This window comes from Ottowia cancrivicina, assembly GCF_029813755.1.
Classification (GTDB): Bacteria; Pseudomonadota; Gammaproteobacteria; order Burkholderiales; family Burkholderiaceae_C; genus Ottowia; species Ottowia massiliensis.
Window position 1 is genome coordinate 1 of the sequence record NZ_JARVII010000008.1, and the last position, 56,676, is coordinate 56,676.

General features: G+C 60.4%; 52 protein-coding genes and 1 tRNA gene (1 of these 53 only partly in view). 24 read left to right on the forward strand and 29 right to left on the reverse strand.

Annotation, left to right across the window (positions count from 1 at the left end):
- The 5 genes from QB898_RS05175 to QB898_RS05195 all read left to right on the forward strand — a co-directional run.
- Positions 1-2,373 (forward strand): SEL1-like repeat protein (locus QB898_RS05175; protein WP_279524081.1); only part of this gene is annotated, 2,373 nt, incomplete at its 5' end.
- A 74-nt stretch (positions 2,374-2,447) separates the two neighbouring features.
- Positions 2,448-2,588, forward strand: coding sequence for a hypothetical protein (locus tag QB898_RS05180; protein WP_279524082.1), 141 nt, complete (start codon positions 2,448-2,450; stop codon positions 2,586-2,588).
- 101 nt (positions 2,589-2,689) lie between these two features.
- Positions 2,690-3,340 carry a DUF421 domain-containing protein gene (locus QB898_RS05185; protein ID WP_279524083.1) on the forward strand — a complete coding sequence of 217 codons (651 nt, stop codon included), beginning with the start codon at positions 2,690-2,692 and terminating at the stop codon, positions 3,338-3,340.
- On the forward strand, positions 3,337-4,380 hold the full coding sequence (gene plsX, locus QB898_RS05190; RefSeq protein ID WP_279524084.1) for a phosphate acyltransferase PlsX: 1,044 nt from the start codon (positions 3,337-3,339) through the stop codon (positions 4,378-4,380). Before QB898_RS05185 ends, plsX begins: the two co-directional genes overlap by 4 nt.
- A gap of 44 nt (positions 4,381-4,424) precedes the next feature.
- Complete coding sequence (locus tag QB898_RS05195) at positions 4,425-5,402, forward strand: beta-ketoacyl-ACP synthase III (RefSeq protein ID WP_279524085.1); 978 nt, start codon at positions 4,425-4,427, stop codon at positions 5,400-5,402.
- Between the two features lie 450 nt (positions 5,403-5,852).
- Here the strand turns inward: QB898_RS05195 and yihA are convergent, their stop codons facing one another.
- Entirely contained in the window at positions 5,853-6,545 is a 693-nt protein-coding gene (gene yihA, locus QB898_RS05200; protein WP_050715570.1) for a ribosome biogenesis GTP-binding protein YihA/YsxC, read from the reverse strand.
- Positions 6,546-6,634: 89 nt separating this feature from the next.
- Between yihA and QB898_RS05205 the strand changes: the two genes are divergently transcribed.
- The 5 genes from QB898_RS05205 to QB898_RS05225 all read left to right on the forward strand — a co-directional run bounded on the left by QB898_RS05205 (position 6,635) and on the right by QB898_RS05225 (position 13,083).
- A complete protein-coding gene (locus QB898_RS05205) occupies positions 6,635-7,348 on the forward strand; it encodes a c-type cytochrome (RefSeq protein ID WP_279524086.1) in 714 nt (237 codons plus the stop codon).
- Positions 7,299-7,535 carry a hypothetical protein gene (locus tag QB898_RS05210; RefSeq protein WP_279524087.1) on the forward strand — a complete coding sequence of 79 codons (237 nt, stop codon included), beginning with the start codon at positions 7,299-7,301 and terminating at the stop codon, positions 7,533-7,535. Before QB898_RS05205 ends, QB898_RS05210 begins: the two co-directional genes overlap by 50 nt.
- 11 nt (positions 7,536-7,546) lie before the next feature.
- Positions 7,547-9,718 carry a cytochrome c biogenesis protein ResB gene (locus QB898_RS05215; protein ID WP_279524088.1) on the forward strand — a complete coding sequence of 724 codons (2,172 nt, stop codon included), beginning with the start codon at positions 7,547-7,549 and terminating at the stop codon, positions 9,716-9,718.
- A 2-nt stretch (positions 9,719-9,720) separates the two neighbouring features.
- Positions 9,721-11,097, forward strand: coding sequence for a c-type cytochrome biogenesis protein CcsB (ccsB, locus tag QB898_RS05220; RefSeq protein WP_082203210.1), 1,377 nt, complete (start codon positions 9,721-9,723; stop codon positions 11,095-11,097).
- Positions 11,098-11,562: 465 nt separating this feature from the next.
- Positions 11,563-13,083: a DASS family sodium-coupled anion symporter gene (locus QB898_RS05225; RefSeq protein WP_279524089.1), complete on the forward strand. Its 1,521-nt coding sequence runs from the start codon at positions 11,563-11,565 to the stop codon at positions 13,081-13,083.
- Between the two features lie 138 nt (positions 13,084-13,221).
- Here the strand turns inward: QB898_RS05225 and QB898_RS05230 are convergent, their stop codons facing one another.
- The 3 genes from QB898_RS05230 to QB898_RS05240 form a co-directional block, all read right to left on the reverse strand.
- The gene (locus tag QB898_RS05230) at positions 13,222-15,138 is read right to left on the reverse strand and encodes a hypothetical protein (RefSeq protein ID WP_279524090.1); all 1,917 of its coding nucleotides are present in this window, start codon (positions 15,136-15,138) and stop codon (positions 13,222-13,224) included.
- 199 nt (positions 15,139-15,337) lie between these two features.
- Positions 15,338-15,778, reverse strand: coding sequence for a D-aminoacyl-tRNA deacylase (gene dtd / locus QB898_RS05235; RefSeq protein ID WP_279524091.1), 441 nt, complete (start codon positions 15,776-15,778; stop codon positions 15,338-15,340).
- On the reverse strand, positions 15,775-16,713 hold the full coding sequence (locus QB898_RS05240; protein WP_279524092.1) for a cation diffusion facilitator family transporter: 939 nt from the start codon (positions 16,711-16,713) through the stop codon (positions 15,775-15,777). The genes dtd and QB898_RS05240 overlap by 4 nt, the downstream gene beginning before the upstream one ends.
- A 167-nt stretch (positions 16,714-16,880) precedes the next feature.
- Between QB898_RS05240 and QB898_RS05245 the strand changes: the two genes are divergently transcribed.
- Positions 16,881-17,288, forward strand: a complete 408-nt coding sequence (locus QB898_RS05245) for a septal ring lytic transglycosylase RlpA family protein (RefSeq protein ID WP_102283242.1) — start codon at positions 16,881-16,883, stop codon at positions 17,286-17,288.
- A 308-nt stretch (positions 17,289-17,596) separates the two neighbouring features.
- On the opposite strand, the gene QB898_RS05250 is transcribed toward QB898_RS05245, so the two are convergent.
- The gene (locus tag QB898_RS05250; RefSeq protein WP_279524093.1) at positions 17,597-18,517 is read right to left on the reverse strand and encodes a 23S rRNA (adenine(2030)-N(6))-methyltransferase RlmJ; all 921 of its coding nucleotides are present in this window, start codon (positions 18,515-18,517) and stop codon (positions 17,597-17,599) included.
- A 196-nt stretch (positions 18,518-18,713) separates the two neighbouring features.
- Between QB898_RS05250 and rplM the strand changes: the two genes are divergently transcribed.
- The 4 genes from rplM to erpA all read left to right on the forward strand — a co-directional run bounded on the left by rplM (position 18,714) and on the right by erpA (position 20,515).
- Positions 18,714-19,142, forward strand: coding sequence for a 50S ribosomal protein L13 (rplM, locus tag QB898_RS05255; protein ID WP_102283243.1), 429 nt, complete (start codon positions 18,714-18,716; stop codon positions 19,140-19,142).
- A 12-nt stretch (positions 19,143-19,154) separates the two neighbouring features.
- A complete protein-coding gene (rpsI, locus tag QB898_RS05260) occupies positions 19,155-19,547 on the forward strand; it encodes a 30S ribosomal protein S9 (RefSeq protein ID WP_050715564.1) in 393 nt (130 codons plus the stop codon).
- A gap of 128 nt (positions 19,548-19,675) precedes the next feature.
- On the forward strand, positions 19,676-20,086 hold the full coding sequence (locus tag QB898_RS05265; RefSeq protein WP_050715563.1) for a bactofilin family protein: 411 nt from the start codon (positions 19,676-19,678) through the stop codon (positions 20,084-20,086).
- 87 nt (positions 20,087-20,173) lie between these two features.
- Positions 20,174-20,515 (forward strand): iron-sulfur cluster insertion protein ErpA, encoded by a 342-nt coding sequence (gene erpA, locus QB898_RS05270; RefSeq protein ID WP_102284480.1) that lies wholly within the window; start codon positions 20,174-20,176, stop codon positions 20,513-20,515.
- Positions 20,516-20,582: 67 nt separating this feature from the next.
- On the opposite strand, the gene QB898_RS05275 is transcribed toward erpA, so the two are convergent.
- The gene (locus QB898_RS05275; protein WP_279524094.1) at positions 20,583-21,911 is read right to left on the reverse strand and encodes a M23 family metallopeptidase; all 1,329 of its coding nucleotides are present in this window, start codon (positions 21,909-21,911) and stop codon (positions 20,583-20,585) included.
- A gap of 150 nt (positions 21,912-22,061) precedes the next feature.
- Here QB898_RS05275 and tyrS point away from each other — a divergent pair, with 150 nt between their 5' ends.
- Positions 22,062-23,312, forward strand: coding sequence for a tyrosine--tRNA ligase (gene tyrS, locus QB898_RS05280; protein WP_279524095.1), 1,251 nt, complete (start codon positions 22,062-22,064; stop codon positions 23,310-23,312).
- Positions 23,313-23,594: 282 nt separating this feature from the next.
- Here tyrS and QB898_RS05285 read toward each other — a convergent pair whose 3' ends face one another.
- Positions 23,595-24,329, reverse strand: coding sequence for a pseudouridine synthase (locus QB898_RS05285; RefSeq protein ID WP_102283246.1), 735 nt, complete (start codon positions 24,327-24,329; stop codon positions 23,595-23,597).
- A 226-nt stretch (positions 24,330-24,555) separates the two neighbouring features.
- Between QB898_RS05285 and QB898_RS05290 the strand changes: the two genes are divergently transcribed.
- Positions 24,556-25,545, forward strand: a complete 990-nt coding sequence (locus QB898_RS05290; protein WP_279524096.1) for an Acg family FMN-binding oxidoreductase — start codon at positions 24,556-24,558, stop codon at positions 25,543-25,545.
- 583 nt (positions 25,546-26,128) lie between these two features.
- Here QB898_RS05290 and secA read toward each other — a convergent pair.
- Both secA and QB898_RS05300 read right to left on the reverse strand, forming a co-directional pair.
- Positions 26,129-28,930, reverse strand: coding sequence for a preprotein translocase subunit SecA (secA, locus tag QB898_RS05295; RefSeq protein WP_279524097.1), 2,802 nt, complete (start codon positions 28,928-28,930; stop codon positions 26,129-26,131).
- A gap of 133 nt (positions 28,931-29,063) precedes the next feature.
- Positions 29,064-29,333 (reverse strand): hypothetical protein, encoded by a 270-nt coding sequence (locus QB898_RS05300; protein ID WP_279524098.1) that lies wholly within the window; start codon positions 29,331-29,333, stop codon positions 29,064-29,066.
- On the opposite strand from QB898_RS05300, the gene QB898_RS05305 reads away from it, so the two are divergent.
- Positions 29,332-29,673: a DciA family protein gene (locus QB898_RS05305; RefSeq protein WP_279524099.1), complete on the forward strand. Its 342-nt coding sequence runs from the start codon at positions 29,332-29,334 to the stop codon at positions 29,671-29,673. The two genes, QB898_RS05300 and QB898_RS05305, sit on opposite strands and share 2 nt — an antisense overlap.
- 21 nt (positions 29,674-29,694) lie before the next feature.
- Here the strand turns inward: QB898_RS05305 and QB898_RS05310 are convergent.
- The 6 genes from QB898_RS05310 to petA all read right to left on the reverse strand — a co-directional run bounded on the left by QB898_RS05310 (position 29,695) and on the right by petA (position 33,858).
- Positions 29,695-29,770 (reverse strand) — tRNA-Thr (locus QB898_RS05310).
- Positions 29,771-29,798: 28 nt separating this feature from the next.
- Positions 29,799-30,284 carry a ClpXP protease specificity-enhancing factor gene (locus QB898_RS05315; RefSeq protein WP_279524100.1) on the reverse strand — a complete coding sequence of 162 codons (486 nt, stop codon included), beginning with the start codon at positions 30,282-30,284 and terminating at the stop codon, positions 29,799-29,801.
- A gap of 25 nt (positions 30,285-30,309) precedes the next feature.
- A complete protein-coding gene (locus QB898_RS05320; protein WP_050715556.1) occupies positions 30,310-30,921 on the reverse strand; it encodes a glutathione S-transferase N-terminal domain-containing protein in 612 nt (203 codons plus the stop codon).
- A gap of 99 nt (positions 30,922-31,020) precedes the next feature.
- Positions 31,021-31,785: a cytochrome c1 gene (locus QB898_RS05325; protein ID WP_279524101.1), complete on the reverse strand. Its 765-nt coding sequence runs from the start codon at positions 31,783-31,785 to the stop codon at positions 31,021-31,023.
- 18 nt (positions 31,786-31,803) lie between these two features.
- Entirely contained in the window at positions 31,804-33,249 is a 1,446-nt protein-coding gene (locus QB898_RS05330) for a cytochrome b (RefSeq protein ID WP_279524102.1), read from the reverse strand.
- Between the two features lie 12 nt (positions 33,250-33,261).
- The gene (gene petA / locus QB898_RS05335; protein ID WP_050715553.1) at positions 33,262-33,858 is read right to left on the reverse strand and encodes a ubiquinol-cytochrome c reductase iron-sulfur subunit; all 597 of its coding nucleotides are present in this window, start codon (positions 33,856-33,858) and stop codon (positions 33,262-33,264) included.
- Between the two features lie 160 nt (positions 33,859-34,018).
- Between petA and mscL the strand changes: the two genes are divergently transcribed.
- Complete coding sequence (gene mscL / locus QB898_RS05340) at positions 34,019-34,432, forward strand: large conductance mechanosensitive channel protein MscL (protein WP_050715552.1); 414 nt, start codon at positions 34,019-34,021, stop codon at positions 34,430-34,432.
- Positions 34,433-34,527: 95 nt separating this feature from the next.
- Here the strand turns inward: mscL and pdxA are convergent, their stop codons facing one another.
- Together pdxA and QB898_RS05350 are read right to left on the reverse strand one after the other, a co-directional pair.
- On the reverse strand, positions 34,528-35,544 hold the full coding sequence (gene pdxA, locus QB898_RS05345; protein ID WP_279524103.1) for a 4-hydroxythreonine-4-phosphate dehydrogenase PdxA: 1,017 nt from the start codon (positions 35,542-35,544) through the stop codon (positions 34,528-34,530).
- Between the two features lie 140 nt (positions 35,545-35,684).
- Positions 35,685-36,437 (reverse strand): Nif3-like dinuclear metal center hexameric protein, encoded by a 753-nt coding sequence (locus tag QB898_RS05350; RefSeq protein ID WP_279524104.1) that lies wholly within the window; start codon positions 36,435-36,437, stop codon positions 35,685-35,687.
- 110 nt (positions 36,438-36,547) lie between these two features.
- Here QB898_RS05350 and QB898_RS05355 point away from each other — a divergent pair, with 110 nt between their 5' ends.
- Positions 36,548-37,687 carry a S1C family serine protease gene (locus tag QB898_RS05355; protein ID WP_279524105.1) on the forward strand — a complete coding sequence of 380 codons (1,140 nt, stop codon included), beginning with the start codon at positions 36,548-36,550 and terminating at the stop codon, positions 37,685-37,687.
- Positions 37,688-38,033: 346 nt separating this feature from the next.
- Here the strand turns inward: QB898_RS05355 and QB898_RS05360 are convergent, their stop codons facing one another.
- Together QB898_RS05360 and QB898_RS05365 are read right to left on the reverse strand one after the other, a co-directional pair.
- On the reverse strand, positions 38,034-38,567 hold the full coding sequence (locus QB898_RS05360) for a CNP1-like family protein (RefSeq protein ID WP_279524106.1): 534 nt from the start codon (positions 38,565-38,567) through the stop codon (positions 38,034-38,036).
- Positions 38,564-39,202, reverse strand: a complete 639-nt coding sequence (locus QB898_RS05365) for an RNA pyrophosphohydrolase (RefSeq protein ID WP_050715548.1) — start codon at positions 39,200-39,202, stop codon at positions 38,564-38,566. The genes QB898_RS05360 and QB898_RS05365 overlap by 4 nt, the downstream gene beginning before the upstream one ends.
- A 136-nt stretch (positions 39,203-39,338) precedes the next feature.
- Here QB898_RS05365 and QB898_RS05370 point away from each other — a divergent pair, with 136 nt between their 5' ends.
- Both QB898_RS05370 and QB898_RS05375 read left to right on the forward strand, forming a co-directional pair.
- The gene (locus QB898_RS05370) at positions 39,339-41,081 is read left to right on the forward strand and encodes a proline--tRNA ligase (RefSeq protein WP_279524107.1); all 1,743 of its coding nucleotides are present in this window, start codon (positions 39,339-39,341) and stop codon (positions 41,079-41,081) included.
- Complete coding sequence (locus QB898_RS05375) at positions 41,078-41,926, forward strand: lytic transglycosylase domain-containing protein (protein ID WP_279524108.1); 849 nt, start codon at positions 41,078-41,080, stop codon at positions 41,924-41,926. Before QB898_RS05370 ends, QB898_RS05375 begins: the two co-directional genes overlap by 4 nt.
- Before the next feature lie 155 nt (positions 41,927-42,081).
- Here the strand turns inward: QB898_RS05375 and QB898_RS05380 are convergent, their stop codons facing one another.
- The 8 genes from QB898_RS05380 to QB898_RS05415 all read right to left on the reverse strand — a co-directional run bounded on the left by QB898_RS05380 (position 42,082) and on the right by QB898_RS05415 (position 52,984).
- Entirely contained in the window at positions 42,082-42,663 is a 582-nt protein-coding gene (locus QB898_RS05380; protein WP_279524110.1) for a GspH/FimT family pseudopilin, read from the reverse strand.
- On the reverse strand, positions 42,660-43,133 hold the full coding sequence (locus QB898_RS05385) for a type IV pilin protein (RefSeq protein WP_082203205.1): 474 nt from the start codon (positions 43,131-43,133) through the stop codon (positions 42,660-42,662). Before QB898_RS05385 ends, QB898_RS05380 begins: the two co-directional genes overlap by 4 nt.
- Positions 43,130-47,629 (reverse strand): pilus assembly protein, encoded by a 4,500-nt coding sequence (locus QB898_RS05390; RefSeq protein WP_279524111.1) that lies wholly within the window; start codon positions 47,627-47,629, stop codon positions 43,130-43,132. The genes QB898_RS05385 and QB898_RS05390 overlap by 4 nt, the downstream gene beginning before the upstream one ends.
- Positions 47,630-47,657: 28 nt before the next feature.
- Positions 47,658-48,344 carry a pilus assembly PilX family protein gene (locus QB898_RS05395; RefSeq protein WP_279524112.1) on the reverse strand — a complete coding sequence of 229 codons (687 nt, stop codon included), beginning with the start codon at positions 48,342-48,344 and terminating at the stop codon, positions 47,658-47,660.
- Between the two features lie 32 nt (positions 48,345-48,376).
- The gene (locus tag QB898_RS05400) at positions 48,377-49,453 is read right to left on the reverse strand and encodes a PilW family protein (RefSeq protein WP_082203202.1); all 1,077 of its coding nucleotides are present in this window, start codon (positions 49,451-49,453) and stop codon (positions 48,377-48,379) included.
- Positions 49,450-50,052: a type IV pilus modification protein PilV gene (pilV, locus tag QB898_RS05405; RefSeq protein ID WP_279524113.1), complete on the reverse strand. Its 603-nt coding sequence runs from the start codon at positions 50,050-50,052 to the stop codon at positions 49,450-49,452. The genes QB898_RS05400 and pilV overlap by 4 nt, the downstream gene beginning before the upstream one ends.
- Before the next feature lie 204 nt (positions 50,053-50,256).
- A complete protein-coding gene (ftsH, locus tag QB898_RS05410) occupies positions 50,257-52,164 on the reverse strand; it encodes an ATP-dependent zinc metalloprotease FtsH (RefSeq protein WP_279524114.1) in 1,908 nt (635 codons plus the stop codon).
- A gap of 142 nt (positions 52,165-52,306) precedes the next feature.
- Positions 52,307-52,984 (reverse strand): RlmE family RNA methyltransferase, encoded by a 678-nt coding sequence (locus QB898_RS05415; protein WP_050715542.1) that lies wholly within the window; start codon positions 52,982-52,984, stop codon positions 52,307-52,309.
- Positions 52,985-53,015: 31 nt separating this feature from the next.
- Between QB898_RS05415 and QB898_RS05420 the strand changes: the two genes are divergently transcribed.
- Together QB898_RS05420 and QB898_RS05425 are read left to right on the forward strand one after the other, a co-directional pair.
- Positions 53,016-53,489, forward strand: coding sequence for a YhbY family RNA-binding protein (locus QB898_RS05420; protein ID WP_050716508.1), 474 nt, complete (start codon positions 53,016-53,018; stop codon positions 53,487-53,489).
- Positions 53,490-53,505: 16 nt separating this feature from the next.
- Positions 53,506-54,264, forward strand: a complete 759-nt coding sequence (locus QB898_RS05425; protein WP_279524115.1) for a glycosyltransferase — start codon at positions 53,506-53,508, stop codon at positions 54,262-54,264.
- 93 nt (positions 54,265-54,357) lie between these two features.
- Here QB898_RS05425 and proB read toward each other — a convergent pair whose 3' ends face one another.
- Together proB and nqrF are read right to left on the reverse strand one after the other, a co-directional pair.
- Positions 54,358-55,488: a glutamate 5-kinase gene (proB, locus tag QB898_RS05430; protein ID WP_279524116.1), complete on the reverse strand. Its 1,131-nt coding sequence runs from the start codon at positions 55,486-55,488 to the stop codon at positions 54,358-54,360.
- Positions 55,489-55,874: 386 nt separating this feature from the next.
- Positions 55,875-56,676, reverse strand: partial view of an NADH:ubiquinone reductase (Na(+)-transporting) subunit F gene (gene nqrF, locus QB898_RS05435; RefSeq protein ID WP_279524117.1) — the 3' portion only. The gene runs 422 nt beyond the window's last position; only the last 802 of its 1,224 coding nucleotides appear in the window; its start codon lies beyond the right edge, outside the window; it ends in the stop codon at positions 55,875-55,877.

A 56,676-nucleotide genomic window follows, 5' to 3' on the forward strand; every position in this document is an offset into this window, starting at 1 on the left:
GAACAGTTGTTTGGACAGGCCGTTAAACACCACCAGCAGCAATTGAGGCTTGCTAAACAGCTGGAGGACGAAAACGGTATTCAGGAACAAATCAACGCCCAATTTTCTTTAGGCCACTGCTATTTTGAGCAGGCGATGAAAGCTGAAGGAGAGGCTTCTGAACAGTTGTTTGGACAGGCCGTTGAACACCACCAGCAGCAATTGAGGCTTGCTAAACAGCTGGAAGACAAACAAAACAACATTCAAAAACAAATCAATGCCCAATTTTCTTTAGGCCGCTGCTATTTCGAGCAGGCGATGAAAGCTGAAGGAGAGGCTTCTGAACAGTTGTTTGGACAGGCCGTTGAACACAACCTAGAGCGATTGCGTCTTGCCAAACAGCTGGAAGACAAACAAAACAACATTCAAAAACAAATCAATGCCCAATTTTCTTTAGGCCGCTGCTATTTTGAGCAGGCGATGAAAGCTGAAGGAACGGCTTCTGAACAGTTGTTTGGACAGGCCGTTGAACACCACCAGCAGCAATTGAGGCTTGCTAAACAGCTGGTGGACGAAAACGGTATTCAGGAACAAATCAACGCCCAATTTTTTTTAGGCCACTGCTATTTTGAGCAGGCCAAGAAAGCCAAAGGAAAGGATGCGGAACAGTTATTTGGACTGGCAATTGAACACCACCAACAGCAATTGAGGCTTGCTAAACAGCTGAAAGACAAACAAAACAACATTCAAGAACAAAACAATGCCCAATCTTCTCTAGGCCGCTGCTATTTTGAGCAGGCGATAAAAGCCAAAGAAGAGACTTCTAAGAAGTTGTTTGAGCAGGCCGTTGAACACAACCTAGAGCGATTGCGTCTTGCCAAACAGCTGGAGGGCGAAAACAGTATTCAGAAACAGATTTATGCCCAACATTGGCTAGGCCGTTGCCATTTTGAGCAAGCGATGAAAGCCAAAGGAAAGGATGTGGAACGGTTATTTGGACGGGCAGTTAAATATTACAAATCTCAATTACAACTTATCGAAAAGCTGACAGACGAACAAGGCCGTCTCCGGCAACAAGACAATGCCCAATTTTTGCTAGGCCGTTGTTATTTCAAACAGGCCATGAAGGCAGAAAAAGAAGCAGCAGCTGAGTTAGAAGCAGCAGCTGAGTTATTTGAGCAGGACAATAAATTTTTTCAAAAACGGTCAGAATTTCTTAAGCACTTATCACAATTAACTCTAAAAAAATGGGGGATATATTTTGAATGGAAAAAAAGGAAATACAAAAAACTATTTAAGGATAACAAAGAAAATTTGACAAGCGCTATTTCCGCCATTTTAGCGATTTTAAATATTTCACCCATTGAATTGGACTCAACTCCACTTGCCCATTACACTTCACCTTCCGTATGCGAGAAATTATTTGGCATTGTCCATGATAAAAATGGTGTTAATAATAAAGAAAAGGATCCAGTTGACAAGCAGCAGGCCAGTCCAATGAGAATCAGCAGCTCCACCTATATGAACGATCCAACAGAAGGAGAGGGATTATTGGAGTTACTAAACCTGCAGGATTTGGAATTGGAAAACAAAGTCGATTGCCCTGACTATAATGCTTTTTTTGCCTGTTTTTCCAGCCGCGTAAACGATTTGAACCAGTTCCGCCTGTATGGCAAAGAAAATGGTGTTGAGGCATCGGGCTGTTGTTTGGTATTTAATAAAAATGGGAATTGGTTGAAAGAGCCCGATGTTTCCGTCTCATTCCGTAGCATGGCAAAAAAAGGGGATGAATATTTGAGGGAACAGCCGGTAGAAGCAGATATATCTGATGCAGATTTGGAAGATGCAAACCTACCACTTTATCAAGTAGCTTATATCGCTTACAAAGATGAATATCTTGCTGAAGATAAATGCAGAATATGGTTGCCGAGTGAGGATGATAAAAAATTCGGTATTCAATTAGAGCCTGTAGGGAAAAATTCAAGTTGGTATGACTTTCGCATCAGTGAGCTTGAAAAAGCATTGAAGCAGTTAATTAAATTTTTCAAGAAAAAAACCAATATCAATAATGAAAACAGAAAAGCTTTGGAATATATCCGCTATCTATTCAAAGATTTTGCATTTCGCGATGAAGAAGAGTTTCGCCTATTGAAAATTGAACAAATCGGTTCGGACAAAATCGAATATTGCGAAACTACGCAATCTATCTATATACCTTATGCTAATGCACGCGATATTGTGGATGAAGTGATTTTGGGGACGAATTACGAAAAGAGCGGGAAAGGACGCAAGGCGGAAGCGTTTCAGCATTTGATGCGAAAGCATTACCCAAATGTTAAAGTTTCCCGCTCGTCGTTGCCAATTAATGCCAATCCGCCGATCAAGAAGGATTAGCCAGCAGCAGGCCGGATATTTAAGCCGCTGCCATCTCAAAGCCGCCGGATTCGAGAATCCGGCCTGCCAAACTGGTGCTGGAACTACCCGAAGCCGAACTGGATTGGGTAAAGGAAAAACTGCCGCAGATGATGGCGAGGGTGGATGCAGGGATATTGAAAGTGCCGCTGGTGGCTGAAGCTGGTGTGGGAACGAATTGGGAAGAGGTGCATTAATATTTTTAGGTACAATTCTGCTGGCAATTCATGGGGACGCAAGTGCAGATCCAACCTGAACCGCGCCCGCCAAAAATGCTATTTTAAAGAGTCATGTGCTGATGTTTTACATAATCGTTGCAGTCAAACTCATCTTGGGCCTATTGGCGCTTGTGCTGGTGATTAATTTGACCGGAAAGGGCAACCTCGCGCCCGCTTCGGCCAGCGACCAGGTGCAGAACTATGTGCTTGGCGGTATTGTCGGCGGGGTCATCTACAACACTGATATTTCTATCCCTGTATTCATGCTGATTTTGGCCATTTGGTTTGCGGCGGTTTTATCGCTGCGCTGGCTGAAAAAACATAATAATTTGGTCAAGAGATGGGTGGACGGGCAACCTGTCATGTTGATTTCACGCGGCAAAATCGATGTGGACGCGGCGCGCAAAGCAGGCATCTCGGCAAATGATTTGTCCTTCAAGCTGCGCATGCAGGGCATTTATGCGGTCAAAGATGTCAAGCAGGCCATTCTTGAGCAGGACGGGCAGCTCATCGTCACATCTTTTGGCGAGGAAAATCCGAAATATCCGTTGATTACCGACGGCAGCATTCAGCCGGCCACACTGGAAATGATTGATAAAGATGAAAATTGGCTGCTGGCTGAATTGAAAACTCAGGGAATAACGAACGTTGGCACGGTATTTCTTGCGGAATACGACAACGGAAAGATTACAGTAACAAGTTCTCTCCCGAATCAAGGCTTACACATATGACCATTCTGGCCATTGATTGCATGGGCGGCGACCACGGCACGCAAGTCACGCTGCCGGCCTGCCGCCAGTTTCTGAAGCAGCATGACGACGCCAGCCTGCTGCTGGTGGGGCAGCCCGAGGCGCTGGCGGGTTTTGCGCATCCCCGTGCGCGCGTGGTGCCCGCCAGCGAAATCGTGAGCATGGACGACCCTGTGGAAGTAGCCCTGCGGCGCAAGAAAGACTCGTCCATGCGCGTGGCCATTGAGCAGGTGAAAGGCGGCCAGGCCGACGTGGCCCTGTCCGCCGGCAACACGGGCGCACTCATGGCCATTGCCCGCTACGTGCTGAAAACCGCTGAAGGCATTGACCGCCCCGCCATCGCCTACCCCATGCCCAACAGCAAGGGCGGCGCCACCACCATGCTCGATCTGGGCGCCAACGTGGACTGCACCGCCGAGCACCTGCTGCAATTTGCCGTGCTGGGATCGGCCCTGGTTTCGGCCCTGAACGGCAAGCCCGACCCGCTCGTGGGCCTGCTCAACATCGGCGAAGAAGCCATCAAGGGCAGCGAAGAAATCAAGCGCGCTGGCGAGCTGCTGCGCCAGGCCGCGCAAACCGGCGTGATCAACTTTTACGGCAACGTGGAGGGCAACGACACCTTCAAGGGCACCACCGACATCGTGGTATGCGACGGCTTCGTGGGCAACGTGGCGCTGAAAACCACCGAAGGGCTGGCCAGCATGATTGCGGGCTTTCTGCGCGAAGAGTTCTCGCGCAACCTGCTCACCAAGCTGGCCGCGCTGGCGGCCATGCCCGTGCTGGGCGCGCTGAAAAAGCGCATCGACCCGCGCCGCCACAACGGTGCGGCCCTGCTGGGGCTGCGCGGCCTGGTCTTCAAGAGCCACGGCGGCGCTGATGAATTCGCGTTCTGCTGCGCCATGACCCGCGCGTATGATGCGGCCCGCCACGGACTGCTGGGCCGCGTGCAGGAGCGCATCACGCGCGCCGCGCCGCTGCTGGCCTGCGCCGCCCCCCAGCCGGCCGTCACCACGACAAACTGAAAACGCCGCCCTCTTGGGCGGCGTGTTTTTTGGAGACATTTTTCATGACACGCTACACCCGCATCACCGGCACAGGCAGCTTTCTGCCCGCGCGCCGCGTCTCCAACGACGAATTGGCGGCCGAGCTGGCCGCGCGCGGCATTGAAACCTCCGACGCCTGGATCACCGAGCGCACCGGCATCCGCGCCCGCCACTTTGCCGACCCTGCAACCCCCGCCAGCCAGCTGGCCGTGCCCGCCGCGCAAGCGGCCATGCAAGCCGCAGGCGCGCAGCCGCAAGACATTGATCTGCTCATCGTCGCCACCTCCACGCCCGACATGGTGTTTCCCGCCACCGCCGCCATCGTGCAGCGCCAGCTGGGCATTGCGGGCAGCCCCGCCTTCGACGTGCAGGCCGTGTGCAGCGGCTTCATCTACGCCCTCACCGTGGCCGACGCCATGATCCGCGCTGGCGGCGCGCAGCGCGCCCTGGTCATTGGCGCGGAAGTGTTCAGCCGCATCCTCGACTTCAACGACCGCACCACCTGCGTGCTCTTTGGCGACGGCGCGGGCGCCGTGGTGCTTGAAGCCAGCGACACCCCCGGCATCCTCGCCACCGACTTGCACGCCGACGGCAGGCATGTGGACATCCTTTGCGTGCCCGGCCACGTCAGCGGCGGCCACGCGCTGGGCACGCCCCTGCTGCACATGGACGGGCAGGCCGTTTTCAAGCTCGCCGTCAGCCTGCTCGACAAAACCGCCCGTGCCGTGCTGGAAAAAGCCGGCAAAACCGCCGCTGACGTGGACTGGCTCATTCCCCACCAGGCCAATTTGCGCATCATGCAAGGCACGGCCAGAAAGCTCGGCCTGCCGCCCGAAAAAATCATCGTCACCCTGCAAGAGCACGGCAACACCTCCGCCGCTTCCATTCCGCTGGCGCTGGACCACGCCGTGCGCAGCGGCCAAGTCCGCCCCGGCCAAACCGCCCTGCTCGAAGGCGTGGGCGGCGGCTTTACCTGGGGTTCCGTGCTGCTGACCCTGTAGTCTGCGGCCAGCCGCCGTTTTCGGAAGGCGCGGCGGCCAACACCGATTTCACCCGGGCGGAGCGGCCCGTGGGCGCAAAAAAAGCGGGCTGAAGCGGGCGCGCCGCAGGCGGCCAGGCAGCCCGGTGAGCGGAACTGAACGGCAAACGCGCAAGGCCAGGCGCGCAGCGCCGAATGTGCGGCGCCACTGCGCCACTTTTTTCATCGCGCTGATTTGCTCCTCTATCAATAGCATGACGTCCTAGTGGAATCTGCGCGATAGGGTGTTTTACCCCTCTTGAATTCGCTCCTGTTTTCGATATTTCTGGCAAGCAGAATTCGATTGGAGACACCGCCTTGCCTGGCGCAGCTCCATTCATCAGCCGCGCCTGCGCCGCCCAGACTGCTGCTCCCGCTTCGTCCGCCTCATGAGCGGGCCGTGAGCAGATGACAAGCCCCTCAAAACCTGCTCTCAGGCCAAAGCCTGTTCTGGCCCGCCAGCTTGCTCCACCCGCGCGCGCAGCCAGCAGGCGGCTTCGGCCACGCCCTGGCGCTTGAGGGCAGAAAAAAGCATCACATCGCCGCCGCCCGCTTGCAGGCGGGCGATGGACAGCGCCTTGGCCTGCTCGCTGCGGTTGAGCTTGTCGGCCTTGGTCAGCAGCACCAGAAAAGGCAGGCCCTGCTCCACGCGCGGGCGAATGACCTCCAGCAGCGCCTCGTCCAGTTCCTTGATGCCGTGGCGCGGATCGCAAAGCATGACCACCGCCGCCAGATTGGCGCGCGTGAGCAGGTAATTGACCATGACTTGCTGCCAGCGCAGCTTGTCGGCCTGCGGCACGGCGGCATAGCCATAGCCGGGCAAATCGGCCAGCACGGCATCGGTTTGACCACGGCGGCCCAGGGCGAACAGATTGATGTGCTGGGTGCGCCCCGGCGTTTTGGAAGCGAAGGCCAGGCGGTTTTGCTGCGTCAGCGTATTGATGGCCGTGGATTTGCCCGCGTTGGAGCGGCCCACGAAGGCGATTTCAGGCACTTGCAGCGCGGGCAGCTGGTGCAGCTGGGCGGCCGTGGTGAGAAAACGCGCCGTGTGCAGCCAGCCAAGCGCAAGGGCGCTGGCAGTGTCAAGAGGGTTTTTCTCGCGCGTGTAAGAGGGGGTAAGCGGCATGAGGCGGGCATTGTAGAATTCGCCGCATCTGTATCAGGGCATTCCCGGCCTGGTGTAGTTTTTTCCATAACCATCAAGACGATACCCACATGAAGTCGCCCGCCTTCTTCCTCGCAGCCGCCTTGATTGCGGCTTGCGCGCACGCTGCCGAAGGGACTGCTGCCGAGGCGCCCGCCGAGCAAGCGCCCGCCACCGAAGCGCCCGCTGCGCCTGCCGAACAGGCTCCCGCTGCCGCCGCTCCTGCTGCTTCGCCGCAAAAGATTGATTTGGCGCAAGGCGAGGCGTCTTATTCAGGCATCTGCCTAGCCTGCCACGGCGAAGGCGGCGCTGGCGTGGCTGACATTCCCACGCAGCCCCGGCTGGCGCACCAGCACCCCGACTATTTCATCAAGCAAATGATGGAATTTCGCAGCGGCGCGCGCGAAAACGCCGTGATGGAAGGCATGGCACAGGCCGTTTCGGAAGAAGACATTCACAACATCGCCGCCTGGCTGCTGGCGCAAAAACCCGCGCAAGGCGCCGCTGCCGACAAGGAGCTGGCGCAGCTGGGCGAGCGCATTTACCGTGGCGGCGTGGCCGACCGCAAGATACCCGCTTGCGCTGGCTGCCACAGCCCCAACGGCGCGGGCATTCCGGCGCAATACCCGCGCCTGGCAGGCCAGTTTTCCGACTACACGATCGCGCAGCTGAACCAGTTCCGCGACGGCACGCGCAAGAACAACCAGTCCATGGCCGACATTGCGGGCAAGATGAATGACCGCGAAATCAAGGCGGTGGCCGAATACATCGCCGGCCTGCATTAAGCGCCGGGCCGTCTTACCAGCGATTTTTGCCAACGAGCGCGCCGCCAGTTTGCACCCGCAAGCTGGCGGCGCGTTTTTGCCTGCACAAAAAGAAAAACGCAGCAAGCCGCCGGGCCAAGGCGAACGGGCAACAATCGCCGCTCCCGAGCGCAGCTTTTCGCTGCCGCCTTTTTCCTTTCTGCCCTGAAAACCACCCGCATGAGCACTTCCAGCACAGAAGGCCCTGCCACTCGGCGCGGCTGGCCCGCCTTGCGGCAGGCGGCGGAGCTGCTGTCGTCCATGCGCTTTGCCATTGCGCTGCTCACGGTCATCTGCATTGCCTCGGTCATTGGCACCGTGATTCAGCAGCACGACTCGATGGCTGGCTATGTGAGCAAGTTCGGGCCGTTCTGGGCGGGGCTGTTCATGGCGCTGAAGCTCAATGCGGTCTACAGCGCCTGGTGGTTTCTGCTGATTCTGGCTTTTCTGGTGGTCAGCACTAGCCTGTGCATCGCGCGGCACGCGCCCAAGATGCTGGCCGATCTGAAAGCGTTCAAGGAAGACATCCGCGTGCAAAGCCTGCGCGCCTTCCATTACAAGGCCGAAGCCGCGCTGCCCGCCGCGCCCGCCCAGGAGGCGCAGCGCATCCGCCAGGCGCTGGCGGCCAGCGGCTGGCGCGTGCGGCTGCAAAAACGCGAAACGCCCGAAGGCGACGGCTGGATGGTGGCGGCCAAGGCCGGGGCGGCCAACAAGCTCGGCTACATCGCCGCGCACAGCGCCATCGTGCTGGTGTGCCTGGGCGGGCTGCTGGATGGCGACTTGTTCATCCGCGCGCAAACCTGGCTGGGCGGCAAGTCGGTCTATACGGGCGGCGGGCTGGTGTCGCAAGTGGGGCCGCAGCACCGGCTCTCGCCCGCCAACCCGGCTTTCCGGGGCAATCTGGTGGTCGCCGAAGGCACAGCATCGGACACCGTGGTGCTGGCGCAGCCGGATGGCGTGCTCTTGCAGGAGCTGCCATTTGCCATTGAACTCAAGAAATTCACCATTGAGTATTACGACACGGGCATGCCGCGCCTGTTTGCCAGCGACATCGTGATTCACGACAAGGAAGGCGGCGGCAGGCGCGAGGCCCGCGTGGAAGTGAACCACCCCGTCAAGCACAAAGGCATCAGCATCTACCAAAGCAGTTTTGACGACGGCGGCTCGCGCCTGAAGCTGGCCCTGGTTCCGCTGGGCGCAGCGGACATCGCGCCAGCCGAGCTGCAAGGCGCCGTGGGCGACAGCCTGCCGCTGAACGTGCAGGGCGAAAGCCTGACGCTGGAGCTGGGCGAGCTGCGCGTCATGAACGTGGAAGACGTGGCGCAAGAGCAGCCCGGCATGGCTGCACCCGCCGGGCCGGATCGCGGCCTGGCCCACGCCATCGAGCAGCGCCTGGGCGCGGCTGACAAAACCGTCACGCAGCGCCATTTGCGCAACGTCGGCCCCAGCTTCAGCTACCGCCTGCGCGACGCCGCCGGGCAGGCCCGCGAATACAAAAACTACATGCTGCCCATCGACATGGGCGATGGCGGCCCCAGCGTCTTTTTGCTGGGCGTGCGCCTGTCGGCCAGCGACTCCATGCGCTATTTGCGCATTCCGGCCGACGAAAACCAGTCGCTGCAAGGCTTTGCGCGCCTGCGCGCCGCCTTGCAAGACGCCCGCCAGCGCGAAGCCGCCGTGGCCCGCTACGTGGCGCGCAATCTGGAAGGCGGGCGCACCAGCCTGGCCGGGCAGCTCACCCTCTCCGCCCGCCGCATGCTGGGGCTGTTTGCGGGCGTGGACGCCATCCGGGGCCGCAAGCCTGGCGGGCTGCAAGCCATCGCCGATTTCGTGGAAGAAGCCGTGCCGCCTGCCGAGCGTGAAACCGCCGCCCAGGCCCTGCTGCGCCTGCTCAACAGCGTGCTGTTCGAGCTGAACCAGGCCGTGCGCGAAGTCCACGGCCAAAAGCCCCTGCCTGAAGACGACCCGCAAGCCATCGCCTGGGTGCAGCACGCGGCTGTCGCGCTGTCTGACGTGAACCTCTACCCCGCCGCCTTCACGCTCGAACTCAAAGACTTCACCCACGTGCAGGCCAGCGTCATGCAAGTGGCGCGCGCGCCCGGCCAGGCCGTGGTCTATCTGGGCTGCCTGCTGCTGATTGCCGGCATCTTCGGCATGCTCTACGTGCGCGACCGCCGCCTGTGGATTTGGCTGGCTCCGGCTGCCAGCGGGCCGGGCGCACAAGCCGTGGCCGCCTTCTCATCCAACCGCAAAACGCTGGACGCCGACCGGGAATTTGCCCAAATCAAGGCGCGGCTTTTGCAACTTCCGGCAAGCTCATGTGCCATGCAGCCCACAACCACGCTTTCCTGACGATGAACACCGCCGCCGCCACACCCTCCGCCGCCCCTGCGGCCACGCCGCCGGAAAACGCCGCCCTGGCCGCCGCGCCCGCGCCGGACGCGGGCTATTTCGCCCGCCGCACCTGGGGCGACTGGCTGTTTGCCGCCATCGCCGCCGCTGGCGCGGGCTTTGCCCTGTGGCGCTACCGGCAGGCCATGGACGGCTACGAAACCGCCATCCTCCTGGCCACGCTGCCCATCGTCATCTGGCTGGGCTGGTTCTGGCGGCCCCTGCGCCACCTCATGCTCGTCTGCGGCGGCCTGGCGCTGCTGGCCATCGCCAGCTACGGGGGCGACCTGGGCCGCGCCGAAACCGTCTTCTGGCTCAAATTCCTGCTGTCCAGCCAGTCGGCCATTCTCTGGATGAGCGTGCTCTTTTTCATGAGCACCGTCTTTTACTGGGCCGGCATGTTCATCCGGCAGCCAGCGGCTTCTCTTGAAAGCCTGGGCAGCAAGCTGGCCTGGGGCGCCGTGGCGCTGGCGCTCACCGGCACGCTGGTGCGCTGGTACGAAAGCCACCACATCGGCGCGGGCATCGGCCACATCCCTGTCAGCAACCTGTATGAAGTTTTCATCATGTTCTGCTGGATGACCACGCTTTTTTACCTGTACTACGAGGAGCAATACCGCACGCGCGCGCTGGGCGCGTTCGTCATGCTCGTGGTCAGCGCCGCCGTGGGCTTTTTGCTGTGGTACACGCTCGTGCGCGAAGCGCACCAGATCCAGCCGCTCATCCCCGCCCTGCAAAGCTGGTGGATGAAGCTGCACGTGCCCGCCAATTTCATCGGCTACGGCACCTTCGCGCTGGCGGCCATGGTCGCTTTCGCCTATCTCATCAAGCAGCAGGCCGGCGAGCAGCAGCGGCATCGCATCGCGTCCATGTGGCTGCTGGGCATGGCCGTGTGCTTTGTGCCCCTGGCCTTCCGCCAGCGCGCAGAAGGCGCAGGCGGCGGCTACTGGCTGGGCTACACCATCGTGGCCGCCGCCATCGTCGGCCTCATCGTGCTGGGCCGCAAGCGCATTGCCCAGCGGCTGCCTTCCTTCGAGGTGCTCGATGACGTGATGTACAAGGCCATCGCCGTGGGCTTTGCCTTCTTCACCATTGCCACCGTGCTGGGCGCTTTCTGGGCAGCCGATGCCTGGGGCGGCTACTGGAGCTGGGACCCCAAGGAAACCTGGGCGCTCATCGTCTGGCTCAACTACGCCAGCTGGCTGCACATGCGCCTGATCAAGGGCCTGCGCGGCACTGTGGCCGCCTGGTGGGCGCTGGCGGGCCTGGCCATCACCACCTTCGCCTTCATCGGCGTGAACATGTTCATCACCAGCCTGCACAGCTACGGCTCGATTTAGGCGCCTGTGTGCCGCCTGTGCGCAGGTGCGCAAAGCGCAGATCCGGGCGCTTTGCGGCCTTGCGAATCCTGCCGGGCTGCTGCCGGGATGCTGCCGGGATGCTGCCGGGATGCTGCCGGGCTGCAATTGGGCGGAAAGGCAGCCCGTATTCGCTCCTGTATCAATAGCGCGATGTCCTAGTCGAATGGGCGCAGGGCCTGTTTTTCAGGCTATTGATTCGCTCCTTTTTCCAAAGCGCAAATAACGCTCTGGCCATCCCGGCCCGGCTCGCCTGCCTGGGGCAAGCGCCTGCTGCGTTTCATGCCACGCCGCCGCTGGCAGCTCCAGCCCGGAGCCTTCTTTTCCGAACGCCGCCTGCGCCGGAATCCATGCTGCGGCCGCGCCCTTTGGCCATGCGCACAATACGGCGCGGGAAAGGCGCTTTCCCGCGCCATTTCCTCCTTCAACCAATGAAAGAGTTGCAACATGGCAGAAAAAACAGACCAAAAAACAGTCCGGCAACCGGCTCAAGACCCGGCGAAAGACAAGCTGGGTTTCAAGCTTTTGCCAGCAGGCATTGCACTGGCGTTGGCGCTGCTGATCGCGTTCGCCATTCCCGTGCCGCAGGGCGTGACGCCCCGGGCCTGGCATCTGCTGGCGATGTTCGTGGGCGTGATCGCCGCCATCATCTGCAAGGCCATGCCCATCGGCGCGCTGTCGATGGTGGCCATCACGCTGGTGGCCGTGACGGGGGTGACGGCGGACGTGCCTGAAAACGCCATCAAGGATGCGCTTTCGAGCTTTGCCAATCCGCTGATCTGGCTGATTGGCGCTTCCATCATGATTTCGCGCGGGCTGCTGAAAACGGGGCTGGGCGCGCGCATCGGCTACTTTTTCATCGCACTGTTTGGCCGCAAGACGCTGGGCATTGGCTACAGCCTGGCGCTGTCGGAGCTGCTGCTGGCGCCGGTGACGCCCAGCAACACCGCGCGCGCTGGCGGCATCATCCATCCGGTGATGAAGGCCATTGCCGCCAGCTACGACTCCGACCCCGAAAAAGGCACGCAAGGGCGCATGGGCCGCTATCTGGCGCTGGTCAATTACCACGGCAACCCCATCAGCTCGGCCATGTTCATCACGGCCACCGCGCCCAATCCGCTGGTGGTGGACATCGTGGCCAAGGCCACGAATTCCAGCATCAAGCTCAGCTGGGGCACGTGGGCGCTGGCCATGCTGCTGCCGGGCCTGGCGGCCATGCTGCTGATGCCGCTGGCGCTGTATTGGCTCTACCCGCCCGAAATCAGGGAAACGCCCAACGCCGCCGCTTTTGCCAAGGAGCGCCTGGCCGAGCTGGGGCCGATGAACCGGGGCGAAAAAATCATGCTCGCCATCTTCGCGCTGCTGCTGGCGCTGTGGGCGGGCGTGCCCGCCCACATTGGCGGCCCGGCCTGGGCGGTGGACGCCACGGCCACGGCCTTCATCGGCCTGAGCCTGCTGCTGCTCACCGGCGTGCTGAGCTGGGAAGACGTGCTCAAGGAAAAAAGCGCGTGGGACACCATCACCTGGTTCGCCGCGCTGGTGATGATGGCCACGTTCCTGAACAAGCTCGGCCTGATCGCCTGGTTTTCCCACATGCTGGAGGGCGGCATTTCCCATCTGGGCCTGGGCTGGGCGGGCGCGGCCAGCCTGCTGGTGCTGGCCTACTTGTACGCGCACTACATGTTTGCCAGCACCACGGCGCACATCACGGCCATGCTGGGCGCGTTTTACGCCGCTGGCATTGCGCTGGGCGCGCCGCCCATGCTGTTTGCCCTGCTGTTGGCCGCCGCCTCCAGCCTGATGATGACGCTGACCCACTACGCCACAGGCTCCTCGCCCGTGATCTACGGCTCGGGCTACACCACGCTGGGCGAGTGGTGGAAGGCGGGCTTTGCCATGAGCGTGCTGAACCTGCTGGTTTTCACCCTCATCGGCGGCGTTTGGTGGAAGGCGCTGGGGTACTGGTGAGAACCGGCTCCAGCCACTCCGCCGCGCATCAAAAAGAGGAGCTGATACAAGAGGCCAAAAAACGGCCTCTGCGCCCGTTCCACCAGGACCTCTAGCTATGGTTTAAATAGCGAAACAAGGCTCTGGGCAGGCTCTCAGTCAGGGCATGTTCTGCGGGCGGTCCGGCTTGCCCGTCTTGCCCATCACGCCCTGCACGGCGCGGTAGAGCGCATCCGAGCCGTGCAGGGGGTTGGCGGGGTCGAAGGCGAAAGGATTGGGCTGCGCCGCCTGGGCGCCCTGCCCTGCCTGGCGGGCTGGCTCCGGCGGGTGCAGAAAGAAAGACAGCGTTTGCGCGCCGTGGGCCTGGTGGCGCAGCAGCACGCGGCGCAGTTCGGCGGCGCTCATGGCGTGCATGGGGTGGAATTCGGTGACGCTGTAGCGGCCCTGGCGCGAGCGGGCGAGCCAGTCGAAAAAGCTGTCGTCCTGCGTGGCTTCGCCGTAGAGGTTGATGCCCAGCTGCACATGGCCAAAGGGCTTGAGCGACGCTTCAGAGGCAAAGCGCGTGCCGTCCCAGCCCGCTTTTTCAGCGGGGTAGATCTGCTGGGTGCGGCGGGGCACACCGGCCAGGCAGGTGCGCTCCAGCAGCGCGTCAAAGTGGCGCAGGTAGGCCACCACCTGCTCGGCGCGCCAGGCGTGCCAGAGGGCGGCCAGCGGGTTGTAGAAGACGGCGGCGTGGTCTTGCGGCGTATCAATCCAGTAGGCCGCGCCGGAGCCGCCTGCTGGCTGCATGGGCGGCAGGGCCGCCTGCATGGGCTGGGGGCGGGGAGTGGACTGCTGGCGGTCCATCACGGCCACGTAGCGCGCTCCCATGTGGATGAGGCGCGGGCCGTCTTCCAGCGCCAGATCAATGCGGTACAGGCCCGCTGGCAGCCGGGCAAAAGGCAGGTCATAGCGCCAGCCGACCTGGGCCGTGCCCAGATCGGGGCGGGCCGCCGCCACGTCTTGCCGCATGAAGCGCGCGGGCACGCGGGCGGCAAAGCGCCCGTTCAGATACACGCGCACCCAGGCCGGGCCGCTGGCCGCGTGCGCCCAGCCGCTGACGGGCAGCAGGCCGTGCGCGGTGGCGTCCAGATGCTGCCAGTAGTGCGTCAGCGGCTGGCGGCGGATGTCGCGCGAAGGCGGCTGCACGTCGTCAAACGAGGCAAAGGGCGCGCCGCCCAGCCAGGCGTTCAGCGCCCCGATGTCGCCCGCAAAGCGCCGCGCCAGCCAGCGCGAAAAGCCCTGGCGCGAAGCGGCGCTGTAGTCGGTAATCACATAGTCGCTGCCCGCGCCCATGCCGGCCTCGAAATCGGGGTAGAGGTGATGCACTTCGCCCAGCAGGTTGATGCCCGCAATGCGCGCGCGCGCCGCAGGCGGCATCTGGCACAGGGCGTCCGCCAGCGCGCGGATGGCCTGCTCGCGCCGGTGGGTGATGGGGTTGTCGGTGCGGGCAATGCTCCACGGATACAGCGGCCAGCCCATGTAGCGGTCCGGCGGCAGCGGGCCGGCGGGCGTGGCGGCCATGTTGTCGGGGTTTTGCGCCAGCGCGGTCTCGATGGGCGCTTCTTCGGAAAAGTGGGTGGAAAAGAGATACAGCACCACCGGGCGCGGCACGCCTTCAATCGTGCGCGCAATGCGCCGCAGCGCCTCTTCATTGACGGCCCAGCGCCCTTCCGGCGCGGGGGCGGCCTGCGCGTGCGGCTCGAACAAATTGAGCAGCGGCACCACCAGCGTGTAGCCCAGCAGAAAGCGGCCATCGGCGCTCTCGCGCGGCCCCAGCGCCTGCAAGGCGCGCTCTATGCGCGGCGCGGCCGAGCCGTCAGGCGCCGTGCAGGCGGCGTCAGCGGGCGCGCCGCGCGGCCCCAGCGCCAGGCAGTTGTGCAGCCCGCCCAGGGCCGGGGCCAGCAAAAGCGGCGCGCGCCCGGCCTGCCACAGCCAAGCGGAAAAAGCCGCCAGCGCCGCAAAAAGGGCGGCGGCCAGCGCCAGGCACAGGGCGTTGATGGGGCGGTCGTTGCGGAAAGCGGGCGTGGCGCTCATGGAAGAAAACCGGAAAAACGTGGGGGGAACAAGAACGGGCAATGAACAGGCGGGGCCGTTTGGCGCGCCCTCAGAAACAGGAGCAAATCCAAGAGGGTCTAAATACCATCCAGCGCACTTTCCACTAGGACATCTTGCTATTGATAAAGGAGCGAAATAAGGCTGTGCCCCAGCCCACGGCCAGGCTCCGAACAGGCTCTCAGCCCATTTGCAGCGCAATGGTGACGGGGCCGTCGTTGATCAGCGCCACCTGCATGTCGGCTCCGAACTGGCCCGTGGCCACCTCGGGGTGCGCGGCGCGGGCGCGGGCCACGAAATCGTCATACAGCTCGCGGCCCAGGGCGGGCGGCGCGGCGCCCGCAAAGCTGGGGCGGTTGCCGCCGGATGCGTCGGCGGCCAGCGTGAACTGGCTGACGATGAGCAGGCCGCCCGCAGCGTCTTGCACGCTGCGGTTCATCTTGCCCTGCCCATCGGCAAAGATGCGCAGCTTGAGAATCTTGGCCAGCAGCCGCTCGCCCGTGGCGGGGGTGTCTTGCGGCTCGGCGCAAATGAAAACCAGCAGGCCCGCGCCAATGCGGCCCGTCACCTGGCCGGCAATGCACACCTCGGCCTGCGACACGCGCTGAATCAGTGCTTTCATGGAAGGCGGCTTTCTTCAGAGGATGGGCTGGCTGCCGTCTCGTCCGGCTCGGGCGGCAGGATCTGGATGAGCGCGCACAGGCCGGGCACGCCTTCGGCCAGCGCGGCGGCCACCTGGGCGCGCAAGGCGGCCGCTTGCGTCAGCGTCCACTCAGGCGGCAGGTGCATGTGCAAATCGGCAAAGCGGCGCTGCCCGGCCTGGCGGGTGCGCACGTGGTCAAAGCGCGCCACGCCATCGGCGGCAAAGCGCGCCAGCACGGCCTGAATCTGCGCCAGGGTTTCGGCCTGCACGGCCTCATCCATCAGCCCTTGCGACGATCGCCACAGCAGGCCAAAGCCTTCGCGCAAGATGTTCAGCGCCACCAGCAGGGCCATGAGCGGGTCCAGCCACAGCCAGCCCGTCAGCGGCGCAAGCAGCACGCCCGCCAGCACGCCGGCGGAAGTCCACACATCCGTCAGCAAATGGCGGGCATCGGCCTGCAACGCCAGCGAGCGGTGCACGCGCGCGGCGCGCAGCATGAGCCAGGCCAGCGCGCCATTGAGCGCAGAGCTGCCCACCGACAGCGCCAGCCCCCAGCCCGCCAGCGCCACCGGCTGGGGCTGCGCCAGGCGCGGCAGCGCCGCCCAGGCAATGGCCGCAGCGGCCGCCAAAATGAGCAGCCCCTCGAACGCAGAGGCAAAGTACTCGGCCTTGTAGTGCCCATAAGGGTGCCCCTCGTCGGCAGGGCGGCTGGCCACGGTGAGCATGAGCAGGCCAAAGCCCGCCCCCGCCAGATTGACGACGGACTCCAGCGCATCCGACAGCAGCCCGACGGAGCCGGTGAGCTGCCAGGCCAGCGCCTTGAGCGCAATGGCCGCGCAAGCCACGGCAGCGGACGCGGCCATGAGGCGGCGCGGCGTCAGCCAGTGCAAAAAAGCGTTTCCGGAAACAGGCATGAAAACAGGAGGAAAGCGGAAAAACAGCGCGCAAACCACTCGGACAAGGCGCGCCAAAGAATGCGGATTGTGGCCACAGCCGCTGAAACGGCTGCTTGCGCCTGCCTTTTTCCCGTTACCGCGCGGCTTGGGCGGCATGGACAAAGCGCTTTCTAAAATCGCCGCCCATGTTCACGCGCCGCCCGACTCTCGCCGCCCGGCTCCGCACCGCCTTCTGCCTGGGGCTGGCCCTGCTGACAACGGCCTGCGCCCACGGCTCGCTGCCTTCGCAGGCATCCGGCCGCGTGCTGGAGCAAGGCCGCGCCTCCTGGTACGGCGCAGACTTCCAGGGCCGACGCACGGCCAGCGGTGAGCGCTTTGACATGCACGCATTCACCGCCGCCCACAAGACCCTGCCCTTCGGCACCCGCGTGCTGGTGCGCAACCCCCGCAACGGCAAACAGGTGGTGGTGCGCATCAACGACCGGGGCCCCTTCTCCCAGAGCCGCATCATTGATTTAAGCCGCGCCGCCGCCCGCCATCTGGGGCTGGAAGGCAGCGGCCACGGGCACGTCGTGCTGCACGAAGCGCAATAGGCGCCAGAAAAGCGGCGGCAGCAAGCCTGCCCCGCATGCCGCCGCCGCTCCCCGGAACGCATCCCCCTCTTTCCGCGCCCACCGCGCCCCGGCCCTGAACTGGCCCGGCCCGCGCCAATTCAGCTCTTGTTTCAATAGCATGAGGTCTTAGTGGAACGGGCGCAAACGCTATTTATGGCGGCTTGAATTTGCTCCTGTTTTCAATGCGCTGCCGCTTCCCTGCCTGCCCGCGAGAAGCTGCGGGCCGAAACGGGCGGCAAACGCAAAACGGCCTTTGCCACGCCCGCAGCGCGCCTTGAACGGTTTTTTTATTTCAGCCCGCCCGTCTCCACCGTCCAGCCCTGCCCGGCCCCACGCTTGAGCGCATTCAGCACGGCGGGCAGGGCCGCGCGCAGGGCGGCGGGCAAGGTGTGCGGCGGGTTGATGACGAACACGCCGCTGGCTGACAGGCCCGCCTGCCCCTTGGCCGCGCCCACGTTCAGCGTGGCGTGAAGCCAGCCGCGCCGCGCCTGATTGGCCAGGGTCTTGAGGCGGCGCGGCAGGCCGTGCGCTTCAGGCCGGGCGATGATGGGGTGCCAGACGAGATACACGCCCGTGGCAAAGCGTTGCAGGCATTGCTGGATGGCGGCCGCCGCGCGGGCGTAGTCGGTCTTGATTTCGTAGCTGGGGTCCATCAGCGCCAGCGCGCGGCGCGAACCGCCAGCCGCTGCGGGCGGCGGCAGCAGGGCGGGCAGGGCGGCAAAGCCGTCTTCGGTCTGAATGGTGATTTGGCGGCCCGCCTGCAACTGGGCCACATTGGCTTGCAGCGCGTGAATATCAGACGGATGCAGCTCGAACAGGCGCAGGCGGTCGTGCACGGCGGCGCGCTCTTGCGCCGCCATGAGGCGCTGCATGATGAAGGGCGATCCGGGGTAGATGCGCCAGCTTTTGCCCGGCGCGTTGAAGCTGGCGACCATGTCGAGATAGTCGCGCAGGGCTTCGGGCGCGGGCGCGCCGCCATCAGCCTGCCCATTGGCCTGCGCCTGCAAGGCCAGCACGCCTTGCGCGGCCTCGCCGGAAGTGCGGGCGGCCTCGCTGTCCAGCCGGTACAGGCCCGCGCCCGCATGGGTGTCCGCCAGCAAAAGCGGCGCGGACTTGGCCATGAGATGCCGCAGCGTGGCAATCAGAGTCAGATGCTTGAGCGCGTCGGCATGATTGCCGGCGTGAAAGGCGTGGCGGTAACTGAACATGGGGCAATCGTAATGGCAGCGCATGTGTAGAATCGCCGGTTTTTTGTAGCGCCGCCCGCTCCGCGACAAAACGCGCTTTTGCCGGCATTTTTGCCAGCTTCGGCGCGCCAGCCGCCTGAGAGATTCCCGCCAGAGGAATGCCGACCGCGGAAAAGAGCGGGCCAGCCACTTCACTTTCCCCGAAAAGGAAAAAACCATGAAAACGTTCAGCGCAAAACCCGCTGACGTGAAGCATGAGTGGTTTGTGATTGACGCCACCGACAAGGTGCTCGGCAGGGTAGCCAGCGAAGTTGCCCTCCGTCTGCGCGGCAAGCACAAAGCCATTTACACGCCTCACGTCGATACCGGCGACTTCATCATCGTCGTCAATGCCGCCAAGCTCCGCGTGACCGGCAACAAGGAACTGGGCAAAAAGTATTACCGCCACACCGGCTACCCCGGCGGCATCCGCATGACCACCTTCCGCGACATGCAGGCCAAGCACCCCGGCCGCGCGCTGGAAAAGGCCGTCAAGGGCATGCTGCCCAAAGGCCCACTGGGCTACGCCATGATCAAGAAGCTGAAGGTGTATGGCGGCGCAGAGCATCCGCACACCGCCCAGCAGCCCAAAACGCTGGAAATCTGATAGGAGCCGTCAATGATTGGTGAATGGAACAATGGCACAGGCCGCCGCAAATCCAGCGTGGCCCGCGTGTTTCTGAAAAAAGGCTCCGGCAAGATCACGGTCAATGGCAAGTCCATCGAGGAATACTTTGGCCGCCAGACCTCCATCATGATCTGCAAGCAGCCGCTGGTGCTGACCGAAAACACGGAAACCTTCGACGTGATGGTGAACGTGCGCGGCGGCGGCGAATCCGGCCAGGCCGGTGCAGTGCGCCACGGCATCACCCGTGCGCTGATTGATTACGACGCCAACCTCAAGCCGCAGCTGTCCGCAGCCGGCTACGTGACCCGCGACGCCCGCGAAGTGGAACGCAAGAAGGTCGGCCTGCACTCCGCCCGCCGCCGCAAGCAGTTCAGCAAGCGCTGATTCTGGCGCTCACGCTGGCACGGTGCGGCAAAGCTGCCTTCTGTGCTACAAGCAAGCCGTGCCGCCCGCAAGGGCCGCACGGTTTTTCTTTGGCCCCGCCACGCCCACTTCAGAGGAGATGCAAGCTCATGTTCAACCAGAAAAAACACCCGCCGATGCGCAACGCCATTGGCGCCGGCATGCAGGTGCAGGGGCCGTGCACGTTTGAAGACGGCCTTCAGATCGACGGCACCGTGCTGGGTGACGTGCTGCCCGCATCGGAGCAGAGCGTCAGCAAAATCGTGATCGGCCCCACGGGCCAGGTGCAGGGCACGATTCGCGCGGATTTCATCGTGATCGCGGGCACCGTGATCGGCAATGTGCAGGCGCTCGAAGCGCTGGAACTCCAGGCCAGCGCCCATGTGCAAAGCGAGGCCATCCAGTACCGCACGCTTGAAATGCAAACGGGCGCCGTCATCTCAGGGCAATTGCAGCCGCAGCTGATGCCGCCTTCCACGCCCGCAAAAACCATTTTGACAGGCGAAGATCAGGCGGTTTGATAGACTGCCCGCGATTTCCGCATTGAATATAAATACAGGAGTTACCCCATGAATGCCGCCCCTGAAACCCAAGCTGCCGCTCCGGCCATGCCGGACCCCATCGTCTTTACCGATAGCGCCGCCGCCAAGGTGGCCGATCTCATTGCCGAAGAAGGCAACCCCGATTTGAAGCTGCGCGTGTTCGTGCAGGGCGGCGGATGCTCCGGCTTTCAATATGGCTTCACGTTCGACGAAATCGCCAATGAAGACGACACGACGATGACCAAGAATGGCGTTTCGCTGCTGATTGACGCCATGAGCTTCCAATATCTGGTCGGCGCTGAAATTGACTACAAGGAAGATTTGCAGGGCGCGCAATTCGTTATCCGCAATCCAAATGCCGAAACCACTTGCGGCTGCGGCTCGTCATTTTCCGTGGCGGAAGAATAAATTCCACAAATAAAAAAGGGCGCTTCTTAAAGCGCCCTTTTTTATTTTCCAGGAACATGAAATGAATTCACTCGAAAGCTGCGCCCGCCATTTGTTTGGCTGATTCCAGCTGGGCCTGCATATCAAGAGAAAGCTGGGCAAATGTTTCTTTTTTCGCCACCGAAGCCAGCACGGCGCCGCTTTGCTCGGCCAGCGCCACTGTCGGATTGACGGGCTTGTTTTCCACGCGGAACTCGAAATGCAGGTGCGGCCCCGTCGCGCGGCCCGTGGCGCCCACGGCACCGATCACATCGCCCTGCGACACCTTCTGCCCAGGCTTCACGTCAATGCGCGAAAGGTGCGCGTACACCGTCGAATCCTTGCCGTTGAGGTGGCTGATGTAAATCACGTTGCCATAACCGTTTTGCGCGCCGGCCACCGTCACGGTGCCGTCGCCAATAGTGCGCACGGGCGTGCCCGTGGGCGCGGCGTAATCCACGCCCGTGTGCTTGTGCGTGTAGCCCAAAATGGGATGATGGCGCTCGCCAAATTTGCTGGTCACGCGCAGCACAGGCAGCGGAGCCGTCAGATAGGCGCGCCGCAGGCTCTCACCAGCAAAGTCAAAGTAGCCGCCTTGCCCGGGGTTGCCGCTTTCCTGGAACCAGACCGCCTCATGCGCTTTGCCGCGATTGACGAACTCTGCGCTCAGCACGCGGCCTGCGCGGACCGGCTCGCCATCAGCTTCCAGCGTCTCGTACACCACCGAAAAGCTGTCCCCCTTGCGCAGGCCTTTGTGGAAGTTGATGACCGAGCCAAAAATATCGGCCAGCTGATACGTCACGCTGTCAGGCAGATTGACCTCATCGGCCGCCGCGAAGAGCGACGAGCGGATGACCCCGCTTGCCACGCGCTGGCCCACTTGCAGCGGCGCCGTTTCCACGCGGGCTGTCAAGCCGGCTTCCGTCTTTTCCACGATCAGCCGCCTGAATTCCTGGCTTCCCGGCTTGTCCAGCCAGTGCGTACGCAAGGAAAGGAGCTTTTGCCCGTCATCGGCCTGCACTGCCACGGGCCGCCCCGTGCGGCTGAACAGCGCGTTGTGCGCGTCCGCATGGCCGCGCAGAAAACGCGCCGCCTCGGCATCCACCACCCCCATGCGCGCCAGCAGCGCTTCCGGCGTATCGCTGCTGCGCGTGCTGCCATTGCGGTACAGCGTCAGCGCGCCGCCGCCTTGCGCAGCCACGTCTGCCTGCACAGGCTCCGTCACCAGCCGCACCAGTTTGGGCGGCTCGGCGGGCGTCAGCGCGGCCATGGCAAACGTGCCAGCGCCCATTAAAAAGGCGGTGATGGCCGCCGTCGTGCGTTTCGGGTTGCGCTGAATCAGTCCAGCAATGAACAAGACAATGGCAGAAGGCTTCACGGGGATATCCGGGTCAAGGCGGGAAGCGGCAGACTGTAGCCTGCACACTACAATTTGAGTCGTTTTCTTTGCTTTTGGCAAAGCGGGCGAGTATAGCCATGCGCCTTGCACGCAAAACCCGCTTTGCCTTTCCTTTCCCCAGCTTTACATATGACACAGCCTCCCGCGCAAGCCGCTTCAAGCCCCTTTCCCATCACCGACCGCGTGCGCGAAGCCATGCAAATCACCCTGCGCGGCTGCGATGAACTGCTGCCCGCCGCCGACTGGGAACAAAAACTCGCCCGCGCCGAAGCCACCGGCCAGCCGCTGCGCATCAAACTGGGCCTGGACCCCACCGCACCCGACATCCATCTGGGCCACACCGTCGTGCTCAACAAGCTGCGCCAGCTGCAAGACCTGGGCCACACCGTCATCTTCCTCATTGGCGACTTCACCACCCTCATTGGCGACCCCAGCGGCCGCAACACCACCCGCCCGCCGCTGAGCGCCGAACAAATCCGCGCCAACGCCGAAACCTATCGCGCCCAGGCCTACAAAGTGCTCAGCCCTGAAAAAACCGAGCTGCGCTACAACAGCGAGTGGTGCGACCAGCTGGGCGCGCGCGGCATGATCCAGCTGGCGGCCCAATACACCGTCGCCCGCATGATGGAGCGCAACGACTTTCACGCGCGCTTTCACTCCGGCGCCTCCATCAGCCTGCACGAATTCCTCTACCCCCTGCTGCAAGGCTACGACTCCGTCGCCCTCAAAAGCGACCTCGAACTCGGCGGCACCGACCAGAAATTCAACCTCCTCATGGGCCGCCACCTGCAAATCGAACACGGGCAGGAACCCCAATGCGCGCTCACCATGCCCCTGCTCGTGGGGCTGGACGGCGTGGACAAAATGTCCAAAAGCAAAGGCAACTACATCGGCATCACCGAAGACGCCAACACTATGTTCGCCAAAGTCCTGTCCATCAGCGACGAACTCATGTGGCGCTGGTACCCCCTGCTGTCTTTCCAGAGCCTGGCCGGCATTGAAAAACTCCAGGCCGAAGTCGCCGCAGGCCGCAACCCCAAAGAAGCCAAAGTCATGCTTGCGCGCGAAATCACCACGCGCTTTCACAGCGCCCAGGCGGCCAGCGCTGCCGAGCAAGACTTCATCAACCGCAGCAAAGGCGGCGTGCCCGACGACATTGCGCAAGTGCAGCTGAGCGCCGGCAGCGAGGGCCTGGGCATCGGCCTGGTGCTCAAGCAATCGGGCCTGGCCCCTTCCACCAGCGAAGCCAACCGCCTGATAGACGGCGGCGGCGTGCGCGTAGACAGCGCCGTCATCAGCGACAAGGCCCTGAAGCTGCGCCCCGGCACTTACGTGGTGCAAGTGGGCAAGCGCAAATTCGCCCGCGTCACCCTGGCCTGAAAACCCATGTGCGGCTTGCTCCTGCTGGCCTGAATACACCAAAAACAGGAGCAAATATGAGGGGCCTGAAATGCCGTTCCTCGCAAATTCCACTAAGACCTCATGCTATTGATTCAGAAGCGAAAAATTCCTCGCTTCCCGCCCGCGCCTTGCCCATTCCAAACCGCTTCTTCACGCTGAAAGACGGGGCGCGAACAAACGCCGGAAACCTGTTCAGAGTCTGACCATGAGGGGCGAAAGCGCGGCCCCGGGCGCTCTTGGGCCTTGCCCATCTTCAGCGGGTCACAAAGGCTGCAGCAAGGCCAGCTGCGCCTCGTCCAGCCAGCGCCACTGGCCGGGGGCCAGATCAGCGGGCAAGGCAAGCTGGCCAATGCGGCTGCGGTGCAGCGCCGTCACGCGGTTGCCCACGGCAGCCAGCATGCGCTTGACCTGGTGGTACTTGCCCTCGGTCAGCGTCAGGCGCAAGGCATGACTGCCCGTCGCCTCGCAAGCGGCAGCGCGCACGGGCTGGGGATCGTCATGAAGAACCACCCCCTCCAGCAGCCGGGCAATTTGCGCGGCAGTCACCGCATGCGCTGCGCTCACCTCATACACCTTGGGCACATGGCGGCGCGGGGCGTTCATGCGGTGAATGAAAGCGCCATCGTCACTGAGCAACAACAAGCCAGTCGTATCCTGATCCAGCCGGCCCACAGCCTGCACACCGCTGGCCCTGCCACCCTTGGCGGCAGGGCGCTGCCGCAGCATGGCAGGCAGCAAGGCATAAATGCTGGGCCAGGCGCTGGGGCGCTGCGAACACTCATAGCCCGCTGGCTTGTGAAGCATGAGATACGCAGGACTGCGGCACTCCCAAGGCTGCCCCTGCACGGCAATGCGCAGGCCCTGCGGCGGAAAAACAGCCGCCGGATCAGTGCAAACGCTGCCTTGCACTTGCACCAGCCCCTGCGCAATCAGCCCCGCGCACTGACGGCGCGTGCCAAAACCCTGGGCAAAAAGAAGGTCATCCAAACGTTGCATGGCGAAAAGCATAGGCACCTGTTGCAGGCTTGCAGCCTTGGTCAAACCGTTGCCCGATATTGCTGCTACAGAATTAACAGCATGATGTCCTAGTGGAAACTGCGCGAGATGGCATTTTCAGCCCCTTGAATTCGCTCCTGTTTTTAAGCTTTTCTGCGCCGCCAGGCCAGTGCAGCCAGACCCGAAGCGCCGCGCGAGAATCCGGCCGGATATTGCGAGAGTCATCATGCGTCTTTCCTCACCCGACACCCTCCAGCTCATTACCGCCGCCACCCGCGCTCCATCTGGTCATAACTCGCAGCCGTGGTATTTTGAAATCAACGCCAATGAAATTGCCATTTTTCCCGACCCCGCAAGGGCGCTGCCCGCCGTGGACGGCAACCGCCGGGAATTGTTCATCAGCCTGGGATGCGCGGCTGAAAATCTTTGCCTGCAAGCTTCTGCCTTGCATTACGCCGCCCAGACGGAAATAAGCGGCGATGGAAGCATCAGAATACAGCTTCAAAAATCAGACAGCATTATTCCAAGCCCGCTTTCTGCCTATATCGAACAGCGGCAGACAAACCGCTCAACATACAATCACAAAATCATTCCGGAAGATATTTTGTGCGCCATTCTGGAGGAATGGGCCGGAAATGAAATAAAAATCCATCTGTTCAAGAAGGATGACAGCGCCTTCAAGCTGCTGACCGAAGCCGTCACGCAGGGCAATGAAGCGCAAATGAATGACTCCGCCTTCAAGGCGGAGTTGCTTTCATGGGTGCGCTTCAACAAAAAGCCCGCCGAAAGCACGGGCGACGGCCTCAGCTACGCCGCCCTGGGCGCGCCCAGTCTGCCCCGCTGGATCAGCGAACCCATCGTGAAATCCATGCTCAACGACAAATCGCAAAACAAATCCGATTTGAAAAAAATCGCATCTTCATCCCATTTGGCGCTTATCACCAGCCCGGCCGATGATGTTTTTTCATGGATCAGCACGGGGCGCGCGCTCCAGCGTTTTCTGCTTTCGCTGACCCGGGCAGGCATTGCCAGCGCATACCTGAATCAGCCTTGCGAAGTCGCTGAAATACGCGGGAAATTGCGCGAGAAACTTTTTCACGCGACCCGTGAATATCCACAACTGCTGCTGCGCATCGGCTATGCAAAGCCGCTTCCGCGCGCCGGAAGAAGGCCGCTTCGGGAAGTCATGAAATCTGAATATGGGATGGCCTATTGAACGTGCCCATTCAGCCCATTTTCCGCAAGCAAAAGGGCAAGGCGGCCACTAGCTCTTTTTACGCGAAAAACCAGCCGTGGCGGTGTATGGCTTGCGAGCTGCCCCACACATGGCTGACGCGCGAGGGGAGAACGCATCAGCAATCAGAATGAGCATGGCGTGAGCGGAGGAAAGAGGCAGTTTTTAGCTCCTTTAACCATAGCACGATGTCCTAGTGGAATCAGCGTAAACCGGTATTTCTGCCCCTTGAATTTGCTCCTGTTTCCGATGCCCTCATCTGCCAAGCACCGGACAACCCGGAGGCTGCGCCAGCCGCCCGCCTTGGGCGCTTCTGAACGGGCTTCATGAGCGGCGCCTGATTCAATTCCGCAAAACGGACGGCAGGCCGCTTGGCTGAGATGCGCCAGGGCAGCGCGGCGCATCGCACGCGCGAAATGAAGGTTGACCGTTTTGAAAGCTGGCTGTTTTCTTTGAAGGCGCGCCCTGCTCCGCCCTGACCCGGCGGCGCACGAAAACGAACGGGGCGCAGGTGTTGCCTTGCGCCCCGTGCAGTGCAGCGGCCAGCCAGCCGCCTATCAGTCCATCAACTCAAGGCGCCGTGGCAGTTCTTGTAGCGCTTGCCGCTGCCGCAGGGGCAGGGGTCGTTGCGGCCCACGCGGGGCACTTCGCCTGCGGCCAGGCCCGCGCCTGCCGCCCCGGCCACGGTGCTGCGTGCGCTGCCGGCCGGGGTTTGGGGCAGGGTCTGCGCCTCACCCGTTTCCGAGGGCGCGGTGTAGGTAACGTTGCTGACGCGTTCGGCCTGCTGGCTGATGCTGCCAGCGGCTTCATCAGCCTGCTCGCGGGTTTGCACGCGCACATTGATGAGCACGCGGGTGACTTCGTTTTTCACTGTGTCCAGCATTTGGCTGAAGAGTTCAAAGGCTTCGCGCTTGTATTCCTGCTTGGGCTGCTTCTGGGCGTAGCCGCGCAGGTGGATGCCCTGGCGCAGGTAGTCGAGCGCGGAGAGGTGCTCGCGCCAGTTGCTGTCGATGGATTGCAGGAGCACGGAGCGCTCGAAGGGGCGGAAGTTTTCCGCGCCAACCAGGGCCACTTTGGCGGCGTAGGCTTCGTCGGCGGCCACGCGCACGGCTTCGACGATTTCCTGATCGGTGATGGAGCTGGAGGATTCCACCGACTTTTGCAGGGGCAGCTCGATTTGCCAGTCCTGCGCCAGGGCTTTTTCAAGGCCGGGCAGGTCCCATTGCTCTTCTACCGAGTCGGCGGGCACGTATTGGCGCACAAGGTCTTCAAAGCAGCCGTGGCGCAAGGCGGTGATCTGGGCGGTGAGGTCTTGCGCGTTGAGAATGTCGTTGCGCTGCTGGTAGATGACTTTGCGCTGATCGTTGGCGACGTCGTCGTATTCGAGCAGCTGTTTGCGGATGTCGAAGTTGCGGCCTTCCACCTTGCGCTGGGCGCTTTCGATGGCGCGGGTGACCATGCCGGCTTCGATGGCTTCGCCTTCAGGCATTTTGAGGCGGTCCATGATGGCGCGCACGCGGTCGCCCGCGAAGATGCGCATGAGCGCGTCGTCCAGGCTGAGATAAAAGCGCGAGGAGCCGGGGTCGCCTTGGCGGCCCGAGCGGCCGCGCAGCTGGTTGTCGATGCGGCGGCTTTCGTGCCTTTCGGTGGCGATGATGCGCAGGCCGCCCAGGGATTTGACTTTTTCGTGGTCGGCCTGCCATTGCTGGCGCAGCTGCTGGATGCGGCTGGCGCGGGTGGCTTCGTCAAGCGATTCGTCGGCTTCGATGGCGGCGACGGTTTTTTCGATGTTGCCGCCCAGCACGATGTCGGTGCCACGCCCGGCCATGTTGGTGGCGATGGTGATGACGCCGGGGCGCCCTGCCTGGGCGACGATGTCGGCTTCGCTGGCGTGCTGTTTGGCGTTGAGCACCTGGTGCGGCAGGTTCTCTTTTTTCAGCAGGTTGGAGATGATTTCGGAGTTTTCGATGGAGGTGGTGCCCACGAGCACGGGCTGGCCGCGCTTGTGGCATTCGCGAATGTCGGCGAGCGCGGCGGCGTATTTTTCGGGGGTGGTTTTGTAAACGCGGTCGAGCTGGTCGTCGCGCTTGTTGGGGCGGTTGGGCGGGATGACGACGGTTTCCAGCCCGTAGATTTCCTGGAATTCGTAGGCTTCGGTGTCGGCCGTGCCCGTCATGCCCGAGAGCTTGGCGTAGAGGCGGAAGTAGTTCTGGAAGGTGATGGAGGCCAGCGTCTGGTTTTCGGCCTGGATGGGCACGCCTTCCTTGGCTTCCACGGCCTGGTGCAGGCCGTCGCTCCAGCGGCGGCCGGTCATGAGGCGGCCCGTGAATTCATCGACGATGACGATTTCGGGGCCGTTTTCGCCGTTTTGCACCACGTAGTGCTGGTCACGGTGATACAGGTGCGCGGCGCGCAGGGCGGCGTAGAGGTGGTGCACCAGCGCGATGTTGGCGGGGTCATACAGCGACGCGCCTTCGGCAATGAGGCCGCGCGCGGCCAGGATGCGCTCGGCGTTTTCGTAGCCTTGTTCGGTGAGATAGACCTGATGGGACTTTTCGTCCACGGTGAAGTCGCCGGGCTTGATGACGCCTTCGCCCGTGCGCGGATCGGCTTCGCCTTCCTGCCGGGTGAGCTGGGGGGCCACTTCGTTCATGGCCAGATAGATGGCAGTCTGGTCTTCGGCCTGGCCGCTGATGATGAGCGGCGTGCGCGCTTCGTCAATGAGGATGGAGTCCACCTCGTCCACGATGGCGTAGTTGAGCTGGCGCTGCACGCGATCGCCCGGCTCGTACACCATGTTGTCGCGCAGGTAGTCAAAGCCGTATTCGTTGTTGGTGCCGTAGGTGATGTCAGCGCCGTAGGCGACCTGCTTTTCTTCGCGCGGCATGTAAGGCAGGTTCACGCCCACCGTCAGGCCCAGGAAGTTGTAGAGGCGCGCCATCCATTGCGCGTCGCGGTTGGCCAGGTAGTCATTGACCGTAACCACATGCACGCCCTTGCCCGTGAGCGCGTTCAGATACACGGGCAGCGTGGCCGTGAGCGTTTTGCCTTCGCCCGTGCGCATTTCGGCAATCTTGCCCTCGTGCAGGGCCATGCCGCCGATCAGCTGCACGTCAAAGTGGCGCATCTTCATCACGCGCTTGGAGGCTTCGCGCACCACGGCGAAAGCTTCCGGCAGAAGCTGATCCAGCGTTTCGCCTTTGCCCAGCCGCTCTTTGAACTCTTGCGTTTTGGCGCTGATTTGCTCGTCGGACAGCTTCTCGAACTGCGGCTCCAGCGCGTTGATGCGCGCCACCGTCTTGCGGTATTGCTTGAGCAGGCGATCGTTACGGCTGCCAAAGAGCTTGGTCAAAAGAGTAAGGGGCATACGCGGCGCAAATGTGAAAAGTGTTCGGTCAAAGAAAAAAGCCAAGCAAGGGCGGAAACAATCCGCCGCTCGCAAGGCGGCGAGGCATTTTAGAACCTGTGCACAGTCTGGCCGCGAGGGGCAAAAGAGCGAATCAGGATAGGCTGCAAGGCGCGAACCGCAAGCGGGCCTCATGGCCTGCTGGCTGCCCGGCCAGAGATTGACAACGCCACAGATCGCCCAAGGCCGCGCTTTTGTGTTTACAGACAAACTCTGAACAGGTTTTCGGAGCGCGCATCTCCTTCCTGAGCCTGGTTGTGAAGACCTTGCGCTTGCCTGCTGGCAATAATGCGCGCGGAAAGCGGAGCGGGCTGCGCTGCCAGCTATAGCCGCTTTGCAACATTTCAATACTTTCATCCGCCATGAGCATCACGTTGAAAACCCCCATGAACATGCAGCAAGCCATGCACGGCTCACCCATGCTTGCGCAACTGATGCGAATGGCGGAGGAAACCCGTGCGTGCATGGCCGTCATCCGCCCCCTGCTGCCCGCTGCGCTACGTGGCGCTGTGCGCCCAGGCCCCATGCAAGACGGCACTTGGTGCCTGCTTATCGCCCACACAGCCGCCGCAGCAAAGCTGCGCCAGCTCGCTCCGGCCCTGCTAGCGGCCCTGCGCGCCAAGGGGCATGAGGTGCAGACCCTTCGCTTCAAGGTCCAGCCGCCGCCCGATTCAAAAATCCAAGAAAAAACCCGCTGGCCGTGAGCGGCTGGCGGGTTGTTAATGTGGTGCCGGTTGTCGGACTCGAACTGACGACCTACCGCTTACAAGGCGGGTGCTCTACCAACTGAGCTAAACCGGCTGAAACTCAAAGGGGCGGATTCTAACCACTATTTGACGATTCTTAGCGATGGCCTTCCGCCGCTTGGCGCAGGAGGCTCGTCATCCGGCCCGGCATCTTTGCCAGAACCGGGTGGCGAAACAGGCCGTAGTTGAGGTTTCTCGGCTATGGGCGCCTCAGATTCGCCATCTGCGCCTGGCATTTTCCCTGCTTCAGCCTCTTGGCTCGCCTCCGGGAATGCCATGCCCTGCCCCGTTTCCCGCGCATAGATCGCGAGCACCCGATTGACGGGTATGAAAATATCTCGCGGCACGCCGCCAAAACGGGCCTTGAACTCAATATAGTCATTGCCCATTTTCAAGCCATTGGTCGCGTCAAAACCAATGTTAAGCACAATCTGCCCATTCTGAACAAATTCTCTGGGCACCTGCACGGTTTCATCCACACGCACCGCAATATGGGGGGTCAGCCCATTGTCGCCACACCATTCATACAAGGCGCGCAGCAAATACGGCTGGGTAGAGGTGGTTTCCAATTCAGCCTCCTGAAGTTCCCAATCATTACTTCCGCATGACTTTTTCAGACGGCGTCAGTGCCTCAATATACGCAGGCCGGGAAAAGATGCGCTCTGCATATTTGAGAAGCGGCGCCGCATTCTTGCTCAGCTCAATTCCATAGTAATCAAGCCTCCAGAGCAGAGGCGCCAACGCGACATCCAGCATGGAGAAATGCTCACCCAGGATATATTTATTCTTCAAAAATACAGGCGCCATTTGCGTCAGGCGATCGCGGATATTTCCCCGCGCTTTTTCCAGCGCCTTTTCATTGGTCCGGCCCACACGATGTTCCAGCACGCTCACGTGAGAAAACAGCTCTTTTTCAAAATTAAGCAGGAAAAGGCGCACCCGCGCCCGGTCTACCGGATCGCCCGGCATAAGCTGCGGATGAGGAAAACGCTCATCAATATATTCGTTGATGATATTTGATTCATAAAGAATCAGATCTCTTTCCACCAGAATAGGCACCTGCCCATAAGGGTTCATCACACTGATATCTTCCGGCTTGTTGAACAGGTCGACATCACGGATTTCAAAATCCATTCCCTTCTCGAACAGCACAAAACGGCAGCGATGCGAAAAGGGGCAGGTTGTTCCTGAATAAAGCACCATCATGGCGGGAGGCTCCTAAAAAACCGAAAGAGTGGGCAGCGCAAATGCACCGTCCACTCTATTTACTGCCCGGTCAAAACCGGGCACGCAGAATAAAAGACTTTATTTGACGTCTTTCCAGAATGCCTTGTTCAAATTCCAGGCGGCAAAAGTAAACAAAGCCAGGAACAGCATGGCAAAGATGCCTATCTTCACGCGCTTGTTCTGGGCCGGTTCACCCATCCATTGCAGGAAATTGACCAAATCACCCACATTTTTGTCGTAATCAGCAGCGGTCATGGCACCCGGTGTCACTTCTTCCCACCCTTTGTGCACTTGCACTTGCTGGCCATGTGACTCATGCGTTTCAAACAGAGGCTTGCGCTCACCCTGCAATTCCCACAACGGGTGCGGCATGCCAATACTGGGAAATGCCAAGTTATTCCAGCCAGTGGGTTTGGTGGGATCTCGATAGTAAGAACGCAGCAGGGTGTAGATGTAATCTGCGCCCGTGCCATTGGAGCCAGCCCGAGAGCGGGCAATCAATGTCAAATCCGGCGGATTAGCGCCAAACCATTTTTTGGCCTCGATGGGATCAATCGCGGCTTTCATGACGTTGCCCACCTTGTCAGTGGTGAACATCAGATTTTCCTTGATCTGCTCTTCCGTCAAGCCAATGTCTTGCAAACGGTTGTAGCGCATGAACGCCGCTGAATGGCAGCTCAGGCAGTAATTGACAAAGATGCGTGCGCCGTTTTGCAGCGACGCCTGGTTTGTCACGTCAATAGGAGCCTTATCCCAAGGGATTCCGCCGCTTGCAGCGTGGGCGCTGATGACCAGATTCGCTGCCAGCATCAGGCCAGCGACCAGTTTCTTGTGGAATTTCATTTTTATGCTCCGGCAAATTCAGTGCGGTGTGAAGGTGACGCGATCAGGCACAGGTTTAGGCGTGCCAATTCGCGACCACCACGGCATCAGCAGGAAGAAGCCGAAGTAAAACAGCGTGCCAATCATGGCGACCAGTTCATTGGTCATCCAACTCAAGGCAGGCGCGGCAAAAATCGGGCCGGGGAGCATGATGCCCAGCACCATCAGAATGCCAAACCACACCACGAACACGGCATAGAGCCATTTATGCCAGCCGGGGCGATAGCGGATGGACTTGACGGGACTCCAGTCCAGCCATGGCAGGAAGAACAGGATGATGACAGCGCCGCCCATGACGACCACACCCCAGAACTTCGCGTCAAACGTCTTGAGCAGGAAAGCCACCACGACAGCTGCGCCAGCAACTCCCATCTTGATCAACATGGGCAAGCGTGTACGCAGGAACACGAACGCCGCTGCCAGCAGGACGATGACGCACAGCACATTGACCATCGTGTCGGTTGTGGCGCGCAGCATGGAATAGAACGGCGTGAAATACCACACAGGCGCAATATGCGCTGGCGTGACCAGCGGATCGGCCGGAATGAAGTTGTTGTATTCCAGGAAATAGCCGCCGAATTCAGGCGCGAAGAAAACCACGGCGAAATAGACCATGAAGAACACGCCTACGCCCAAGATGTCGTGAACCGTGTAGTAGGGGTGGAACGGGACGCCATCCGCAGGCGCAGTGGGCGACCAGCGGTTGCCTTTGGGGCCTTGCTTGATTTCTACGCCATCAGGGTTGTTGGAGCCCACGTCATGCAGAGCAAGCAGGTGCGCCACCACCAGTCCGAGCAGCACCAGCGGCACGGCAATAACGTGAAAACTGAAGAAGCGGTTCAGTGTGGCGTCACTTACCACGTAGTCACCGCGAATGAGCAGGGACAGATCGGATCCGATAAATGGAATCGCGGAAAACAGGTTCACGATCACCTGCGCGCCCCAGAAAGACATTTGTCCCCAAGGCAGCAAATACCCCATGAATGCTTCAGCCATCAGGCACAGGAAAATGGCGCAGCCAAAAATCCAGACCAGCTCCCGTGGCTTGCGGTAGCTGCCATACAGCAATCCGCGGAACATGTGCAGATAAACCACGATGAAGAAAGCGGATGCCCCCGTGGAGTGCATGTAGCGGATGATCCAGCCGCCCGGCACGTCGCGCATGATGTATTCGACCGACTCGAACGCCTTGGCCGCATCAGGCTTGTAGTGCATCACCAGAAAAATGCCCGTGACGATTTGGATCACCAGCACCAGCAGCGCCAGCGAGCCAAAGATGTACCAGACGTTGAAATTCTTCGGCGCATAGTACTCCGACATGTGTTTGCGGTAAGCCTCAAACGCAGTCGGAAAGCGGTTGTCAAACCAGTTGGTCACCTTGGCAACCAATGGCGCATTCGGAGAAATTTCCTTGAATTCAGCCATGTCCGCCTCCCATCACGCTTCGGAATCGTCGCCAACCAAAATCTTGGTTTCGGACAGGAATTTGTAGGGAGGCACTTCAAGATTGTCTGGCGCGGGTTTGTTTTTGAACACGCGGCCAGCCAGATCGAATGTGGAGCCATGGCATGGGCAGAAAAATCCGCCTTCCCAGTTGTCAGGCAATGAAGGCTGCGGGCCAGTCTGGAACTTGTCCACAGGCGAGCAGCCAAGGTGCGTGCAAATCCCCACGACAACCAGAAACTCTTCCTTGCGCGAGCGCCATTCGTTTTGCGCGTACGCAGGCGTGGGATATGCCTTGCGTTCCGACTTGGGGTCGGCCACTTCGGAGTCCGTATTCTTCAGCGTCGCCAGCATCTCTGGAGTGCGACGCAAAACCCAGACGGGCTTGCCACGCCATTCGACGATGACCTTTTCGCCAGGCTGAAGCTTGGAAATGTCTACTTCCACAGGTGCGCCAGCGGCTTTGGCCCTTTCTGACGGCTGGAAGCTGCCAACAAAAGGGGTTGCCAGCGCGCCTGCGCCGACCGCGCCGACGACGCCCGTGGTAATCAGCCACGTCCTTTTGCTGCTATCTACCGGGGTATCACTCATGGGAGTCCTCTGGTGTGTTTTTGTGTATCGGGGGTAGCTCAGGATTGTAGCGGAGCCATCTTTCTGACATGGCCCGTTTCAACTTGGCCGCTTTTGACGTACATCAGTGCCTGACAATACGCAGCCTCTTCCATTTCATGTTTCAAAAGGAGAAAGCTTCATGTCCATGTTGCAGGAGTTCAAGGAGTTCGCCGTCAAGGGCAATGTGATGGATCTGGCCGTGGGCGTCATCATTGGCGGCGCGTTCGGCAAGATCGTCGATTCAGTGGTGGGCGATCTCATCATGCCGCTGGTGGGCAAGGTGCTGGGCGGGCTGGATTTTTCCAGCTATTACATCCCGCTGTCCGGGCAGGAATACGGGCTGCCGCTGGCCGAAGCCAAGAAGGCGGGCGCCGTGTTCGCCTATGGCAACTTCGTCACCGTCTCGCTCAATTTCGTCATTCTGGCGTTCATCATCTTCATCATGGTCAAGCAGATGAACCGCCTGCGCCGCGCCGAGCCGCCCGCCGAGCCTGCCGCTCCGCCTGAAGAAGTGGTACTGCTGCGCGAGATCCGCGACAGCCTCAAGCGCTGAAAGCGTCTTCTCCATTTCTGTTTTCTATGCCAGCGCCCGCTTTCATGCGGGCGTTTTTCATGCGGGCGTTTTTCCAGGCGCGGGTCTCTCCTCTCTCATTCGCCTTCCAGCGCACGCGCCATGCGCACGGCGGCCAGCAGACTGCCGGCGCTGGCCTGGCCTGTGGCCGCCAGATCGAAGGCCGTGCCGTGGTCGGGGCTGGTGCGCACGAAGGGCAGGCCGAGCGTCACGTTCACGCCTTTTTCCACGCCAAGGTATTTCACGGGAATCAGCCCCTGGTCGTGGTACATGGCCACGACCACGTCGAATGCGCCCTGGCGCGCGCGCATGAAAACGGTGTCAGGCGCAAAAGGGCCTTGCGCATTCATGCCCTGCGCGCGGGCGGCGGCTATGGCGGGGGCGATATGCTCGATTTCCTCACGGCCAAACCGGCCGCCTTCGCCCGCGTGCGGGTTCAGCCCCGCCACGGCCATGCGCGGCGGCTGGCCCAAGGCGCGCGCCAAGGCTGCATGAGTGATTTGCAGGGTGCGCAGCACGCTGGCCTGCGTGACTTGCTCAATGGCTTCGCGCAGCGGCATGTGAATGGTGACCAGCACCGTGCGCAGCTCGTCATTGGCCAGCATCATGCGCACGGGCACTTGCTCCACCGGCACGCCCAGGTGCGCCGCTGCTTCAGCCTGAAGCAGCTCGGTGTGGCCTGGAAAGCGGCTGAATGGCTCGCCTGCGGCAGCCAGCGCCTCCTTGTGCAGCGGGGCCGTAACCACTGCCGCCACCTCGCCGCGCAGAGCCGCGCGCGCCGCCCAGACAACGGCTTCGCCCGCCATGCGGCCTGCGGCGGCGCTCACGCGGCCCGGCTCCGGCAACCCGGACGGGGCCTGAACCACTGGCAGCACGGGAATGCAGCGCGGCGGAGCATGCAACGCCTCATTGGCTTGCTCCAGGCGGGCCACGGGCAGGCCGCCCAGCCAGCCAGCAGCGCGGCGCATCACGGCCACGCTGCCCGCCACAAAGCAGCCGCGCATGGCTTCGGGCGCGTCTTGAAAGGCTTTGGCGATGATTTCGGGGCCGATGCCCGCCGCATCGCCCTGGGTGATGGCAAATGGTTTCTGCATAAGGTTTGCAAATTCAGCGCAGACTGCTTCTGAAAGCAGAGCAAATTTACTGCCCTGAAAACCGCTGATGTCCTAGAAGAAAAAGCGCAGGCCGCTATTGAATCAGAAGCAAAAAAATCGACTCTCTTGCTGCCTTCGGCTCAAGCCGGGTTGTCTATCTCGATGAACTCATGCGCCAGCCCCAGCTGGTGCGCCACATGCGCGGCCAGGGCGGGGGCGCCGTAGCGCTCGGTGGCGTGGTGGCCGCAGGCGTAAAAGGCCACGCCGCACTCGCGCGCCAGATGGGCCTGGGGTTCGGAGATTTCGCCCGTGATGAAGGCATCGGTCCCCGCCGCAATGGCGCCTTCAAAAAAGCCTTGCGCGCCGCCGCTGCACCAGGCCAGCTTGCGAATGGGCGCAGGCGGCCCGTAAATGGCAATGGGCGGCCTTTGCAGCGCTTGCGCCAGATGATTTGCCAGCGCCTGGCCGTCTTCGTAAGCCGCCTCGCCCAGCCAGCCCAGCTGCTGCTCGCCAAAGCGGCCCGTGGGCTGCCAGCCCAGGCGCCGGGCCAGTTGCGCATTGTTGCCGTGCACGGGGTGCGCGTCCAGCGGCAGGTGGTAGGCGTAAAGGTTCACATCGTGCGCCAGCAGGCGCGCAAGGCGCTGCTTCATCCAGCCCGTGACGCGCCCGTCCTGCCCGCGCCAGAACAGGCCGTGGTGCACGAAGATGGCATCGGCCCCGGCGGCTATGGCCGCCTCAATCAGCGCCAGGCTGGCCGTCACGCCGCTGACCAGCTTGCCAATTCGCTCGCGGCCCTCCACTTGCAGGCCGTTGGGCCCGTAGTCCTTGAATAGCGCCGGTTGCAGCGCCTCATCGAAAGCGGCCAGCAGCGTGGCCCGGTCGGTTGTGCTCATGGCTGACAATGCTGCCATGTTTGCGGCGCGTTCAGCGCCGCGCCTGCTGCCCGCAAAAACAGGCTTTGCCCGCCTGTGCGGGAGCAGGCTTGAACCGTCAAGGAATTCCAATGAAAAAGCTGTGGCTTTTTTTCTCGCAGGCTGTCACCGTTTTCGTGGCCGCATGGTTCGTCATTGCCACTTTGCAGCCGCAGTGGCTGGCAGCGCCCGCCCCGCCGCCAGCGGTCAGCGCGCCGCTCGTCCTGCCCGCGCCGCAAGTGTCGGCCGCCGCGCAGCCGGGCAGCCTGGCCGCTGCCGTCAGGCGCGCCGCGCCCGCCGTGGTCAGCATCAACACCAGCCGCATCACGCGTCATCCGTTTGCCGATGACCCGTGGTTTCGCCTCTTTTTCGGGCAGCAGGGCAGCCAGTCGCAAAGCGGGCTGGGATCGGGCGTAATCATGTCCGCCGATGGCTATGTGCTCACCAACAACCATGTGGTGCAAGAGGCCGACCACATCGAGGCCGTGCTGGCCGATGGCCGCCGCGCCAACGCCCGCGTGATTGGCGCCGATCCCGAGTCCGACCTGGCCGTGCTCAAGATTGACTTGCCCGATTTGCCCGTGATGACGCCCAGCGACTCGGACCGCATTGAGGTGGGCGACCGCGTGCTGGCCATTGGCAACCCCTTTGGCGTGGGGCAAACCGTCACCAGCGGCATCGTCAGCGCCCTGGGGCGCGATCAGCTGGGCATCAACACCTTCGAGAATTTCATCCAGACCGACGCGGCCATCAACCCCGGCAACTCCGGCGGCGCGCTCACCGACGAACAAGGGCGCCTGCTAGGCATCAACACCGCCATTTACTCGCGCTCCGGCGGCAGCTTGGGCATCGGCTTTGCCATTCCCGTCAATGTGGCGCGGCAGGCGCTGCAAGACATCGTGCAAAACGGGCGCGTCGTGCGTGGCTGGATCGGCGTTGAATCCACCGCCCTCACGCCCGAGCTGGCCGAAAACCTGGGCGCGGCCAGCGCGCAAGGCGTCATCATCACCGGCGTGCTCAATGGCGGCCCGGCTGCGCGCGCGGGCATGCGGCCAGGCGACGTCGTCACCCGCATCAACGGCCGGCCCATCCGCACCGTGGCTGAACTGCGCTCCGGCATCACCGCCCTGCGCCCCGGCACAGCCGCCACCTTCACCGCCTTGCGCCAGGGCCAAAACGTGGAAATGCAGCTTGTGCCCGGCCTGCGGCCCAGCGTGGCGCAGCGGCAGTAGCGAGCCAGCCCCGCCCTGCCCCGCCGATTGCGGCGGTCCGCCCCCGGCTTCAAGAACTGGCTACAGGCCACTGCGGGCCTTGGAAAATCAGCCGCCACGCCCGCCGTGACGCATCAAAAACAAGAGCAAATTCAAGCGGGATGAAATGCCGCTCTGCGCCCGATCCACTAGGACATCATGCTATGGATTCAGAAGCGAATTCAGGCCTTCCCTTTCTGCCACCGCGCCACCGTTTCGGCCATGCAGGCGCTCTGGTCATGGCAAAGACAGGGGCAAGGGAGGCACGGACTGCTTCAAGCAAAGCCCCGCTCGGGGGCTGGCAAGAGGACGGGGCCGGGGCGCCGTTTCAGCCCCTGTACAGCACGTTGCGGCCGCCGCTTTGCAGGCCGCGCACGATGGAGCGCACGTCGGTGTTGACGGCCGGGCCAATGCACATGCCGTCTCGCGCCAAAACCCGCACATACGGCTGCTGGCGCGGGCCGTACATGTCTTCCCACTCCATGCCTGCCGCCAGCCAGGGGCCATCCGCCTGCCGGCGCGCGAACACGCGCCACTGTCCGCCATTGCAGCGGATGCCTTCATAGGTGGCCACGCGGGCGCTGATGCCGCGCATGACAGCCACGTAGCGCACCACGCCCGCCTGCGCATCGACGCTGATGGTTTCAGGCGCAATGCCAATCCGCACAGTGCTGCCGCGAGGCTGTTCAATTTCAATCAGGCGCGCTTCGTCATAGGCGGGCGGCAGGTCCGCTTTCAGCGCCGTGCCTGCGGGCGCAGCGGCAGGCTCGGGCAGCCGCTCGGGGCGGCCACAGGCGGCCAGCGCCAAAGCAGCCAGCAACGGCAGAGAAAGGGAGAAAGCAATGCGACGGCGGCAAGTCATGGCTGTGCGTGTTCGGTGGCGGGCGGCGCGTCATCCAGCCGCCAGAAAGCGGGCGGGCCGCTGGCTGGCCCCAGCGGAGCGGGTTCGGAATCCGGCGGCAAATTGCAGGCCGCCACGGGCGTGCGGATGCCGCTGCGCAGGTAGCGGTTGCGATGCTCCGGCGGGCGCGGCAGAAAGCGCGCCAGCTCGGTGAGCGCCATTTCATACACGCCGCGCTTGAACTCAATCACCACATCCAGCGGCACCCAGTAATCGTTCCAGCGCCAGGCATCGAATTCGGGGTGATCGGTGGCGCGCAGGTTCAGGTTCCAGTCATGAGTGATGAGCTGCAGCAGAAACCAAATCTGTTTCTGCCCCCGGTAGCGGCCGCGCGCGTCGCGGCGGATAAAGCGGTCGGGCACCTCGTAGCGCAACCAGTCACGGGTACGGGCGACGATGCGCACGTGCTCCGGCTTCAGGCCGATTTCCTCATGCAGCTCGCGGTACATGGCCTGCTCCGGGGTTTCGCCCCGGTCAATGCCGCCTTGCGGAAACTGCCAGGAATGGGTGCGTATGCGTTTGCCCCAAAAAACCTGGTTTTTCTGGTTGAGCAAGATGATGCCGACATTCGGGCGAAAGCCTTCCCGGTCAAGCATAATCAAACTCCAATTTCAAAATGTTGCGGGCCATTATGCCCGCGCGTCATGTCAAGGGGCCTGTCAACGGCCTCTTGCCGTTTGGGGCCAAGGCTTGCCGCACGCCTGCGGCCCTTTCCCACCATTCGCATCTGTCATGAAAGCCTCGCAGTTCCTCATCTCCACCCTGAAAGAAGCCCCGGCCGACGCCGAAGTCATCAGCCACCAGCTCATGACCCGAGCGGGCATGATCAAAAAGCTGGGCGCGGGCATCTACACCTACATGCCCATGGGGCTGCGCGTTATCCAGAAAGTAGAGGCTATCGTGCGCGAGGAAATGAACCGCGCCGGCGCCATTGAATGCCTCATGCCGATGGTGCAGCCCGGCGAGCTGTGGCGTGAAACAGGGCGCTTCGACAAGATGGGGCCGGAGCTTTTGCGCATCAAGGACCGCCACGAACGCGACTTCGTGCTGCAACCCACCAGCGAAGAAGCCGTGACGGACATCGCCCGCCAGGAATTCAAAAGCTACAAGCAGCTGCCGCGCAACCTCTACCAGATACAGACCAAGTTCCGCGACGAACGCCGCCCGCGCTTTGGCCTGATGCGCGGGCGCGAATTCATCATGAAAGACGCCTACAGCTTCGACCGCGACGAAGCCAGCGCGCGCCAGAGCTACCAGAAAATGGCCGCAGCCTACCGCGCCATTTTTGACCGCTTCGGCCTCACCTACCGCGCCGTGGCAGCCGACTCGGGCAGCATCGGCGGCGACATGAGCGAAGAATTCCAGGTGATTGCCGCCACCGGCGAAGACGCCATCGTCTACAGCACCGGCAGCTGCTACGCCGCCAACATGGAAAAAGCCGAAAGCGCACCCCCCAAAGGCCCGCGCCCGCCCGCTGCGCAGCCCATGACCCCAACCCCCACGCCCGGCAAGGCCACCTGCGCCGACGTGGCCGAGCTGCTGAAGCTGCCCCTGCAGCGCACCGTCAAATCCCTCGTGCTGGCTACAGACGAGCTGGACAGCGCCGGCGAAATCGCCCGAACCCGCATCTGGCTGCTGCTGCTGCGCGGCGACCACGACATGAACGAAGTGAAAGTCGGCAAAGTGCCGGGCCTGGCGGACTTTCGCTTTGCCAGCCTGGCCGAAATCCTGGAACACTTTGGCGCCGAGCCGGGCTACCTCGGCCCCATTGGCCTGAAAAAGCCCGTGACCGTTGTGGCCGACCGCGAAGTAGCCGTCATGGCCGACTGGGTGTGCGGCGCCAACAAAAAAGACTTCCACATCACCGGCGTGAACTGGGGGCGCGACCTGCCGGAGCCGGACATCGTGGCCGATTTGCGCAACGCCGTTGCAGGCGACCCCTCGCCAGACGGGCAAGGCCAGCTGGCCATCGAGCGCGGCATCGAAATCGGCCACATCTTCTACCTCGGTACCAAATACAGTGCCGCCATGAACGCCACCTTTTTAGACGAAGACGGCAAGCCCAAGCCCTTCCAAATGGGCTGCTACGGCATCGGCATCACCCGCCTGTCCGCCGCCGCCATTGAACAAAACCACGACGCGCGCGGCATCATCTGGCCCGATGCCATCGCGCCCTTTACCGTCGTCATCTGCCCCGTAGGCATGGACCGCAGCGAAGCCGTGCGGCAAGCCGCCGAAAGCCTGCACGCCGAACTGCTGGCTGCGGGCGTGGACGTCATCCTGGACGACCGGGGCGAGCGCCCCGGCGTGATGTTTGCCGACTGGGAACTGATCGGCGTACCGCACCGCGTCACCATCGGCGAGCGGGGCCTGAAAGAAGGCCAGGTCGAATACCAGCACCGCCGCGACGAAACCGCCGCCAAAGTGCCTGCCGACGGCATCGCTGCCTTCGTCAAAGCGCGGCTTGCCGCATGAGCCGCCAGCCAGGCCCGAGCGACCCGCGCCGCCGCCAAACCCTGCGGCAACTGGCCCTGCTGCCCGGCCTGCTGGCGCTGGCGCGACCGGCGCGCGCCGGCGGGCAAATTGAAGAGCCGCTGGCCGACTCCGTGCGCACCGCGCTCAGCTCGGCCATCGCCAACAGCGCCCCGCCCGTGCCCATCTTTGCCAGCACCGCAGCGCGCCTGGCCTACCTGCGCTGGCTCTCGGCCATGAGCGACCGCCTCTACAAACGCATGCCCGACCTCGACCGCCGCGTGGACTTTCTGCAAACCGTCTGGTACGAATCCCGCCGCGCCGGGCTGGAAACCTCGCTCGTGCTGGGCCTCATCCAAGTGGAAAGCGGCTTTCGCAAATACGCCGTCTCCGTCGTCGGCGCGCGCGGCTACATGCAAATCATGCCGTTCTGGACCCGCGTCATCGGCGACGGCGACCCCGGCAAACTCTTTCACATGCAGACCAACCTGCGCTTTGGCTGCGTCATCTTGCGTCACTACCTGGACCGCGAACGCGGCGACATGTTCATGGCCCTGGGCCGCTACAACGGCTCACGCGGCAAACCGCAGTATCCCAATGCCGTTTTCGCAGCGCAGCGCCATTGGGAATATGTGGATCACACACCCCCACCAGCGCTTTCCGCTACTCTAGCGCCCGAGCCTCCAACATCGTCCGCTGCGCCTACTTCATCAGCTCCAATGGCCGCCTCCCCGCCCACTTCCCATGCAGCGTCGCACCCTATCCCGGTATCCGTCATACCGCACGCCCGCAAAGGACATAGCGTCAGCGGCGCCGTCACAAATGCAATCAAGCCTGCTTCACCCTGATTTCCGTCATTCAAGCGACAGTCTTTAAAAAGCGTTAAAAAACACCCTTCTCGCCGTTATCTTCCACAAAACTCATTCGCGCAAACGCGCTCCAATCCTGCTGTACATCATTAATAAAAAAACCGCCAACAGATGGCGGTTTTGAAAGATAAATGCTATTCTGTGCAGGTGGTGTCTTCTTTTGGCCGACAGGCGCGCACTCTGCCTGAGCGGGCGACCTTGATGCGGCGGGTCACACCATCCTGCTCCGCCACTGGAACATCCGTGCGCTTAAGCGTCAATGTCGTATTGGGAACCGAAGCATTATTCCCCTTGGCGAAACCGGAACCATCGAAAGCGACAAGCGTGCCGGATGAACCCGTCACATCGGTTTTGCTGGAAATCTGAATAAAACTATCCTGGTCATGGCTTTCATGCTCCACAATCACGATATCTTTTGACCGGTCCAGCTGCATATTCATATCCGTATCCACAAAGATGATCCAGCCAGTATTCCAATCCGAACCGTCTTTAGGCTGCATCAGTGCGAACATATTCCGCTTCATAGCCTCACCGCGGGTCGCATTGATGGCCGCAACCATCCCGTTCGTATACGAATTCAGCCTGGCGTTTCGATAGGCCGATACAAAACTCGGCCCTGCCAGCGTAAGCAAAATGGCAGCAATCGCAATCACCACCATCAGCTCAATGAGCGTGAAGCCGTGACTCCTGCAATTCGGGCAGATAGAAGTTTTCATGGCCAGCACAGTTGAAATTGTGAAGATTTCGCCGATCCTGTGCAGTCTTTCACGCCTGTGCTGGTCAGACTAAGATCGCCCACCAGAGGATCATTGATGACAGGAGATGCCACAACCTTAATGCATTCCTTGACCGTTGGCGTATAGCTCCCCGAAGCCGGGCAAGCTTCCGCCTTCAGCTTGTACGTCGTAGTTGAATCGCCAACTTTTGTTTTGAAAGGCACGCTGCTATCACCAAGCGAGAAATCCTTGTATGTGTTGTATTGCGTCATATAACGTTCTTGCTGCTGCATGGTTTCAGCAAGCGCCGCGCGGGCCTCCGCACGGCGCCCTTTGCGAACCGATTCCTGGTAGGAAGGATAGGCTATTGCTGCCAATATTCCCACAATGGCAACCACAATCATCAGCTCCACCAATGTAAAGCCTTTTTGCCTCGCTAGTGAAGAAGCGTTTACTAAACAATATTTCATTGTTTTCTCAACTCCTGATAGTTATTAATTTGCCGCCAACTCAGCCTTCCCACGGGGAAAACCTGAGTTCCAGCCTGCCGCGCGGAAATACTATTAATGCCGGGGGTGACAGCCACTTGTGGGCGTGAACGCATTCGCCTACCCGTGCTATCTGCGGCCGTTTCAGTTGTCCCCGGATCATTAGCCAAAACCAAGGGTTGGCCTGGTATGCCAACATTGGAGCGTGTAACATCTCCTCTAGCGGAAAAAAGATCAACATAGTAACCATTCCCTCCGCCGCCAGATACGCCACAAATACCCACAGCAGTAGCAGCATCTGGAATCAGGCTATTGAACATAACAGTCGTACTCAACGAAATATAAGTTGAGTCATAAACAATCCGCTCACCAATTTCGGGTAAATCATAATACCACCCCGAGCGCTCCTCTCCAGAAGAACTCGTCGCACGCCCCCAGAAGAAACGGTCATCTGGTTTGAGCTTGTTATCCGTGTCCTTTACGACTTTCCGCAAACGATCCCGTCCCGGAATACCAACCACTCCTGAAGTAGCGCCTTTAGTCGTTCCATCATCAAAAAGAACATAATAAGTATTCTGTTGCGTGCTCTTTGGATCCTTGGGCTCGATATATTTTCCGGTACCAAATCCTACAAAGTAGGTACCTTGTGTATTTCCTCTCAGAATGGTAGGAGCAGCTGTGATCGGTTGTATGCCTCCAGACGCATCTTTTGCTATATACATCGGATAGGCTTTACTCCCTGTAGAAAATCTGGAAAGCTTGCTGGCAGTCCAGTCCGATAATCCATTTTCCGCAAAATTCAAGGCCCATAAATTACCATGCAGATCGCCTGCAAATACCGCCTCAACAACGCCATCACTGTTTCTGAATGCCTCCAGATTGACTATACCTGTCGGCCGCACCTGACTGGAACCATCGATAGGCTCTATTAAATCCGACTTGAACGGCAATTCTATCTTATAAAAATTACTATTAAGCGACCAAGCCGTTCCAGGGGATTTATCTAGCGCGAGCAAGAATATAACAGGATTACCAGTCGAGCTAAACTTTCCACTAATGGGATCTTTCGTATAGTTATTCACGCCAGCAGGTACCATCGCAAACCAACGTGTCTTTACGGTTTCATCCTTGGGTGCACTAGTGCGCATACGCACTAAGCGAGGCTTGCCGAGTACATATCCCATATCGGCATCATGGCTAGGAGTAAATTCCCACAATACCTTGGACGAATCAAACTTAACAGGGTCTGTAATATCAAGTGCAAAAACCCCGCGCCCCCCACCGCCTGTACCTGAAACAAGCACGGATTTCCAAACAGGATTGTCTGCATCAGTGCTGACATTGACGTCACCCGCGACAGGCGATGCATCCACGTATGCTTGGTGATTGCCTGCTTGGTTATATGCGGGATCGGTCAGTGCTCCCAGCTTAGGACCAAGCCAGCTTGGAATATAGGCAAAAATTTCTTTGCCCGTTTTCGCATCAAACGCATGCAGCATGCCGTCATTTGCACCAATATACACTACAGGCTTCCGATTCGCATTGGCCTCAACAAAACTGCCATAGTTTTTGTCCATGCCGGTACGATACGCTGGTGCGCCAACATACTGCGCGCCAGAATTCACAATATCACCCAACGCGCTTGAACGCTGGCGGAATTGCCCAGAACCACTTCCTTCATGCGTTTTACCGCCGCGCAAATAAGCCACCCGTTCCTTCCAGCGGCCATCCTGCGCAGATGTCGGGTGGAATCTATCCAGATCCGCTTGCAAGGTCCTTTCAATGGTGCCTTCTGAAAATTTCGTCGCTACCGGACTTGATGGATTATCTCCATACTTGCCAACAACGATATTGCGCGCCTCTCCATTTGCAATCATAGTATCCAGCTGCTGTTTGGCAGACCAAACCGCATTTCCAAGCTCAGGCGTTACATTATCAGATCCAATCTTCAACGCAAACGCCTGCAAATCGCCTGTCCAACCACTTGTATCGTATGAAGCTTGATAAACATGAGAGTCATTTTGAGTCAACGCGCCACTAGAAGCTGCGGCCCCAGCAATACTCCTCTGAGCATAAGTAGCCTCGCTGAAGATCTTATCAAAAGCAGCCAAAACACTACGTCCGTCGCTTTGAAGAAAATAGGATTGCGGCTCCATCTGCCGACTAGCATCTTGCCAGACATCATTGTTTACGCTTCCATTCTGATCATAGAACGGGTTGCCTTTGAGATTATAAGGACGGTTATCTGCATCAGGCTGATCACGAAAACCACCGTATTTGGCTGCTGTGTAATACTGGTTATTAGTGCGACGTTTCGTATCGTCGGCCTCTAACGCGTACTCGTTTACGTCAAAGATGAACGTTTTAACACGCAGACCCGGACGCTGCTTGGCGGGCTGAGCCGTCCAATCCGCGCCACGTATATCGTGCGTATGCGCCCAATATGCCAAACCAATAATGGGAGCACTCCTTTGTGTATCTCCCGCAGCGGGGGAGGAGTATGAAGCTGTATTTGGATTGGAGGTCGTTTGCGTTGCGCCGCTCCCGTCGACGTATGACATGCTCGCCTTGCTTTCAAACGCCTGGACCACCTTCGTCCAATAACGGGAATCTATGATGTTTTTCGCCGTATCCTGAAAAGGAAGCCGGTTGTTATTAGGATCATAGCTCTGCGAATTATGCGTATTAACATCGCCAATCAAGGCAATATTGTTTCGGACACAAGAGTAATCAGCCTCCTTAGGTCGTCCGGCGAACGGGTCCAACTCCGTCCAATCCTTGTAAATCGGAAAACCGTCATACATCGCCGAGGTCAGATCCTTCACAGCATCAGAGCTGGGGGGCAAGCCCTGCAAGTAGCGCAACGCCTCATAATACAACTCGCTGGAAGGGTCGTAAACCTTGTAATTGCCAGGCCTGTCTGGCAAGAGACGTCCAAACTTGTTCAGATAATTGACCACACCGCTCGTGTTATAGGATGTATCATTATCCGGATTTTCCTTAAAAACTCCCGTCACAGCGTCCCATTCAGCATTCGGATTGCCGCCTGACGGCGTCGTATCAACTCCATACGCATCAAAAGTGCGCTGCCCCACAAATTTCATAGGTGCCCGCAATACCCCCCCGTAGCGACCCTTCTTGCCATTTTGGTAGCTAAGAGTGTTGTCAATCGCATAGCCAAATGCAGAAAGACGCAGTTGATCGCTATATCGCTGAATAGTGCCTTCCGGCTTATAGTTGCCATCAGGATAACTTCCGCACATTTTGTAGTCGCGAACGTCCCTTAATTGTCCGGCCCCATCCTTGCCGCACACTTCTACGCGAGCATAAAAGAACCCGTCTGAATTCATTAGCCCCGCCATCGGTTTTATCGGCGCCGTATAACACTGTTTCACCTTGCCAACCGCTGGATCCTTGCCGAACGTCTCGTTATTGCAACGCACCACGCCTTTAGCCGCAGCCCGAATCCAGCCCTTAGAAGCCTCGCCGTAATAGACCCAGTGCGTGCTTTCCCCCACTCTGCATATCTCATTTTCACCAGCACAGCGAGTGCCCTGCCCGGGAGAAAAAAACGACCCAGCCTGCACACCACCTTTGGGATCACCCAGGGTATAGCTCAATGTTGCACTCGTCGCCTCACCCGTATTCCTCGCCACCTCATTACAACTACCTCGAGTACCTCTTTTACTCAATCCGAAATAAATCCGGTTCAGTATATTAGCAACCCAAATCGTTTCGGCCTTATTATCATTCGCCCGTTTAACCATTTCGTTAGGAATGGCTCCTGAAAAGCGACCGTCGGCTCCCTTTTTTAAACCTTTTGCCGGGAAGTTCTGCGAATTCCAGAAACAGCTCGGCCCATCCCCCTTCGAAGCAGGGGCAAGCGTGCCATCAGGAAGAACAGCACGCTGCAAAATTGTCAGCCCCGGTTGGTCAATAATCCGATCCCCCCCGGAAAGCGCCAAACGCAGCATGTCAATCGCTGAGTTGCTAGCCCAGTTCAGAAAGTTCCCGCTAAATGCGTCAGCGCATTTGTGATTCTGCGCCCTTTCCTTAATCGCGAAACGCTTGTAATCCGAAAGCGTTTTTCCTGCGATTGGCACCTCTGACGGCCTATCAATATAGGAATAACACAACTCTGCATTATAATAACCAATATACTCCTTACCTGGATCGTAAGAGGTGTCTTCTTCTGCATACCTCGTATGCACATACTGCGCACCAACCGTCGGAAATTCCACAGATAGCGCAAGTGTCAACGCAGGCTTATCCCCTTGCATCGATGCATGTAACGGCACGGAGGAAATATCCAACGGCCTGATATTGGGCATCGACTGACTCCATACTAAAATTGGGAAGGAAACAGCCACGCCCCCAAAGACAATCGGTTTAACCAGCGCCCTTTTATACACAGAGGAGCAGACCGACATAACAATAGAAACCGCAACCGCGCGCGCAACAGAGGTTTGCTTTAACACTTTCTTCAACACAATATATCTCCCACAGTTAATTACGATAAATACTCTGAACAGCAGCCTGAATATCCTTTCGAGGGCCAAAACCCAAGGATGTAATTCGATAGACGCGCCCGCCAGCTTTTACTGTCGTGTTAGGATCTGCTGCTGATGCATATCTGGCCCCTACCATCCCGCCACCAGCATTCAGCGACTCAATATCCGACACATCTTCAATAATATACCGAGGTTCATAGGCTGGCTGAATACCCTTGCCATCATTCTGATTTGCGCTAGCAAATGACAGCCCCGTAAAAGCACCAAATTCGACGCTAGGCGAAGCGCTTCCCGTTTCAGCAATATCGACCGCCAGCCAAGTGGGGCGGCTCTTGCCTTTCACCTTCGTTTCATAGAAGCAAAAACCTCTCCAATCGCCATTTGTTTGACACCCCGTGGTTGGAATATTGACATGGCCACTCAGGATTTTCTGGGTCCGGCTATTCGACGAGTTATTAGGCCCTTGAACTTCAATTTCGGCCCCAACCAACCCCATTTCAGCAGCTTGCCATGCCAGATCCATATCGCGGTCATTCCTTGCTCCTCGCTCGCTCATCATGGTAATCTGCACACTAGCCGTCCCAAGCAAAGAAACAATAAGCAAAATTAACAACACAGTCAGAAGTGAGATGCCGCGCTGTTTCTCTATTAATTCAGCGCGCCAATGTGTCCGTTTTCGCATTTTTATTCGCCTCAAGATGGAATATTTCACATTCAGGGTGTCGGAACAACGACATCACATGGCACAGTAGAATTCTCAGGCTGATACCCCTGATTCTGACAATTCCTCAACTGAACTGTAAATGTGACAGTTTGATGAAGTCGATTGTCCTTGGTGATAAATTCACTACCAGGATCTGCACTATTGGCATAGCGCGCATCTCCAAATGGATAATGTTTTATTTCCGCATTATTAGGAGCTGTCCCTCTGGGACCCTGCAAAACAAGACCAATACGCAAACTTCGGACTCTTCGCCAATTTGTATATGTCGCAACAGGATCACCGACCACAGTTAATTGGTCGGCTCTGAGATAACCATTGGGCACGCTGCTGGAATGTCCTGTCGGCGCTTTGTTTGGAGTGACATTGTCAACTCCATACAAAACCTGAAACGTCTCGACATTTTTGATTAGAGGCTGAACATCGTATAATCCTTTTGCATTTTGAGTTGCACACATCAAAGACATACCCCCCTCACCCGCAGGTTTTCCAAGATAAAAGACACTAATAATACGATCTTTGCGATCAATGGAAGCCTTATCTGGAGAAACACCCATGCAATTGATCATGCTTTTATCCGATAAACTAGATTTTGGGTCAAGTTTCACCACCTGATTTTGCAAAATCAAGACATCACTTCCATAACCTTCGCTACTCGCTGAACGCGATTTAACATTATTTATCGGATCTGACGCACTTGGAATTCCATTATTATATCCAAACACGCTTGGCATGAAATCAGCAATATTTAAACCCGTACCGGATTTATAAAGACTCTCCGTACCATAATAAGGCTGCGTAGCCGACTTCAGATCTTCAAATCCCGTTTGAACGCCAAGACGCTGAATGATGCTGGCAGCAAAGCGTGCGTCATCGCGCAATTGCGAGGCTGCATCGACCTCCCTGGCTCCACGCTGGCTCACACCCAAGGCAGCAACAGCAACTGCGATTACCAAAAGCCCTACTGCCATCGCCACCAGCAGCTCGACTAGCGTCATGCCACGTAAATTCCTTTGCCTCCCCATGGAGAAGGAAAGAACATTCATCTTCACAGTCTTCATAGACGTCATTTACCAATTAGAACAGGGATAACGACAAAAGGACGCGCCGCCGTATCGTTGGCTTGCAAAATCTTGCTGTCCGTGGTCTCCCTCGTCCAACCGATTTTGATGGATGTAATCGCATTGCCTGAACCCGCTGGAGTAGCATCACAATCCCATGATGGCAGCCCATCTCGGTTATACGGATTAGCATCAATGCAGACTTTCACGCGCGCCCCGGAAAGCGAGCGTTCAACCCGCGCCAGCCATTCACTCATTTCTGCATTCGCCACATCCGTGGTCGTCGCGCAGGTTTTTCCTATATTCAAACAGTCGGAAGGATTGCTCGGCTCCATATTCGCGCCAGACCATTCCCCGTGATATGGATTTCCAGATGTTTTCACCGCCACTTCGGCATTTGCGCGCATCATTTCGCCCAGCTCGCGCGCCAAGCCAACCGCAACCGATTGCGCACGGGCATCGCGGTTGTTTTTCAATGCCGTGGCTTGCAGCCCAACAGCGCCCAGCAAGCCGAAAGACAGAATGATGATGGAGATCAGCACCTCCAACAGCGAAAAGCCGCGCGCGCGACGCCTGCTTCGGCCATAAAGAAGAGTTTGTGATTTCATGTCAGCAATCCTAGCGTTGACATTCTGGATGTGAAGGAGAGCTATCGGACGATCTACGCCGTCTGTCGCATCTTGTTGCGCGCGACATGCAGTTTCCTCTGCTCGCACCATGTTCTATCTTTCGCAACGCAGCACATGCAAAAAAGCGGAGCCTGAAAACAGGCTCCGCTTTTTGTGGTCAATGCTTTTTTTTGACCTTGCGTCTCACACCGCAGTAGGCGCGTGATCGGCGACAGGCGTGCCGCCCGAGGGGCCGCCGCCTGAGGGGCTTGAGTGTGGCACGTGGTCTTGCGGCGGGCGCGGCGGGCGGCCGGCCATGATGTCGAGCACCTGGTCGCGGTCGATGGTTTCCCACTGCATCAGCGCCTCGGTCATGGCTTCGACCTTGTCGCGGTTTGCTTCCAGAATCTTCTGCGCCACGGCGTACTGCTCGTCCAGGATGCGGCGGATTTCAGCATCCACTTTCTGCATGGTGGCCTCGCTGATGTTGGTGGTTTTGGTCACGCTGCGGCCCAAGAACACCTCGCTCTCGTTTTCGGCATACACCATCGGGCCGAGTTCGGCGCTCATGCCATAGCGGGTGACCATGTCGCGGGCGATTTTGGTGGCGCGCTCGTAGTCATTGGAAGCGCCCGTGGAAATCTTTTTGACGAACAGGTCTTCAGCGATGCGGCCGCCAAAGAGGATGCTGATTTCGTTGAGCATCTGGTCGTAGTACTGGCTGTATTTGTCGCGCTCGGGCAGCTGCCAAGTCACGCCCAGGGCGCGGCCACGGGGCATGATGGTGACTTTGTGCACGGGGTCGGTGCCCGGCAGGATTTCGGCAATGATGGCATGGCCCGATTCGTGGTATGCGGTGGCGCGCTTTTCGTCGTCGGTCATCACCATCGAGCGGCGTTCCGGCCCCATGTAGATCTTGTCTTTGGCTTTTTCGAAGTCCTGCATTTCCACCACGCGGGCGTTGCGGCGTGCGGCCATGAGGGCGGCTTCGTTGCAGAGGTTGGCCAAGTCAGCGCCGCTCATGCCCGGGGTGCCACGGGCAATGACGGTGGCGCTCACATCCTGCCCAATAGGAATCTTGCGCATGTGCACGCCCAGAATCTGCTCGCGGCCGCGAATGTCGGGCAGCGTGACGTATACCTGCCGGTCAAAGCGGCCAGGGCGCATCAGGGCGGAATCCAGAATGTCTGGGCGGTTGGTGGCGGCCACCACGATCACGCCCAGGTTGGTTTCAAAACCGTCCATTTCCACCAGCATCTGGTTGAGCGTCTGCTCACGCTCGTCGTTGCCGCCGCCCAGGCCCGCGCCGCGCTGGCGGCCTACGGCGTCAATTTCGTCAATGAAGATGATGCAGGGGGCGTTTTTCTTGGCGTTTTCAAACATGTCGCGTACGCGGGCCGCACCCACGCCGACGAACATCTCCACGAAATCAGAGCCGCTGATGCTGAAAAACGGCACCTTGGCTTCGCCCGCGATGGACTTGGCCAGCAACGTCTTGCCCGTACCGGGCGGCCCGACCAGCAGCAGGCCGCGCGGAATGCGGCCGCCCAGTTTCTGGAACTTCTGCGGGTCCCTGAGGAAGTCCACCACTTCCTTGACTTCTTCCTTGGCTTCGTCGCAGCCTGCCACGTCGGCGAAGGTGACCTGGTTGTTGTTTTCGTCCAGCATGCGCGCCTTGCTCTTGCCAAAGCTGAAGGCGCCGCCCTTGCCGCCGCCTTGCATCTGGCGCATGAAATAGATCCACACGCCAATGAGCAGCAGCATCGGCCCCCAGCTCATGAGAATGCGCAGCAGCAAGGAGCCTTCGTCGCGCGGCTTGACGTCGAATTTCACGTTGTGATTGACCAGATCGCCCACCAGCCCCCGGTCCAGGTAAGTGGCCTGGGTATGCACACGGCGATCGTCGCTCATCACGGCCACGATGTCTGCGCCGCTGGGGCCTTCCTGAATGGTGGCGCTTTTCACGCGGCCATTGCGCACGTCCTGAAGAAAGTCGGAATACGCCACATGGCCTGCGCTGGCCGCGCTGCTTTCAAACTGCTTGAACACCGCAAAAAGCACCAGCGCCACTATCAGCCAGACAGCCACTTTTGAAAACAGTTGATTCTTCAAGCCACACGCTCCAGTCAGGAGAAAAGGAAAAAGGGATGCTCTTCAAAGCTTTTTCAGCTGCGGTTCATTCTAGGTATTTCAAGCCTGCCAAAGGGTTCGCGGGCGCGCCGTCCCCGACGCGGACTGCGGCTTTTGCACGCTTTCAACGGTTTTCGCCGCGCAGTGGGCGCTTGAGTCCCACACCGACCAGAAAGGTTTCCGCCGAGCGGCCGCGCGAGGCTTTGGGTTTGATGGGCTTGGCGACCCGGAACGTGTCTTTGAACAGCTTGACCAGCTGGCTGTAGCCGCTGCCGTGGAACACTTTGGCCACCAGCGCGCCGCCGGGCTTCAGATGGTTTTGCGCGAAGTCCACCGCCAGCTCCACCAGGTGGCTGATGCGTGCGGCGTCCGCCGATTCGATGCCTGACAGGTTGGGCGCCATGTCAGAGATCACCACATCCACCGCGCGCCCGGCCAGCGCCTCGCGCAGGCGCGCCAGCACGTCTTCTTCGCGGAAGTCGCCTTGCAGCCAGGTCACGCCTTCAATCGGTTCCATCGGCAAGATGTCCAGCGCCACGATGGCGCCGTTCAGCTCCCCCGCAGCCGCGCCTTGCGGCGAGAGGCGGCGGCGCGCGTACTGGCTCCACGCCCCCGGCGCGCTGCCCAGATCCACCACCACGCAGCCGGGGCGAATCAGGCGCAGCGCCTCATCAATCTCCTTGAGCTTGTAAGCCGCGCGCGAGCGGTAGCCTTCCTTTTGGGCCAGTTTCACATAGGGGTCATTCACATGGTCGTGCAGCCATGCCTTGTTGAGCTTTTTGCTCTTCGTTCCAGACTTCATGGCCCGTATTTTCAAGGGACAATCCTTTCCCATGCCCCAACTTGAACTCTCTCCCGCCGAGCGCAAGGCGCTCAAAGGCGACGCACACCACCTTGATCCCGTCGTCATGATCGGCGCCGACGGCCTCACCGATGCCGTGCGCAAGGAAACCGACGCCGCCCTGAACGCCCACGGCCTCATCAAAATTCGCGTGCTGGGCGATGACCGCGCCGCCCGCGAAGCGATCTACGCGCAGCTGGCCGACGAGCTGAACGCCGCTTGCGTGCAGCACATTGGCAAGCTGCTGGTGCTCTGGCGCCCCATGCCCGAAAAAACGCGCGCGCCTGATGAAAACCGCAAGCCCGGCCCGCGCGAAGTCAAGGTCATCAAATACAGCTCGCGCGGCGGCCAGCGGCCCGAAGTCAAGCGCCTGCGCGTGCTCGGCAACCAGCGCCTGACGGCGGGCGGCAAGATCAAGAAAGCCCAGCCCAAGCAGAAATCGGCCAAGAAAGGCCGCCCGGACTGATTGCGCCCCGCCGCCCATGACCCACGCCGCCGCGCCGCAAACCGCCCGCCACATCCTGTGCATGAAATGGGGCCGGAAATACGGCCCCGAATACGTCAACCGCCTCTACGGCATGGCGCGCCGCCATCTGCAAGGCGATTTCCGCTTCATCTGCCTCACGGACGACGCCAGCGGCATCCGCCCTGAAGTGCAGTGCCTGCCCATCCCGCCGCTGGCGCTGCCCCCGGGCATACCCGAGCGCGGCTGGACCAAGCTCACCACCTTCAGCCGCAGCCTGTGCGACGAATACGGCCTGCGCGGCACGGCCCTTTTTCTGGATATTGACGTCGTCATCGTCGGCAGCCTGGACGAGTTTTTTACCCAGTCGGGCGAATTTCTCATCATCCACGACTACAAGCGCCCCTGGCGCATCACGGGCAACTCCTCTGTCTATCGCTTCGAGCTGGGCGCGCACTCCGACGTGCTGGAGCATTTCCGCACGCACTTTGAATCCATTCGCCGGCAGTTCCGCAACGAGCAGGCCTATCTCTCGGACTTTCTGCACCGCCAGGGCAGGCTGGCCTACTGGCCCGCCCAGTGGTGCCCCAGCTTCAAATACCACAGCATTCCGCGCTGGCCCGCCAATTACTTCAAGCCGCCCGCCATACCGGCGGGCGCACGCATCGTCATCTTTCACGGCGAATGCAACCCGCCCGACGCGCTGGCCGGCCGCCGCAACCGGCGCTTTCGATACATCCGCCCCGCGCTCTGGGTGGGCGAGCACTGGCGGGAATAGGCGAAGAAATAGACTGCATTCGCTCCTGAAACAATAGCGGCCTGCGCAGTATCCACGGCGACAAAGGGGCAATTCAGCCCCTTGAATCCGCTTCTAATCCAATAGCGCCAGATTATCCCGGTGCACCATTTCCGGCTCCACCGCGTAGCCCAGAGTGGCGGCAATCTCGGCTGAAGGCTTGCGGCACAGCAGCCGCGCTTCGGCGCTGGAGTAGTTGGCCAGCCCGCGCGCCAGCTCCGCGCCGCCCTCGTCAAGAATGGCGATCACGTCGCCGCGCGCGAACTGCCCCTGCACAGCCGTCATGCCTATGGGCAGCAGGCTCTTGCCTTCATCTCGCAGCTTGGCAGCGGCGCCCGCGTCAATGCGCACACTGCCTTGCAATTGCAGATGGTCCAGCATCCACTGCTTGCGGGCGTGATGCCGGCGCGTGGGCGCCACCAGCAAAGTGCCAATGCGCTCGCCGCGCGCCAGGCGCAGCAGCGCATCCGGCTCGCGGCCCCAGGCAATGACGGTGCTGGCGCCCGATCCGGCCGCGCGCTTGGCTGCCAGCACCTTGGTGATCATGCCGCCCGTGCCGATGCCGGAGCCTGCGCCGCCAGCCATGCGCTCCAACCCGGCATCGCCCGCCTGCGCCTCGTGCACGAACTCGGCAGCGGGGTCATGGCGCGGATCGGCGGTGTACAGGCCCTTCTGGTCCGTCAAGATGATGAGCAGATCGGCATCCACCAGATTGGCCACCAGCGCGCCCAGCGTGTCGTTGTCGCCAAAGCGGATTTCGTGCGTGACCACCGTGTCGTTTTCATTGATGACAGGCAGCACGCCGTGGCCCAGCAGGGTCAGCAGCGTGCTGCGCGCGTTCAGGTAGCGCTCGCGGTCGGCCAGGTCGGCGTGCGTCAGCAGCACCTGCGCGCTGCCCAGGCCGTGGCTGACCAGCTGGCGCTCGTACATCTGCGCCAGCCCCATCTGCCCCACGGCGGCGGCGGCTTGCAGTTCATGAACGGCATGGGGCCGGCGCGCCCAGCCCAGACGCTTCATGCCCTCGGCAATGGCCCCGCTGGAAACCATGATGATTTCGCGCCCCTCGCGCACCAGGGCGGCCATCTGGCGGCACCACTGTCCCACGGCCTGCTCGTCCAGCCCGCGCCCTTCGTTGGTGACAAGGCTGGAGCCAACTTTGATAACGATGCGTCTGGCTTCGCTCAGAACAGGAGAGAGGGGTTGCATGACGGAACAGCTCGGCAAAAAAGCAAAAGTGTAGAGCGCGCGCCCTGCCCGCCCCCAGCTCAGTGCAGCGCCTGTGGGCGGGGATGCGCCAAGGCGCAGGCAGCGAGCAGACAGTGGGCTGACAGGCTCATTTCGCTCCTTGTTTAATAGCAAGATGTCCTAGTGGAATCTGTGCGGAAGGGTATTTCACCCCCACCGAATTAGCTCCTGTTTTTTGATGCAAGCAGGCGGACGGAAGCAGTCCAAGGCCCCGTCCCGGCCGCCCCCGCCGCGCCCGGTGGTTGCACGCATTAAAAATGCCAGCAGCTTTTCAGCCGCCGGCATTTGCATAAAGCGCGTTTTCTGCTTTTCCCCGCGCCCTGGGTCGCTAGGAGGAAACAGCCGCGTCAGCCGCCGAAATCGTCCAGGAAGATGCTGTCGCGCTCCACGCCCAAATCCAGCAGCATCTTGATGACGGCGGCGTTCATCATGGGCGGGCCGCACATGTAGAACTCGCAGTCTTCGGGCGCGGGGTGGTTTTTGAGGTAGTTCTCGTAGAGCACGTTGTGGATGAAGCCGGTGGGGCCGCTCCAGTGGTCTTCGGGCTGCGGGTCGGAGAGCGCCAGGTGCCAGGTGAAATTGGGGTTTTCGGCGGCCAGACGGTCAAATTCTTCAACGTAGAAGGCTTCGCGCAGGGAGCGCGCGCCGTACCAGAAGGAAATCTTGCGCTGGCTGTGCAGGCGCTTGAGCTGGTCAAAGATGTGCGAGCGCATGGGGGCCATGCCCGCGCCGCCGCCGATGAAGACCATTTCGGCGTCTGTTTCCTTGGCGAAAAACTCGCCAAAGGGGCCATAGACGGTGACTTTGTCGCCCGGCTTGAGGCCAAACACCCACGAGGACATCTTGCCGGGGGGGATATCGTCGCGGCCGGGCGGCGGGGTGGCGACGCGGATGTTGAATTTGACGATGCCTTTTTCTTCGGGGTAGTTGGCCATCGAATAGGCGCGCACGGTGGTTTCTTCCACTTTGGAGACGTAGCGCCAGAGGTTGTATTTGTCCCAGTCGGCGCGGTATTCATCGGCAATGTCGAAGTCTTTGTAGGCCACGGTGTGCGGCGGGCATTCGAGCTGCACGTAGCCGCCGGCGCGGAAATTGACGTGTTCGCCTTCGGGCAGGCGCAGGGTGAGTTCCTTGATGAAGGTGGCGACG

Coding starts and splice junctions, on each gene's coding strand:
- rplM (WP_102283243.1), top strand. CDS start 18,714: ATGAAAACGTTCAGCGCAAAACCCGCTGACGTGAAGCATGAGTGGTTT.
- pdxA (WP_279524103.1), bottom strand. CDS start 35,544: ATGCAGAAACCATTTGCCATCACCCAGGGCGATGCGGCGGGCATCGGC.
- QB898_RS05250 (WP_279524093.1), bottom strand. CDS start 18,517: ATGTTCAGTTACCGCCACGCCTTTCACGCCGGCAATCATGCCGACGCG.
- QB898_RS05400 (WP_082203202.1), bottom strand. CDS start 49,453: ATGACGTCTATGAAGACTGTGAAGATGAATGTTCTTTCCTTCTCCATG.
- yihA (WP_050715570.1), bottom strand. CDS start 6,545: ATGCCGCTTACCCCCTCTTACACGCGCGAGAAAAACCCTCTTGACACT.
- proB (WP_279524116.1), bottom strand. CDS start 55,488: ATGCAACCCCTCTCTCCTGTTCTGAGCGAAGCCAGACGCATCGTTATC.
- erpA (WP_102284480.1), top strand. CDS start 20,174: ATGCCGGACCCCATCGTCTTTACCGATAGCGCCGCCGCCAAGGTGGCC.
- pilV (WP_279524113.1), bottom strand. CDS start 50,052: ATGAAATCACAAACTCTTCTTTATGGCCGAAGCAGGCGTCGCGCGCGC.
- QB898_RS05205 (WP_279524086.1), top strand. CDS start 6,635: ATGAAGTCGCCCGCCTTCTTCCTCGCAGCCGCCTTGATTGCGGCTTGC.
- QB898_RS05325 (WP_279524101.1), bottom strand. CDS start 31,785: ATGAAATTCCACAAGAAACTGGTCGCTGGCCTGATGCTGGCAGCGAAT.
- dtd (WP_279524091.1), bottom strand. CDS start 15,778: ATGAAAGCACTGATTCAGCGCGTGTCGCAGGCCGAGGTGTGCATTGCC.
- QB898_RS05415 (WP_050715542.1), bottom strand. CDS start 52,984: ATGAAGTCTGGAACGAAGAGCAAAAAGCTCAACAAGGCATGGCTGCAC.
- QB898_RS05285 (WP_102283246.1), bottom strand. CDS start 24,329: ATGCAACGTTTGGATGACCTTCTTTTTGCCCAGGGTTTTGGCACGCGC.
- QB898_RS05355 (WP_279524105.1), top strand. CDS start 36,548: ATGAAAAAGCTGTGGCTTTTTTTCTCGCAGGCTGTCACCGTTTTCGTG.
- ccsB (WP_082203210.1), top strand. CDS start 9,721: ATGAACACCGCCGCCGCCACACCCTCCGCCGCCCCTGCGGCCACGCCG.
- tyrS (WP_279524095.1), top strand. CDS start 22,062: ATGACACAGCCTCCCGCGCAAGCCGCTTCAAGCCCCTTTCCCATCACC.
- QB898_RS05225 (WP_279524089.1), top strand. CDS start 11,563: ATGGCAGAAAAAACAGACCAAAAAACAGTCCGGCAACCGGCTCAAGAC.
- QB898_RS05265 (WP_050715563.1), top strand. CDS start 19,676: ATGTTCAACCAGAAAAAACACCCGCCGATGCGCAACGCCATTGGCGCC.
- secA (WP_279524097.1), bottom strand. CDS start 28,930: ATGCCCCTTACTCTTTTGACCAAGCTCTTTGGCAGCCGTAACGATCGC.
- QB898_RS05365 (WP_050715548.1), bottom strand. CDS start 39,202: ATGCTTGACCGGGAAGGCTTTCGCCCGAATGTCGGCATCATCTTGCTC.
- QB898_RS05395 (WP_279524112.1), bottom strand. CDS start 48,344: ATGCGAAAACGGACACATTGGCGCGCTGAATTAATAGAGAAACAGCGC.
- QB898_RS05350 (WP_279524104.1), bottom strand. CDS start 36,437: ATGAGCACAACCGACCGGGCCACGCTGCTGGCCGCTTTCGATGAGGCG.
- QB898_RS05385 (WP_082203205.1), bottom strand. CDS start 43,133: ATGAAATATTGTTTAGTAAACGCTTCTTCACTAGCGAGGCAAAAAGGC.
- plsX (WP_279524084.1), top strand. CDS start 3,337: ATGACCATTCTGGCCATTGATTGCATGGGCGGCGACCACGGCACGCAA.
- QB898_RS05300 (WP_279524098.1), bottom strand. CDS start 29,333: ATGGCGGATGAAAGTATTGAAATGTTGCAAAGCGGCTATAGCTGGCAG.
- mscL (WP_050715552.1), top strand. CDS start 34,019: ATGTCCATGTTGCAGGAGTTCAAGGAGTTCGCCGTCAAGGGCAATGTG.
- QB898_RS05240 (WP_279524092.1), bottom strand. CDS start 16,713: ATGCCTGTTTCCGGAAACGCTTTTTTGCACTGGCTGACGCCGCGCCGC.
- QB898_RS05330 (WP_279524102.1), bottom strand. CDS start 33,249: ATGGCTGAATTCAAGGAAATTTCTCCGAATGCGCCATTGGTTGCCAAG.
- QB898_RS05210 (WP_279524087.1), top strand. CDS start 7,299: ATGACCGCGAAATCAAGGCGGTGGCCGAATACATCGCCGGCCTGCATT.
- QB898_RS05305 (WP_279524099.1), top strand. CDS start 29,332: ATGAGCATCACGTTGAAAACCCCCATGAACATGCAGCAAGCCATGCAC.
- QB898_RS05425 (WP_279524115.1), top strand. CDS start 53,506: ATGACCCACGCCGCCGCGCCGCAAACCGCCCGCCACATCCTGTGCATG.
- QB898_RS05185 (WP_279524083.1), top strand. CDS start 2,690: ATGTTTTACATAATCGTTGCAGTCAAACTCATCTTGGGCCTATTGGCG.
- QB898_RS05370 (WP_279524107.1), top strand. CDS start 39,339: ATGAAAGCCTCGCAGTTCCTCATCTCCACCCTGAAAGAAGCCCCGGCC.
- QB898_RS05215 (WP_279524088.1), top strand. CDS start 7,547: ATGAGCACTTCCAGCACAGAAGGCCCTGCCACTCGGCGCGGCTGGCCC.
- QB898_RS05360 (WP_279524106.1), bottom strand. CDS start 38,567: ATGACTTGCCGCCGTCGCATTGCTTTCTCCCTTTCTCTGCCGTTGCTG.
- QB898_RS05375 (WP_279524108.1), top strand. CDS start 41,078: ATGAGCCGCCAGCCAGGCCCGAGCGACCCGCGCCGCCGCCAAACCCTG.
- petA (WP_050715553.1), bottom strand. CDS start 33,858: ATGAGTGATACCCCGGTAGATAGCAGCAAAAGGACGTGGCTGATTACC.
- QB898_RS05420 (WP_050716508.1), top strand. CDS start 53,016: ATGCCCCAACTTGAACTCTCTCCCGCCGAGCGCAAGGCGCTCAAAGGC.
- QB898_RS05290 (WP_279524096.1), top strand. CDS start 24,556: ATGCGTCTTTCCTCACCCGACACCCTCCAGCTCATTACCGCCGCCACC.
- rpsI (WP_050715564.1), top strand. CDS start 19,155: ATGATTGGTGAATGGAACAATGGCACAGGCCGCCGCAAATCCAGCGTG.
- QB898_RS05245 (WP_102283242.1), top strand. CDS start 16,881: ATGTTCACGCGCCGCCCGACTCTCGCCGCCCGGCTCCGCACCGCCTTC.
- QB898_RS05195 (WP_279524085.1), top strand. CDS start 4,425: ATGACACGCTACACCCGCATCACCGGCACAGGCAGCTTTCTGCCCGCG.
- QB898_RS05320 (WP_050715556.1), bottom strand. CDS start 30,921: ATGATGGTGCTTTATTCAGGAACAACCTGCCCCTTTTCGCATCGCTGC.
- QB898_RS05380 (WP_279524110.1), bottom strand. CDS start 42,663: ATGAAAACTTCTATCTGCCCGAATTGCAGGAGTCACGGCTTCACGCTC.
- QB898_RS05230 (WP_279524090.1), bottom strand. CDS start 15,138: ATGAGCGCCACGCCCGCTTTCCGCAACGACCGCCCCATCAACGCCCTG.